The sequence below is a fragment of the Nonomuraea sp. NPDC049709 genome, from assembly GCF_040674815.1.
Lineage (GTDB): Bacteria > Actinomycetota > Actinomycetes > Streptosporangiales > Streptosporangiaceae > Nonomuraea.
In genome coordinates, this window is the sequence record NZ_JBFANM010000045.1 from 54,114 (window position 1) to 105,249 (window position 51,136).

The following is a 51,136-nucleotide window of genomic DNA, read 5'->3' on the forward strand; positions in this document are numbered from 1 at the left end:
ACCTTCGCGTAGTCGTAGACGACCTCCAGCGGATAGGCCAGCTCGGCGGTGCTGGTCTTGGGGCAGCCCCGCGTCAGCGGCGGGAACAGCGGGAACTCGGCCGAGGGGTCGCCCAGCGAGCGCTGGCGGAGGGCAAGCGAAGGTTGGTTCACGTGGATCGACCCTATCGAGCCTCGCAACCTAGAGTGAAAAGCTGCACACTCTAGTCATGTTGTGGGCAGGCAGGTCCGCCATCGAGATCGCGAGGGCCGTCCGGCACGGGGATGTCAAGGCCACCACCGTCGTCGAGGAGCACCTTCACGCCATCTCGGAGCGAGATTCCAGAGTAGGGGCGTTCCGGCTGGTCAGGGAGCAGGCCGTGGACGAGGCACGGCTGCTGCAGAAGCGGCGCGACCTGACCGACCTGCCGCTGGCCGGCGTGCCGGTGGCGGTCAAGGACAATCTCGAGGTGGCCGGCGAGGCCACACGCGGCGGGTCGGCCGCCACCTCCGACGCGCCGGCGCCCGAGGACCACGCGACCGTGGCCCGCCTGCGGGCAGCCGGCGCCGTGGTCGTCGGCCTGACGAACCTGCCGGAGCTGGGGCTCGTGGCGTTCGGCGACAGCGCGTACGGCATCGTGCGCAACCCCTGGAACCCCTCCCGTACGGCCGGCGGCTCGTCGGCGGGCAGCGCGGCGGCCGTGGCGGCGGGCATGGTGCCGCTCGCGCTCGGCAACGACGGCATGGGCTCGCTGCGCATCCCGGCGGCCTGCTGCGGCGTGCTGGCCATCAAGCCGGGCACCGGCCTGGTGCCGCCGCCGGCGAACGACTGGGAGCGGCTCACCGAGAACGGCCCGCTGGCCACGACCGTCTCGGACCTGTCGCTCGCGCTGTCCGTGCTGGCCGCGGACCCGTCGCTGGCGGAGGCGTGGCGCGGCGGCCGTCGGGTCGAGCCCCCGCCGCGCATGCTGCGCTCGGTCTGGGCGGACGACGACGAGGTGTGGGAGCCGCAACCGCCGCCGGCCAGCCCCGAGCCGTTCGACCTGCGGGTGGCCTACGCTCCCCAGCCGCTGCCGCCCGGCCTGCCGATGGACAAGGAGTTCCGGGCCGCGGTGCGCGGGGCGGCCGAGACGCTGCGGCTGGCCGGTCACACGGTGGTCGAGCACGAGCGCAGGCTGCCGGCCTGGCTCGGCCCGGCCACGATCGCGACGTGGCTGATCAGGGCCGCCGAGGCCGCCGAGGGCCTGGAGCGCGGGCGGCTGGAGCGCCGCACCCGGGGGCTGGCCCGCGCGGGCCGGGTGCTCGGCGCGCTCAAGCTGGACGGCGTACGCGGGCGCGAGCGCTGGAGCGGCTACGGCGCCGACCAGTGGTTCGGCGACGCCGACGCGCTGATCACGCCCGCCCTGGCCGCCATCCCGCCGAAGGCCGGGCGCTGGGGCGAGCGCGGCTTCCTGCGCAACGCGGGGAGCAACGTCCGGTACGCCCCCGCCACCGGCGCCTGGAACATGTGCGGCTGGCCCGCCATCACCGTCCCCCTCGCCACGCACTCCAGCGCGCTGCCCATCGGCGTGCAGCTCATCGCCCCGCCCGGCGGCGAGCCCCACCTGCTGGGCCTGGCCGCGCAGCTCCAGGCGGCCCACCCGCCGCTCCGGCCGCCCGGCTTCTCGTTCTGATCCATAACAATCGCTTCTGTCGATCAGAAGGTCTATCTCTTGGACTTATAGGTTTCGCCTCGGCACCCTGGAAAGGAGACGTAAAGAGGGATTAATCATGCGATTTGTGCTGCACCGGAACGACTCCGGATACGACGCCGAACGAACCGGCTTCCACCTCCTCTCCTCCCACCGGCCCGACCTGATCGTCCCCGCCGCCACCCCCGAAGAGGTTCGGCAGGCGGTGGCCCGCGCCGCGGCCGAGAGCCTGCCCGTCGCCGTCCAGGCCACCGGGCACGGCGTGCCCCTCCCCGCCTCCGGCGGCCTGCTCATCACCACCGGCCGGATGAACGCCGTCACCGTCGACCCCGCCACCGCCACCGCGCGGATCGAGGCCGGCGTGCGCTGGGACCAGGTCATCGCGGAGGCGGCCCGCCACGGCCTGGCCCCGCTGTCCGGCTCGTCCCCGGTCGTGGGCGCGGTCTCCTACACGCTGGGCGGCGGCCTCGGCCTGCTGGCCAGGCGCTACGGCTACGCCGCCGACCAGGTGCGGGCCGTGGACGTCGTCACGGCCGACGCCGAGCACCGCCACGTCACTCCCGGCAGCGACCCCGACCTGTTCTGGGCGCTGGTGGGCGGCCGGGGCAACTTCGGCGTGGCGACCGCGCTGGAGATCGGCCTGGTGCCGGTCGATCGGTTGTACGGGGGCGCGCTCTACTTCGGGACCGACCTGGTCGAGACCGCCCTGCACACCTGGCGGGGCTGGACCGGGTCGCTGCCGGACGAGATGACCTCCTCGATCGCCGTCATCCCCTTCCCCGATATCGAGCAGGTGCCGGCGCCCTTCCGCGGCCGGACCGTGGCCCACGTCCGCATCGCGTACACCGGGGACGTGGCGGAGGGCGAGGAGCTCGTCCGCCCCCTGCGGGCGATCGGCCCCCGGCTGGTGGACACGGTGGGCGAGCTGCCGTACACCGCGTCGGCCGCCATCCACAACGACCCCACCGAACCGGCCGGCTACTTCGCCACGCACTCCCTGCTGCGCGAGCTCCCGCCGGAGTCCCTGGACGCGCTGCTCGGCGTGCGCGGCGTGATCGAGGTGCGCCACCTCGGCGGCGCGCTGGCCAAGCCCCAGGGCGCGCCCAACTCGGTGGGCCACCGGGACGCGGCCTACTTCGCCGCCGTCCTGTCCCCCGGCCTCGCCCCCGGCACGGACCCGCGGGCGCTGCGCCCGGTCCACGAGGCCGTCAGGGAGGCGCTGTCACCGTGGGCGACGGGCGGCCGGGTGCTGAACTTCCTGTACGGCGAGAACGCCGGCCCCGACGAGGTGCGCAGGGCGTACGAGCCGGCCGACTACGAGCGCCTGACCGCGCTCAAGTCCCGCTGGGACCCGGCGAACCTGTTCCGCCTGAACCACAACATCCCCCCGGCCTGAGCCGGCCGGAGGGACGCTGTGCTCAGCTGCCGATCAGATGCCGACCGGGTGCCAGACGGTCTTCGTCTCCAGGAACCGCGTCATGCGGCCGATCCCCGGATCGGCCGCCCAGTCCTCCTGGACGGGCCGCAGGACCCGCTTGAGGTTCTCCGCCGCCGCCTGCTCGCAGCGCACCGCCAGGTCGGCGTCGCCGACCCCGGTCAGGTCGAGCCCGTTGACGTCCATGTGCGCCGCCAGCCACGGGGCCAGCTCGGCCTGCTGCCCGGTGAGGATGTTCACGACCCCGCCGGGGAGGTCGGAGGTGGCCAGGACCTCGGCCAGGGTGATCGAGGCGAGCGGCGAGGGCTCGGAGGCGACCACGACGCAGGTGTTGCCGGTCACGATCACCGGCGCGACCACCGAGACCAGCCCGAGCAGCGGGTCAGCGGGCGCCACGACGGCCACCACGCCGGTCGGCTCGGGCGAGGACAGGTTGAAGTAGGGCCCGGCCACCGGGTTCGCCGCCCCGTGCACCGAGGCGATCTTGTCGGACCACCCCGCGTACCAGACCAGCCGGTCCACGGCCGCGTCCACCTGCTCCAGCGAGGCCCGCTTGCCGCCGCCCACCTCCTCGGCGAGCTGCGCGCGCCGCCCCTCCAGCATCTCGGCGACGCGGTAGAGGATCTGCCCCCTGTTGTACGGGGTCGCGCCCGACCAGCCGGGGAACGCCTTGCGCGCGGCCACCACGGCGTCGCGGGCGTCCTTACGCGAGGCCCGCGAGGCGTTGGCGAGGAAGTCTCCCTTGGCCGAGGTCACGGGGTAGGACCTTCCACTCTCAGAGCGCGGGAACGCCCCTCCGATGTACAGCTTGTAGGTCTTTCTGACGGACAACCTACTCATCGCCCCGACCCCTCCACGTGGACTCATGCGACATCTGGACCGGCGCGAAGACCTGCCCGCACCGGCTCACGCCGCAGCGGTGGGCGTACCAGCCCGTGCGTACGGGCCGGCCGGCCCGGGCGAAAGCGTGCCCCCTCGTGGCCTGGGCCCGCCGTTTCCCGCGACCGGCGCGGCGGTGCTCACACATCAAGGTAGGCCTCCAGCCCGTGGCGCCCGCCCTCGCGGCCGAAGCCCGACTCCTTGTAGCCGCCGAAGGGCGAGGCCGGGTCGAACTTGTTGAACGTGTTGGCCCAGACCACGCCGGCCCGCAGCCGGTCGGCCATCCACAGGATGCGCGAGCCCTTCTCGGTCCACACCCCCGCCGACAGTCCGTACGGCGTGTTGTTGGCCTTCTCCACCGCCTCGGCAGGCGTGCGGAAGCTCAGCACCGACAGCACCGGCCCGAAGATCTCCTCGCGGGCGATGCTGTGCGACTGCGCCACCCCGGTGAACAGCGTCGGCGGGAACCAGAAGCCCTTGCCGGGCAGCTCGCACGCGGGCGACCAGCGCTCTGCCCCCTCCGACTCGCCGAGCTCGCTGAGCCGGCGGATCTTGGCCAGCTGCTCGGCCGAGTTGATCGCGCCGATGTCGGTGTTCTTGTCCAGCGGGTCTCCCAGCCGCATCGTGCCCAGCCGGCGCTTGAGCGCGGCCAGCAGCTCCTCCTGGACCGACTCCTGCACCAGCAGCCGCGACCCGGCGCAGCACACGTGGCCCTGGTTGAAGAAGATCCCGTTGACGATCCCCTCCACGGCCTGGTCGATGGCGGCGTCCTCGAACACGATGTTCGCGGCCTTGCCGCCCAGCTCCAGGGTGAGCTTCTTGCCGGTGCCCGCGACCGTCCTGGCGATGATCCGGCCGACCTCGGTGGAGCCGGTGAAGGCCACCTTGTTCACGTCGGGGTGCGCCACCACGGCCGCGCCGGTCTCGCCCGCGCCGGTGACGATGTTCACCACGCCGGGCGGAAGGTCTGCCTGGCGGCAGATGTCGGCGAACAGCAGCGCGGTCAGCGGCGTCGTCTCGGCCGGCTTGAGCACCACCGTGTTGCCGCAGGCCAGCGCCGGCGCGATCTTCCAGGCCAGCATCAGCAGCGGGAAGTTCCACGGGATCACCTGCCCGGCGACGCCGAGCGGCTTCGTGCCGAACCCGCCGTATTCCAGCTTGTCGGCCCAGCCCGCGTAGTAGAAGAAGTGGGCCGCCACGAGCGGCAGGTCCACGTCGCGGGACTCGCGGATCGGCTTGCCGTTGTCGAGTGTCTCCAGGACGGCCAGCTCCCTGGCCCGCTCCTGGATGATCCGCGCGATGCGGAACAGGTATTTCGCGCGCTCGGCGCCCGGCAGGGCGCTCCAGACGCCGAACGCCTTGCGCGCGGCCTGGACGGCGCGGTCCACGTCGTCGGAGGAGGCGGTGGCCACCTCGGCCAGCGTCTCCTCGGTGGCGGGATTGACGGTCTTGAAAGAGGTGCCGGAGCCGTCGACGAACTCACCGTTGATGAACAGCCCGTAGGAGGACTTCAGGTCAACGACGTCGCGCGACTCGGGGGCCGGTGCATATTCGAACATCGTCTAGTCCAGGGTGAAGTAGTCGGGACCCGCATAGCGGCCGGTGGCCAGCTTCTGGCGCTGCATCAGCAGGTCGTTCAGCAGCGAAGAGGCGCCCAGCCGGAACCAGTCGGGGGTGAGCCAGTCGTCGCCGACCGTCTCGTTGACCAGCACCAGGTTCTTGATGGCGTCTTTGGTGGTGCGGATGCCGCCCGCCGGCTTCACGCCGACCTGACGGCCGGTCGCGTCTCGGAAGTCGCGCACCGCCTCCAGCATGATCAGGGTAACCGGCGGCGTCGCGGCCGGGGACACCTTGCCGGTGGAGGTCTTGATGAAGTCGCCGCCGGCCAGCATCGCCAGCCAGGACGCCCGGCGCACGTTGTCGTAGGTGGCCAGCTCGCCGGTCTCCAGGATCACCTTCAGGTGGGCCGGCCCGCAGGCCGCCTTCACCGCGACGATCTGCTCGTAGACCTTCATGTAGTGCCCGGACAGGAACGCGCCACGGTCGATCACCATGTCGATCTCGTCGGCGCCCGCCGCCACCGCCAGCGCGGTGTCGCTCACCTTGACCTCCAGCGAGGTGCGCCCGCTGGGGAACGCGGTGGCCACCGAGGCCACCTTGACGCCCGTACCCTTCAGCGCCTCTACGGCCACCGCCACCAGGTCGGGATAGACGCAGACGGCCGCCACCGAGGGCGCGTCGCCGCCGGGCCGCACGGCCTTGGCGCACATCGCGCGCACCTTGCCGGCCGTGTCGGCCCCTTCCAGAGTCGTCAGGTCCACCATGGAGATCGCCAGGTCGATGGCCTGCGCCTTGGCCGTGGTCTTGATCGAACGGGTGCCGAGCATCGCCGCCCGCTGGTCCGCGCCGACCCGGTCAACCCCGGGCAGGCCGTGCAGGAATGCTCGCAGCGCCGCGTCGGACGAGGCGACGTCCGCGAGCGAGGTAGTCACAGTTGACACCTAGACAGCATCGCCGACCAGGGCCTCTACCTCCAAACCGGACCACCTTAGGGCGCTCCTAGGGCATTGGAGCCCAGGTCCTAGGTATGCCGTACGCGTTCGGGCCCGTGAAAGGCCCTGGAGATAAGGCATCCACCCGATGCGCCGGGCCGGGCCTTAGGCCGAGTCTTAAAGGTGTCAGGAAGAAGCACGAAATCGCAGGAGAAAAAGATGAACCCCGAGATCGAATACGAGCTCATGAAGAACCAGGCGAGCGAACTGCGCAAGGCCGCCGCCGAGCACCGGCGCGTACGGGAGGCCCAGAAGGGGAACAAGGCCGAGCGCCGCTCCTTCTTCGGCAAGCGCCGTTCCTCATGACCGCCCCAAGAGAGCCCGGCCACAATCTCCTTCGTGGCCGGGCCTCAATACCCCCATAAATCCGTCGTAAGCATCGGATGTGGCATGACATGCTGGATGACATGCGGGGACGATCTGTCAGTCCCGTCTTCGTCGGGCGGGAAGAGGAGCTGGCGGCTCTCTCTGAAAGTTTCGACGAGGCCCGAAAAGGCACGGTGACGGCCGTCCTGCTCGGAGGCGAGGCAGGAGTCGGCAAGACCCGGCTCGTCCAGCGCTTCGCCGAGCACTGTACGGCCGGCGGCGCCCACGTGCTGTTCGGGGGCTGCGTGGAGCTGTCGACCGAGGGACTGGCGTACGCGCCGTTCACCGCCGCGCTCCGGCAGCTCGTCAGGGAGCACGGCCCGGCCGCCATCGCCGGGCTGCTGCCCGACGGCGCCGAGCGCGACCTCGCGCGGCTGCTGCCCGAGTTCGGCGAGCCCAGCGGCGACGGCGAGACCGACACCGGCCGCGCCCGGCTCTTCGAGCAGTTCCTCACCCTGCTGGAACGCCTCGCGGACAGCCGCCCCACCATCCTCGTCATCGAGGACATCCACTGGGCCGACCGCTCCAGCCGCGACCTCATCGCCTTCCTCAGCCGCAACCTGCACACCCCGCAGGTGCTGATCGTCATGACCTACCGCTCCGACGACCTGCACCGCCAGCACCCGCTCAGGCCGGTGCTGGCCGAGCTGGGCCGGGTCCACGGCGTGCACCGGCTCGACCTGCCCCGCCTGTCGCGGGACGAGGTCGCCCAGCAGATGACCGCGATCCTCGGCAAGACCCCCGAATACGCCAAGGTCGAGAAGGTCTACGAGCGCAGCGAGGGCATCCCGCTCTTCGTCGAGGCCATGCTGGACAGCGGCGACGAGTGCACGTTCCCCGAGTCCATGCAGGACCTGATCCTCAGCTCCGTCGAGCGGCTGCCCGAGGAGACCCAGCGCGTGCTGCGCGTGGCCGCCGCCGGCGGCATCCGGGTCGGCCACGCGCTGCTGGCCGCCGTGAGCGGCCTGTCCGACGTCGAGCTGGAGACCGCGCTGCGCCCGGCCATCGCCGGCAACGTGCTGCAGATCGCCGACAACCGGGCCTACGTCTTCAGGCACTCCCTCATCCGCGAGGCCGTCCACGACGAGCTCCTGCCGGGCGAGCACCAGCGCCTGCACGCCAGGTTCGCGGAGGAGATCTCCAAGGACCGCGAGCTCGTCCCGCCCGGCCGCGCCGCCGTCGAGCTGGCACACCACTGGTACGGCGCCCGCGACGACCGCTGGGCCCTGATCTCCGCCTGGGAGGCGGCGCGCAAGTCGTACAAGGCGTTCGCGTACACCGAGGCCCTCCCGCTGCTCGAACGCGTGCTCATGCTCTGGGACCGGGTGCCCGACGCCGCCGAGCTCATCGGCACCGACCACACCGGCGTGCTGGAGCGGGCCTCCGAGGCCGCCAACGCCGGCGGTGACGTGGACAAGGGCGTCAAGTTCGTCAAGGCGGCGCTGTCCGAGCTGGACGAGGCGCAGGAGCCGGCGCGGGTGGCCCAGCTCATCGCGCGCCGGGCGGCGTTCAAGAACTCCAAGGGCCAGATCGGCGTCATCGACGACCTCAGGCACGCGCTGCGGCTCGTGCCCGACGACAGCCTCGACTGGGCCGAGGTCGTCATGCCGCTGAGCCGCCACCTGATGCTGAGGGGCGAGATCGACGAGGCCGGCGAGCTCATCGCCGAGGGTCTGCGCTGGGTCAGGGAGCACGGCGAGCGCTGCCTCGAAGGCGACCTGCTGCTGAACCTGGCGCTCGGCCACTCGCTCAACGGGCGGCTCGAGACCACGATCGCCATCAACGAGCAGGCGCTGGAGATCGGCCGGAGCGAGGGTTCCGGCCGCCTGACCACCCGGGCCATGGGCAACACCATCGACGTGCTCATCGACATGGGCCGCGCGGACGAGGCGCTGCGCATGGCGGAGGACGGCTGGCGGATCGCCAAGCAGTACGGCCGGTTGCGCGGCAGCGGCCTGTTCATCCTGAACAACTGGGCCGAGGTGCTCGACGCGCTGGGCCGCTGGGACGAGGCCATCGAGGTCGTCGACATGGCGCTCAGCCACGGCCCCGTCCTGCGCACCAGGTACTCCCTGCTGCGCGTCCGCGCCGACATCGCGCTGGCCAGGGGCGAGCTGCAGCTGGTCGAGGGCATCCTGGCCGAGATCGGGGTGTTCAAGGAGCGCCCCCAGGAGTTCGTCCAGGACATCATCAGCAACGCCCGCCTGCGCATCGGCTGGTACCTGACCAGGGGCGAGCCGGGAGCGGCGCTGGGCGAGGCCGAACGCGTGCTCTCCTACCCCAAGCAGTCGAGCAAGGCCATGCTCGGCTGGCGGCTGCTCTCCCTGCTCCGCACGGTCTGCGACGCCGCCGAGGACGTCGAGCCGGAGCGGACCGCGGCGGTGCGCGGGCACGCCGCGGAGGTGGCCGCCGAGCTGTCGGTCATCGGGCCGGTCGTGGAGGCGTACCGGCTGTCGTACTCCGGCGACTTCGACGCCGCGGCGGCGGCCTGGGAGCGGCTCAGGCGCCCGCACAACCAGGCCAAGGCCCTGCTGCGGGCGGCCACGGCCGCCGCGCGGTGCGGCGATCGGGAGGGCGCGGCAACCCGGCTGAAGGCGGCGCTCCCGCTGGCGCGGGCGCTGCGCGCGACCCCGCTGGTGGAGGAGATCGAGGTTCTGTCGCGCCGGGTGGGCGGCCTCCAGCCGGCGCAGGAGCCGTCGGAGCTGCTGACGCCGCGCGAGCTGGAGGTGCTGCGGCTGGTGACGCAGGGGCGTACCAACCGGGACATCGCGGCCGAGCTGTTCATCTCGGCGAAGACGGTGAGCGTCCACGTGTCCAACATCCTGGCCAAGCTGGGCGTCACCACGCGGGGCGAGGCGGCCGCGGCCGCCCACCGCCTGTCGCTGCTGTCCTAATCGCTGTTGTCCTAGAGGAGGGCCTCACCCAGCAGCACCACGCCGAAGACGGCGAATCCGGCCGCGGCACCGTACTTGATGATCCTCTCGGGGAGGTGCCGGCCCAGCAGCCTCCCGACCAGGATGGCCAGCGCGTCGGCCGCCACCATGCCGACCGTCGAGCCGATCCAGGTGCCCACCCAGCCGTGCTGGGTGGCCAGCGTGATGGTGGCCAGCATGGTCTTGTCGCCCAGCTCGCTCAGGAAGAACGCCACGGTCACCGCGATCAGGGCGTTCCTGGTGGTGCGCTGGGCCTTGCGCGACTCCTCCTCGGTCAGCTCGTCACCGCGGAGGGTCCACGCGGCGAAGCCGATGAAGGCGAGGCCGGCCACGACGGAGATCGCCGTCGTCGGGAGCGCGTCGCCGATCAGGCCGCCCACCGCGACGCTGAGCAGGTGCACGACCGTCGTCGCGATCGTGATGCCCAGAATCACGGTCCAGGTCTTGAAACGGGTGGCGAACGTCATCGCCATGAGCTGGCTCTTGTCGCCGAGCTCCGCCACGAAGATGGCGACGAGGCTGATCCAGAACGCTTCCAAAGGGGTCCTCTTCCGCGCGACCAGGCCGGAAGCAGGCACCCGGGGAGTTTTTCGGGCACGACTTCGGCCCGGCAGCGTCTTTGTCACATGACTGCCAGGCCGAAGGTCTCGTCCGCCCGTATGAGGCCCGCGCGACCGGGCGCCGAGGCGCCAGTGTGTCGATCACGCGATTGGGACTACTCCCCTTCGGTAATTCCAGATCACCATAACAGCCCCAGCAGGGTGCCTATTCCCCGAGGGTGCAGCCCACCAGCACCGGCTCGTTGACCAGCGTGACCCCGAACTTCTCGCGCACCCCGTCACGCACCTCCCTGGCCAGGGCCAGCAGGTCGCCGGTGGTGGCGCGCTCGGTCGGGTTGGTGAGCGCGAGGGTGTGCTTGGTCGAGATGCGTACGGGGCCGCGCTCGTAGCCCTTCGGGTAGCCCGCCTGCTCGATCAGCCACGCCGCGGGCACCTTGACCATCCCGCCGGGCAGCTCCCAGCGCGGATGCCCGGGAGCGCGGACGGCCAGCTCCTCGGCCTCCGCCGGCGTGAGGACCGGGTTGGTGAAGAACGAGCCCGCGCTGCGGGTGTCGGGATCGGCCGGGTCGAGCACCATGCCCTTGCCCCGCCGCAGCCCGAGGACGGCCTCCCGTGCCCGGTCGAGCGGCACCCGGCCGCCCGCCTCGGTGCCCAGCCGCCTGGCCAGCTCGTCGTAGACCACCGGGCCGGACAGCTCCGAGATGTCCAGCGCGTACGTCACCGCCAGCACCACATATCGCGCCAGATCGCGCTTGAAGACGCTGTCGCGGTAGGAGAACCCGCACTGCCGCGCCTCCAGGTCCACCACGTGCCTGGTGCGCCGGTCGTAGGCCCGCACGCACCTGATGGTCTGGGACACCTCCTGCCCGTAGGCGCCGACGTTCTGGATCGGCGTCGAGCCGACCAGCCCCGGCACGCCGGACATGCACTCGATGCCCGACCAGCCCTCGGCCACCGCGCGGACCACGAGCCGGTCCCAGTCCTCGCCCGCCTCGACCGTCACGACGGCCTGCTCGCCGTCGCGCGAGATAGCCAGGCCCTCGGTGGCGACCCTGATGACCAGCCCGTCGAACCCCTCGTCGGCCACGACCACGTTGCTGCCCCCGCCGAGCACCAGCGTGGGCACGGCCTTCCGGTCGGCCTCGGCGATCAGGGACACGAGCTGCTCCGCCGAGGTCGCCTCGGCGAAGTCGCGGGCGGGCCCGCCCAGGCGCAACGTGGTGTATGGCGCGAGCATCTCCATGAGCAACTAGCTTATGAGGCGCGCAGCATGCGCAGCACCCCGTCATAGTTGCGCCGGGACTCCCGGTCCGAGTAGGCGGAGGAGACGTCGTGCCGGCCCAGCAGCGCCACGGGCAGCGGCTCGTGGGGCACGACCAGGTCGCCGGGCAGGGCCAGCGAGAGCTCCAGATCGGCGTACCGGCCGTAGCAGGCGTCCTCGGGCAACGCGCTGATCGCCTGCGCCCTGCGTACGGCGATGAGCTCCCCGACCAGCGCCAGCACCTTCCCGGGGCCCGCCGTCCGCCACTCGGGTCCCGTGCCGCCGGGCCCTTCCCGCCACTCCGGCATCACGCCCACACTGGTCCGCGCCGTGCCGCCGTCGGCCGTCTCCACGCCCTTCCAGCCGGCCGCCATCGCGCCCTCCACCACCGCCGCGACCAGCGGGGTCAGGGCGTCGCCACGCAGGACCACGTTCGTCTCCATCAGCACGTGCACCTCGGCCTCGTCCAGCCGCAGCAGCTTGCCCCGGCTCTCGCCCCAGGTCGCCGTGCCGCCCCGCCAGTGCGGCGCCTCGGCCACGTGCCAGCCGGCGATCCGCTCGGGATGCCGCTCGCACAGCTCGTCCAGCACCTCGCCGGCCCCGTCCACGTTGCCCAGGTCGAGGGCGAGCACCCGCGCCCCGGTGTGGTCGATCACCGACTGCAGGCACGCCCTGACGTCCTCCGGCCAGCCGTCCACGAGCAGGCCCACGCTGACCGTGACGTCCTTGGTCTCCATGCGCTGCCGCTCGGTGTTGACGCCCAGGTCGTCGAGGCGGTTGGTGGCCAGCGTGCCGTCCCAGACGCGCTGGGCGTGCAGCATGCCGTACCCCGGGTCGCCGTGCTGCCCAGGGTCGCCGGAGAAGCCCAGCTCGGCGGCAGGGTTCAATCTGGCGTGCGCTCCGCCGGCGCGGGTGCCACGTGACCGGGCCCCGGCCGTGCCGACCCCGGTCGCCGGGCCACCCGCCGGGCCGCCCGTCCCGGCGACCGGCGGGCCGCCCGTCGTGTCGCGCCCGGTGCCCGAGCCGCCCGCCACCTGCTCGACCCGCGCGGGCCGCAGCCGCCCTGGAGGCTTGCCATCGGTCACGGCGGAGACGGGGATCGATCGGACCGTGGGCCAGACCCTGCGCGCAGCATCACTCATACGGACACGCGCTACCCGAGAGCCGCCCGCCATATCATCCGGCTCAGGAGAGCTGGACCACCGCCCTGGCCTTCGACAGCACGCGCGCGTCGCCCGACCTGGCGGTGAGCCCGATGACCACCCTCTTGTCCTCGAGCTTCTCCTCCACCACCCCGCTGACCGAGATCGTGGCGCCCTGATCGTCGTCGGGCACGACCACCATCGACGAGAACCGCACCCCGAAGTCCACCACGGCGCCGGGGTCGCCCGCCCAGTCGGTGACGAACCGCCCGGCCTGCGCCATCGTGTACATGCCGTGCGCGATCACGTCGGGCAGCCCGACCATCCTGGCGAAACGCTCGTTCCAGTGGATCTGGTTGAAGTCCCCCGAGGCTCCGGCGTACATCACCAGGTTGAGCCTGCGCACGTCGTAGTCCACGGCCGGGATCTCCTGCCCGACCTCGACCTGGTCGTACTTCACCGTGGCGGTCATCTCAGCCGGCCCCTCCACGCTCGACGATCGTGTTGTACGTGACGCACACCGGCTCGCCCTCGACCGTGGACACGTCGCTCCTGACGGTCAGCAGCTCGTTGCGGCCAGCGGTGCGGATGTCGGTGATCGTGGCGGTCGCGACCAGCTCGTCACCGGCGTGGATGGGGCGGGCGTACTCGAAGCGCTGCTCGCCGTGGACCACCATGGCGAGGTTCAGCCCCAGGTCGGGGTCGACCAGCGCCTCGCCTCCGGCCTGCAGGCTGAACACGATGGGGAACGTGGGCGGCGCGATGACGTCGGGGTAGCCGGCCGCCTGGGCGGCCTCCCTGTCGCGGTAGAGCGGGTTGTGGTCGCCGATCGCGGCGGCGAACTCCCTGATCTTCACCCGGCTCACCTCGTAAGGAGAACTCGGCGGGTAGGTTCTGCCCACGAAGTCACGGTTCAAGGCCATCAATGCTCCCTCGCGTCCGTCCCAGCGCTGCTGAGGCCGACGCTAACAGAACAAGGTTCGGCTGTCGCCGGTCATGGCGCGCTCTTTGCCAGGGCGCGGATCACGCTCCGTCTGCCGACTCCGGCAGGGGGACAGACACGACGAACCGGCGCCCTGCGTGGGGACGCCGGTTGTGCGATATGAGGATGTGGGGCAGAAGCCCTGCCCGGAGAACCTAGCGGGTCTCGCGGTGCGCGCGGTGGCAGCGGCAGTTGGGGCAGTACTTCTTCAGCTCAAGCCGATCCGGGTCGTTGCGCCGGTTCTTCCGCGTGATGTAGTTGCGGTGCTTGCACTCCTGGCAGGCCAGCGTGATCTTCGGCCTAACGTCTGTGGCAGCCACTTGGGAGTGCCTTTCTACGTTCGGGACATGGACACGCCCGTACCCAGGCCGGTGGACCTGGGATTGGGCAGTAGCGGAGGCCGGACTTGAACCGGCGACACAACGATTATGAGCCGTTTGCTCTGCCTGACTGAGCTACTCCGCCTTTGAGCCGGAACGACCCGGCCCGTAGAGGATACCCGACACCGTGAGCACATTCGTAACTCACCCGATCGGGTGGGGTGCTCCCAGTATGCCTCAGGAACCCCCGACAACCGAAATCAATAAGCGACAGCCCCGTCTGCCGCCTCCATGCGGGACATCAGCGTAGCAGCGGGCAACATCCACCGCGAACCCCCACACAGCCGCCCGCAACAGCGAACGCCCGGCTCCAAGACTCTTGGACCGGGCGTCTTCTCTGCAGGATGCGAGCCCCCAAACGGAATCGAACCGTTGACCTTCTCCTTACCATGGAGACGCTCTGCCGACTGAGCTATAGGGGCCTGTCCGGCGCTGCGGACAGGTGTAACCATACACGGCACTCAGCGATGATGCGAACTCGTTCTGGCCCCCGGCGGCACCTCCGCCGGCCGCCGCGCGGGAAGATCGATCACCTCGCACAGATCGGCCAGATCGACGTGCCTGGCCACCTCGGCCACAGAGGTGCAGTCGGCGACCAGCCACCCGTTCCTGCGCACCCGCAGCACCTGCCGCCCGGCCCGCACGGCGCCCACGACCTCGTAGCCGTCGAGACCGACCCATCGCCTGTCCATAGCGGCACAGATTAGCCGTGGGGTCTCTCAATTTCTGCCACGCCACACGCGTTACAGGCATACCGAATCGGTACGAGTCGGAACCTCAGTACCGGTAGAACCCCGCGAAACCCTTCTTCCCCGCGATGTCGTCGATGCGCACGACGGCCCCGGTCTCGGGCGCGTTCATCATCTTCCCCGCGCCCAGGTAGATGCCCACGTGGTGGGTCCTGACGGACCTCTTCGTGACCTTCCCGAAGAACACCAGGTCCCCGGGCCTGGCCGAGGAGACCCGGCGCATCTTCCGCACGTGGTCGTCGGTGTTCCCGGGCCCCAGCACGTCCTCGCCGTGCGCCAGCGCGTACACCCACCGCGCGAACCCCGAGCAGTCCAGCCCGCGCGTCCTGGCGGCCGGGCAGGGCCTGATCTTCCCCTTGTAGCCCCTGCACGTCCCCTTGGACGGGCCGGGGTCCGAGCTGTGGCCGCCGCCCCAGGAGTACACGATCCCGCGCTGCTCGATCTCGTACGCGAGCCGCACGATCAGGGGCGGCGCCGGCAGGCCCAGGGGCACGGATGCCGTGGCGGTCACCAGGAGCAGCGCCACTGCCGCGGTTAACCGCCGCTTCATCCCATACCCCCTCAAAGCTCGGGCCCCTGGGATTTATCCTGCCTTATCCCGCTTTGAGGGTGAGTTTCACCGAACCGACCGTCACATACATGCCCACGGTGCCCTTCGACTTCCTGGGCTTGGTGGTGAACGTGAACGTCACCTTCTCCCCGCGCGGCAGCTCCTCGATCCGGCACGACACCGCCGTACCGCTGTACTTGCACCCCGGCGCCCGCACCACGCGCTGCCCGCCGAACGCCCGTCCCGACACCTTGACGTCCTTGACCGGGTGCGGCCCGGTGTTGGAGATCGTGACGGTGTAGGTCTTCCTGCTCTTGGCCGCGCCGGACACCTTCACCTCGGCGGGCGGGTTGGCCAGCGACTTGAGCTGGGACTCCGAGCCGTTGAACGAGTTCCCGCCGCCGACTAGCGGGCCCTTCTCGGCCGACTGCCAGAACGTGTGCTTCTTCCAGCTCTTCGGCAGCTCGCCCGGCTCGGTGCCCCAGCGGGCCAGCCAGAGCGGGTTGGACCTGAACTTGGTGGAGTTGCCCGTGCAGGTCTGCCACCAGCTCGTCGTGGTGTAGATGATCGCGTGCCGGCCGGTCGCCGACCGGTACTTCTTGGTGAAGTCCTGGAGCCAGGTGACCATGTCATCGACGGACAGGCCGTAACAGTTGTTCTTGCCGTTCTTGTCCTTGTACGGGTTGTCCTCGATATCGAGCACACCCGGCAGCGTTTGGCCGTCGCTGACCCAGTTGCCGCCGTTCTGGAGGAAATAGTCGGCCTGAGTTGTCCCATCGGATTCGTGCGGTTGCGCAAAGTGATACGCGCCGCGGATCAGGCCGGCCGCGGCGGCACCGCCATATTGGGCTTCGAAACGGGGGTTGCGGTAGTTCGTCCCCTCGGTGGCGTGCACGAACGCGAACTTCCCGCCCCCGGAGGCCACGCCCTGCCAGTCGATGTCGCCGGTCCAGTTGCTGACGTCCACCCCGGGCACTCCATCGGCCGCCTCGGCGACCCCGGTCATACCGACCATAGCAATTACCGCAAATAACAACAGACGTTTCACGCCGGAGATCATTGCGGAGTTACGCACAATTCCGCAAGCCCAGAAATATCCACCGCTTTTGACGTATCAACCCAATAGACCGGTCCGAGCCCCAGCGGCCGCGCTCCCGCCACCCACTCCCGCCACCGCTCGTCCCCGACCTCGTCGTCGTGGTGTATGGCGTGCCGCCCGCGCTCCTCGTACCGGCGTCTGGCCAGCTCAGGCGACACGTCACACCAGACCTCGCGCACGTCGGGCCCCGCCGCGACCCCCGCCCGCCGGAGCCCGGCCACGACCACCGGGCGCAGCGGCGCGAGCCAGGGGCTTTCGAGCACCGCGCCCCGACCGGCGTGGGCCAGCAGCGTCCACATGCTCTCCCCCGCGGCCATCCCCAGCCGCCGGCTCCACTCGCGCCCGTCCACGCCGTCCGGCCTTTCGAGCACGTCGGCCAGCGTCTCCTTGATCGCGTCCTTGCTGAAGACGGGCCGGCCGAGCGCCTCCCCCAGCGCCCGCGCCAGCGTCGTCTTGCCGGACCCCGGCAGACCGTTCACGAGCACGACCAGTTGGCACATGCTGGGGATGCTGGCAGAGCCATGTGTGGAAGTCGTGCGGAAATCGTGCGGACGTGGGAAAGAAACCGCACTTCAGGGGGCGGAAATTCGCCACGTCAGAGGCGGCGTCTCCGACGGTGTTTCCGCAGGTGGGGGCGGTATATGAACGTAACATTCGCGTTTGCCAAACCGGGTTTGTCCTGCCCAAACTGGATTCGATCCTCGACTGCGGCCCCGACCAGGGGTTTCTTCGCCATGCCCGGAGGAGACCGACCATGATCCATGCCCGGGGACTGACCCGAGTGTTCAAAGTGAAGAAGAAGGAGACCGTAGAAGCCGTACGCGGGATAGACCTCGACGTGGAGGCCGGCCAGCTCGTGGCGTTCCTGGGGCCGAACGGCGCCGGCAAGTCCACCACGCTGCGCATGCTCACCACCCTCCTGCCGCCCACCTCCGGCACCGCCTCCGTGGCCGGCCACGACGTGGCCACGGACCCGGCGGGCGTGCGGTCCCGCATCGGGTACGTGGGACAGCGCAACAGCGCGGGAGAGGACTTCCTCGTCCGCGACGAGCTCGTCACCCAGGGCCGCTGCTACGGCCTGCGCCCCAAGGAGGCGGCCACCCGCGCCGACGAGCTGCTCGACCTGCTGGACCTGACGCCGCTGGCCAAGCGGGTGCCCGGCACGCTGTCAGGGGGCCAGCGCCGCCGCCTGGACATCGCCCTGGGCCTCATCCACCGCCCCGACCTGCTCTTCCTCGACGAGCCCTCGACCGGGCTCGACCCGAAGAGCCGCGCGGAGATCTGGGAGCACATCCTGCGCCTGCGCGAGACGTACGGGACGACGTTGTTCCTGACCACCCACTACCTGGAGGAGGCCGACAACATGGCCGAACGGGTGGTGATCATCGACGGCGGGCGGATCATCGCGGACGGCACCGCCGAGCAGCTCAAGAACGACCTGGCCGGCGACCACATCACCATCACCACCAGCACCCCGCAGGAGGCGGAGCAGGCCGCCCGGATCGGCGACGGGACCGCGGACGGCACCACCGTGCGCCTCAAGGTCGCCCAGGCCACCGCCGCGCTGCCCGACTACCTGCGCACCCTCGATGCCGCCGGCGTCAAGGTCACCACCGCCGAGACCACCCGCCCCACCCTCGACGACGTGTTCCTGCGCCTTACCGGGAGAAGCCTCACCGATGACGACATTCCTGCGTGACACCACCACCATCTTCTCCCGCGAGTTCAAGCCGAGCCTGCGCAACCCCGCCGCGCTGCTGTTCGAAATGGGGCAGCCGCTGCTGTTCCTGTTCCTGTTCGGGTCGCTGCTGGGCGGGGCGGTCGGCTCGTCCTGGCAGTGGTTCGTGCCCGGGATCCTCGTCATGATGTGCCTGACGGGGCCCATGAGCGCCGGCTACACGCTGCTGGTCGAGCTGATCGGGGGCGCGATGGAGCGGCTGATGGTCACGCCGCTCAACCGGACCGCGATGCTGGTCGGCAAGAGCATGAAGGCCATGCTCGTCCTCCTCGTCCAGGCGGTGCTGATCATCGTCCTGGCGCTCCCCCTGGGCTTCGAGCTGCACACGGCGGGCGTGCTTGCGGGGCTGGCCCAGCTCGTGGTGTTCGGGGTGGGCCTTGGGGCGCTCTCCTTCGTCCTGGCCATCAAGTCGGCGCCGGGCGGGACCCTGTTCTACATCGTCAGCCAGTCGATCCTCTTCCCGCTGCTGCTGCTCTCGGGCGTGCTGCTGCCGCTGGAGACCGCTCCCGGGTGGTTGCGGGTGATGGGGCAGGTCAATCCGGTCACGTACATCGTGGACGCCCAGCGGGCGCTCTTCGCCGGCAACCTGACCGACCCCTCGGTCCTGTACGGCACCGTCGCCGCCTGCGCCATCGCCGTGGTCGGCCTCTATCTGGGCAACCGCACCCTGCGCCGGGGAGTCTGAGCCTCGCTTTGACATCCGATTCGGGTGGCGATGACAGTGAGGAACTATGACTCACACGGTGAAGGCGACGACCACGGTGCCCTGGATCCCGGTGGCGCATCGCCTGGACCTGATCCTCACTGACACCCTCCCGCCCGCCGGCGCGACCACGTCGGCGTTCGCGTTCGTCTCGGACGAGGCCGGCCGGACCCTCATGACGTACGTGGACCGGGAGGGCCGCGGGTGGGACATCCCGGGCGGTCACCTCGATCCTGGCGAGGGCGCCACCGAGGCGGCGGCCCGGGAGCTCTACGAGGAGACGGGCCTTCACCTGCCGTCCTCCGCCCTGTCGATCTTCGCCTGGCAGCGCATCGAGCTCCTGGAGCCGCCTCCGGCGGGCTACCGCTACCCGGCGCTGGCGTACATGGCGATGTTCCGGGCCGCGCTGCCGGGGCCGGGCTCCCCGACCCGGCCGCCCGAGGGCTCGGAGAGCACCCGTGCCGACTGGCTCTCCCGGCCCGACATCGAGCGCCTCTGCGGCCGGCGCACGTGGCTGGTCCTGCTGGACGACCCGGCCCCGCTCTAGGCGGTGCGGGCGCGCTCCAGGTCGCCGTCGGGGCGGTAGAGCCGTTCGGGGATCCGGGCGAGCGTTGAGTGGTGCACCTGGGAGGTCAGCCCGTACAACTTCTGGAAGCTCATGATCAGCGGCCGCCACGCGTCCGGGTCGACGTGGTCGTCCGTGCCCGCCAGGCGGATCTCGTCGTGCACCCAGACGCGCTGCACCCGTACCTCGAACGCCACCACGCCTCCGTCGTCCCCCACGGGGTGGTGGCGCTCGACCACGGTCTCCATCGCGACCGGGCACTCGGCCACCCGCGGCGGGGCCACCGTCTCGGAGGGAACGGGCGTGAGCCCGGCCCGCCGGAACTTGTCCGGCACGAACCCGTACCCCCGCTGCTCCTTCCGCGCGGGGACGGGGTCGGAGCCGGTGGTGAGCGCCAGCCGGTCGACCGCGCCCGCGAGCGCGTCGGACGGCAGGTTCAGCACGCACTCACCGGTCCTGAGCAGGTTCTGGGCCGTCTTGGCCCGGACTCCCAGCCCCAGCACGGCCCGCCACCCCAGCCAGAACGCGGACGACATGGGGGCCAGGTTGGGCGTCCCGTCCTCGTTCGAGGACGAGATCAGGACCACGGGGGTGCCGAAGTAGAGGATGTTCGGCTCGATAGCGGTGTGCGTGGCGACGACAGTGCTCATGTCCTCCACTGTCGCGCCAGGCCCGCCCCGTATGCTGGCGACCTTCGGACATCTCGTTCGAGCCGGTGCATGATGGTCGAATGAGCTGGCGCGCGCCGCAAGTCACCCGGATGGGCCAACAGTTCTCCGTCATGGAGGCAGGCGAGCGCGCGGTCGCGGACGCCTGGCTCGACGCCCACCGCGAGACCCTGCTCTGGAAATGCGCGGGCCTGACCGCCGAGCAGCTCAGACGGCGCTGGGTCGAGCCGTCGAACCTGTCGCTGCTCGGCCTGGTCCGCCACATGGCCGAGGTGGAGCGCGACTGGTTCCGTACCAGGTTCGCCGGGGAGCAGGTCCCCTACCTCTACTGCACCGACGACAACCTGAACGCCGAGTTCGACGAGGTGGACACGGCCGACGCGGAGTCGGACCACGCGACCTACCTCGACGAGATCGCCCAGGTCCGCCGGATCCTCGCCGACCGCTCCCTGGACGAGACCTTCACCGACCCGAGACGCAAGATCACCATGTCGCTCCGCTGGGTCTACTCGGTCATGATCCAGGAGTACGCCCGCCACAACGGCCACGCCGACCTCCTCCGCGAGCGCATAGACGGCGCCACCGGCCACTGACCCGCCGGACCGGGGCGCCGGACCGGGCGCCGGAGCTGTGCGAGGGTCGCCGGTGGAGCACAATGGCGCGATGGCAGCACGATACGAGAACACCGACGCGTTCCGGGGCGCGAACTTCACCGACGCCGACCTCTCCGGCGCGAAGTTCCGCTCCTGCGACCTGCGCGGGATGAGAATCGTCGACTCCTGGCTCGTGGACGTCAACCTGTCCGGTGAGGTACGGAACCTCATCGTCAACGACGTGGACGTCACCCCCTACGTCGAGGCCGAGCTCGACCGGCGGCACCCCGAACGCGTGCGACTGCGCGCGATGCGGACGGCCGACGACTTCCGCGCGATGTGGCGCACGATCGAACAACTCTGGTCGGAGACGGTCGCCCGCGCCGAGAGGCTGCCGGAACCCGCCCGCCACGAACGGGTCGACGGCGAGTGGTCCCTCGCCGAGACGCTGCGCCACCTGGTCTTCGCCACCGACGCCTGGGCCGCCCGGACGATCCTCGACCGGCCGAGCCCCTTCCACCGCCTCGGCCTGACCCACACCAGCTACCCGCCCTCCGACGCGGCGGCCCTGGGCATGGACCTCGAGGCGCGCCCGTCGTACGCGGAGGTGCTGGAGGCGCGGGCCGGCCGGGTGGCGCTGGTGCGCGGGATCGTCGAGGACCTCACCGACGCCGAGCTCGAACGCCCCTGCACCCGCCCGCCCGCCCCCGGCTACCCCGAGGAGCCGCGCACCGTGGGCGCCTGCCTGCGGGTGGTCATGGGCGAGGAGTGCGAGCACCGCCGCTACGCGGTGCGCGACCTGGCGGTCCTGGAGTCCCGCTGACCCGGGATTTTTTCGCACCGCCGTACGCTGCGCGTTCTCCGCCCGACTGACGGCCCCGGCAAGAACAAGACTGTTTCTCCCGAAGTCTTCCCGGCATCCTGACGCGGCCGGACCGAACGACGGGAGAACCCTTCAGATGACGACCGCGCACAACCCCGGCCCGCCCCTCCACCTGGCGGGCAACAACGCACCGGTCACCGAGGAGGTGACGGTGGAGCCGTCCGAGGTGATCGGCTCCGTCCCCGAGGAACTGCACGGGACCTACCTCCGCAACGGCCCCAACCCGCGGACCGGCTGGTCGCCGCACTACTTCGCGGGCGACGGCATGGTCCACGCCGTGGTTCTGGACGGCGGGCGGGCCCGCTGGTACCGCAACCGGTACGTGCGGACCCCGCTGTACGAGCACCCCGGCGAATCCCGGCTGGCCCTGGCCTTCGACCCGGCCACCGGGCACGTGGACCACCGGGTCTCCACCGCCAACACCCACCTGGTCTGCCACGGGGGCCGGCTGCTCGCCCTGGAGGAGGGAGGCTTCCCGTACGAGATCACGCCCGAGCTGGACACGGTCGGGCCGTTCACCTTCGGCGGGGCGCTGCGCACCCCCATGACCGCGCATCCCAAGATCTGCCCGGAGACCGGCGAGCTGGTGTTCTTCGGCTCCCGCCTGCGCCCGCCGTACCTGACCTACTACCGCGCCGCCCCGACCGGCGAGCTGCTCCAGGCGCAGGTGGTCGAGGTCCCGCGGGCGACGATGATGCACGACTTCGCCATCACCCGCGATCACGCGATCTTCATGGACCTGCCCGTCGTCTTCGACCCGGCGATGGCCGCCGCCGGCGGGATGCCGTGGCGGTGGGACGACGCGCACGGCGCCCGGTTCGGCGTGATGCGCCGGGACGGCGGGCCGGTGCGCTGGTTCGAGGTCGAGCCGTGCTACGTGTGGCACACCATGAACGCCTATGAGGCGGACGGCGCGGTCACGGTCACCGGCTGCCGGGTGCCGACGCTGTGGCGCGACGGTCCCCAGGACGTCGGCGGCGGCCTGCCGAACCTGCACGAATGGCGGCTGAACCTGGCCACTGGCACGGTCGCCGAGCGCCGGCTGGACGACACGGCGATCGAGTATCCGCGGGTCGCCGACGCCGAGGTCGGGCGGCGCAACCGCTTCGGGTACGTCACCAGCTTCTCGCTGGAGGCAGAGCCGGAACGCTCGGAGATCCACAAGTACGACTTCGCCGCGGGCGCGGCCCGGCAGACGCACCGGCTGCCCGCCGGGCACACCTGCGGCGAGGCGGTCTTCGTCCCGCGGCGCGGGGGGTCAGGGGACGACGACGGGTACCTGATGACCTTCGCCCACGACCGCTCGCGCGGCACCGGCTACCTGGCGATCCTGGACGCGGCCGACCTGGCGGCCCGGCCGGTGGCGGAGATACGCCTGCCGGTCCGCGTCCCCACCGGCTTCCACGGGAACTGGCTCCCCTCAGGGGTCAACGCGGCACGAGCCTGAGCGCCGTGGCCCGCGCGACCCGACTTCGCGCTCCGTGGCCCGCGCTTGAGCGCCGTGGCGGCGATCACACTTGATGGCCGTGGCGGCGACCATGCCGTTCTCGGCGTTCACGTGGTCAGCCGTTCGGCTCCTCGGCGCGTCTGACGCGTCGGTTCCGCCAGGCGGACGCGGCGACCGTGACGGCCGCGCAGAGCGCGGACACCGCCACCGTCCAGGGTGGCGCGGCAAGCGGCACGGGCAGCACGTAGGTCGCCGCCGAGATGGCCAGCCAGCCCACCGCACCCCCGGCGACCGCGAGGGCGGCGTGGCCCGCGAGGGCCGGTCGGCCTCCGGCGGGTCCCGGCGAGTACCGGTACGCGACGGTGGGCAGGCACAGGGCCAGCGCGGCCAGCGTCGCGATCAGCGGCGGCTGGATCGGCCCGGGCAACGGGAGCTTGTACGTCAGGGCCTGGATCGCGGCCAGGCCCATCACCAGCGCGCCGAGGAAGGAGGTCTGCAGGAGGGTCAGCCACTCGTGCCGCCGCCGGGCCTCTTCCTCGCGCTCCTGGAGCCGCTGCTGGATGAGGAGCCCGATGACGCGGCCGATCTCGGCGGCGCGTTCCGTGGTGGCCTGGAGGTAGTGGCGGTCGTCGTCGAGCTCGGCCCGGAACCAGTCGATCACCCGGCCGTCGTCGAACAGCCCCCGGGGAGACCGGCCGTCCGGCGACAACCCGTCCAGCTCGGAGGCGAGCACCGCCGCCATGTTGGCCTCGGCGATCTCCACCGAACGGCTCATCTCGCCGATCGCGATCGCGGTGAGGTGCAGGCCCGAGGAGTCCGCCTGCACCTGGGTCAGCTCCCGCCGGGCGGCGATCAGCCGGTCGAGGGGAACCGGCTCGTCAGGTACGCCGAGCGCCGCCAGCCGCGCCGCGGCGTCGTCGACGCGGGCGCCCAGGTCGCGGAACGACAGCTCCGCGGCGTGCACGCGCAGCTGGTACCGCACCTTGGCCATGTGCATGAGGTAGCGGGGCAGCCAGGGGATCCCGGCGGGGTCACCCGACCACACCCAGCGGGCCAGCAGCGCCTGCCGATCGGCGGCGGCCGTGACGACCAGCCGCCTGAGCGACCGGGCGTCGTCGCCGTCCGGCAGCTCCCAGGCGTCGACCCCGGCGAGCAGGCGCCGCCCGTCCGATCCCACCGGGGCGCCGTCCTGGCGTACGGCGTCGCGCAGGGCGGCGGGCGGACGTCCCCGGCCACGGCCGGCGGTGTGGGTGGCGAGCAGCAGGCGTACCTCACCGAGCAGGGGCGCCTGGCCGCCCGAGACCTCCAGCCAGGCGCGTTCCAGCGCGCCCCAGCCCATGGCCTCGTCGCGGGCGGGCGCCAGCATGACGCCCAGGCAGAGGACGTCGTGCTCGGACCGCAGCACCAGCTCCCACACACCCTTCCCCGGGCGTTCCGCCGCGGCCAGCAACGGGGGAAGCGCGCCGGGCAGGTCGGCGGGAGAGCGGCCCGAAAGCCGTGGGGGACGCGCGACGGTCAGGTTGTCGGGAGGTGCCGCGGGGACGCCCAGCCGTGGAACGGCACGGGTCATGCCGAACGTGTCCGCGCACCGCCGCCAGATGTCGAGGAGGCGCCGCCGGCCCGCGTCCGCCGCCGGCCCGGTCAGCGGGGAGAACAGGTAGACGGCCAGCGCGTGATCCCGGAGCAGCGGTCGACGCCTCACTCCTCCCCACCCTCCGGCGGGCCGGACGGCCCCGGCTCGTCCCGCGAAAGGTACGGGGCCAGCGCGTGCACCAGCTTGTTGACCCGCAGGCGTACCCGCTTCGGCGCCTCGCCCTCGGCCCGTCCGCCACCCTCGCCGAGCTTCACCCACTCGCCCCGGGGTGTCAGCCAGTCGATCGCCGTGACGACCGCCAGGAGCGCCTGATCGTCGCCCAGCGCGACGGCCGCGTCGGCCTCGTCGAGCAGCCCGGCCAGCCGGTCCCATTCCGAGGCCGTACGGGGAACCGTGAGAAGCCCTTCGAGTACGTCGTGGGCCTCCCGGGCGGTGGCCGTCTCAATCATGCGCCCATCGTCCACAAAGGCTCCCAAATCCGCCGAAGGCCCCCGTCCTGCCCGCACCTTACGTTGTTCCGGCCCGGGTCGGCACGTCTTCCGACGCCCGCTCAGGTCGACTGTTCGCCGGCCTGGCCACGGTCGATGAGGTCCAGCACCGCGTCCCGGAGCTCGCGGAAGACGGCGACGACCTCCTCGGCGGCCGCGGCGACGGCCGCCTCGCCAGGCGGGACGGGCGGGTCGACCAGCAGGCCCACCGTGTCGGCGAGGAGCGCGTCCGGGTCGTCGGGTCAGTCGAGTTGTTCGCTCGTGCCCGGGAGCCCCGCGCCCGCCTGGGTAGGCGGACCCGCATGAGCAGAGAGCAACTTCCGGCCCCGCGCCCGGTGGTGTGGCCGCTGCGCCCGCCGTCATCGGCGACGGTGTCCCAGGCCGCCCATGACGGGCAGGTCGTGGTCACGATCGAGCACGCTCCGCTCAGCGGGGTGACCCCTGAGATGCTCGCGTGGTGGTTCGGCCATGTGCCCGGCACCATGCGCTACGCCGGTGACGTCTATCCGCGTTACCTGGTCTGGCACCCGCTGGACCACATCTCGTACGAGCTCGTCCAGCCGGCCTCCGGCGGCGGCATCGGTCCGGGCGCCCGGTTGCACATCCGCGAGGCGCTGGGGCGCGACCCCCGCCGGCTGATCGACATCCGGGTCCAGGTGGAGGAGCTCGGCGAGGGCGGGGCCGTCGTGGCCAAGCGCGTGGCGGGCACCGGCCTGGTACGCCTGGAGAACGAGTTCACCGCCGTACCGTCCGGGACCCGCAACGTGTCACGACTGCGCCTGGGCGACGAGAGCCTGCTGGGGCGCCTGCTGACGAACCACATCGCGACCACGCGCGCCTTCCCGCCCGACAAGCTCGACGCGTGGGCCCGGCACCACATCGAGGAGATCGGCAACCTGGAGCACTTCCTGCCCGAGCTGTTCGAGGAACGGGCCGGCCACGAGCCATGAGGCGAATCTCCCTCTGGCGCTCGCGGTGCGGAGGAGGTTGATTCAATGTCATGGAAACGAGTCACCCTCATTCGACCCGCCGTACGTTCCTGACCGCATCGGCCGCCGGCGCCCTGGCCGTACCTCTCGTCGCGGAGCCCGCGTCCGCGACCGCGCAGTCCACCACCGGCCAGGACGGCCCAGGCCGTCCGACCCGGCCCCAGCGTCCCGACCGGGAATTACGCGCCCTGTTACGCGAGGTCGACCCCGCCCGGATCAAGGCGGACGTGCTGAAGATGGTCGCCTTCGGCACCCGGCACACGCTGTCCACCCAGACCGACCCGGTCCGCGGCATCGGCGCCGCCGTCGAGTGGGTCCATGCCCGGTTCCAGGAGATCGCGGCCACCTCGGGCGGCCGGATGACCGTCGAGAAGCAGTCGTTCGTCCAGCCGGTCAGCCCGCGCATCCCCCAGCCGACGACCATCACCAACGTCATCGGCACGCTGCGCGGTGACGCCTCGCCCGCGCGGTTGTACGTCGTCACCGGCCATCTCGACTCCCGCGTCACCGACGTCATGAACGCCACCGCCGACGCCCCCGGTGCCGACGACGACGCGTCCGGCGTGGCCGTGGTGCTCGAACTGGCCCGGCTCTTCGCCACCCGCCGTACCGAGGGCACGCTGGTGTTCGCCGCCGTCAGCGCCGAGGAACAGGGTCTGTACGGCTCGGCGCACATGGCCGCGCGGCTGAAGGAGGCCGGCGCGGACGTACAGGCGATGTTCAGCAACGACATCGTGGGCGCCAGCTCCGGCTGGGACGGCACCCGCCCCGAACCGCACACGGTACGCCTCTTCGTGGAGGGCGTGCCGACCACCGAGACCCCCGCCGAGGCGTCCACCCGGCAGTCCGTCGGCGGCGAGAACGACGGCCCGTCGCGGCAGCTCGGCCGCTTCGTCAAGGACGTGGCCGAGAACGACGAGACCGGCATGAAGATCCGGGTGATCTGGCGGCGCGACCGCTACCTGCGCGGCAGCGACCACATCTCCTTCATCCGGCAGGGTTACCCGGCCGCCCGCTTCACCGAGCCGCGCGAGAACTACGACCACGAGCACCAGGACGTACGGGTGGAGAACGGCGTCCAGTTCGGCGACCTGCCGGAGTTCGTCGACTACGCCTACACCGCCCGGGTCGCCAAGGTGAACGCCGCGACGCTGTGGTCCCTGGCCCAGGCCCCGGGCACGCCGAAGAACGTCCGGATCAACGCGACGAGCCTGACCAACGACACCACGCTCACCTGGGACCGCGGCACCGATCCCGACCTGGCCGGCTACGAGATCGTGTGGCGGGAGACCACCTCGCCGGAGTGGACCCACGCCATCGACGTCGGCGACGTCACCACGGCCACCGTCGACCTGGCCAAGGACAACGTGCAGTTCGGGCTGCGCGCCGTGGACCGCGACGGCCACCGCAGCCCGGTCGCCTTCCCCCGGGTCTAGGCCCGGCGGGGCCGGTAGGAGCAGCGCGCGCCGATGCGGACGGTGGCGCGCAACTCCCCGGCGATCACCGGGTCGGCGATGCGGGTGAGGGTGCGCTGGATGGCCCGGCCGACCGCGATCCCGACCAGTTCCTGGTCCGCGGCCGGGCGGGTGTCGCCGCGGGCGGCGGCGGCGAATGTCGCGGCGAGCCGGTCGTGCTCGGCGCGGCAGGCCGCGGTACGCCAGGTGACGCCGGCCGATTCGAGGTCGTCGATCTCGGCCTGCAACCAGGACAGGTGCTCCCGGTAGAGGTGGGAGGCCCGGTCGTCCGGCGGCGGCAGGGAGGACGCCCCGCCGCCGCGAGCCGGCTCGTCCGGGAGCGGCGGGCGCGCGGCCAGGTCGACCGCGTCCATGGCGCGGCCGGGGTTGGCGATCAGCACCGCGAGCGAGCGCATGCCCAGGCCGTCGTCCACCAGCGCGGCACGGCCGCCGAACGAGATCCGCCACCGGCAGCCCATGACGGCCGGCTCGACCTGCACGGTCCCACCCGCCGGTGCCCGCTCCACGCCGCAACCGGCCTGGGCGGTCTCACCGGCCGGGCCATCCTCCACGGCCGGCCCGGTCGCGGGCAGCCGGCCGGCTTGCGCGGCGAGCCTGACGCCGATCGCCTCCATCGCGAGCCGGACCGCCAGATGGTCCCCGGCGGCGAGCGTGTCGGCGAGCGCTCTGAGGCAGCCTTCGGCTCGCGGGTCACCGGACCGCAGCAGATCGGCGGTGCGCCGTGCCAGCCCGGTCACGGGGTCGCCCTCCAGCGGGAAGGACCGTACGTCCGGGCTCTCCTCCAGGCGGTACGCGATGCTCACGACATCCTCCGGCCTGCGACGTGGGTGCGTCTCCGCCAAGAACGGTAGAGCCCGTGCCCTCTGCGGCGATTCGGGAGATCTCCCTAGTTTGCCGCCTCGCCGGCCGCGTTCATCCGATGCGCGAGCGCGGCGGCCTGACCTCGGCTGGCGACGCCGAGCTTGCTCAGCACCGCGGAGATGTGATGATCGACGGTCTTGGCCGACAGGGACAGGCGGGCGGCGATCTCGGCGTTGGACAGCCCCTCGGCGAGGAGGGCGAGCACGTCCGCCTGGCGTGGCGTCAGCCCCGCCGCGTGGGCGGCCGTCGCCCGCCGGGGGCCGCGCGGGATTCGCGTGAACCCGCGCCTGCGCATCTCGCCACGCAGCCACTGGGCCGCGCGCACGGCGCCGAGCCGGTCCAGGACCCGCAGCGCCTCCGTGGCCGCGCTCTGGTCACCGGTCGCCAGCGCCCAGACGCGGGTGTACAGGGCACCGCGCCGCGCCAGGTCCGCGGCGGCATCGGCCCATTCACCCTGGATCATCATCCGGTACGGGGCCGCCGTACCGGACGGGAGCCGCCGGTCGCCCCCGGCCAGCCACCACCGATAGGCCAGCTCCCCGGTGTAGACGGGATGCCGCACCGACAGCGCCAGGTCGAGGCCGCGACGGGCCTCCTCGCGGGCCCGGCCGGCATCGCCGCACCACAGGAAATGCTCGGAGCACGCGGCGGCTACGGGCCCCACCCGCTGCGGCTCGCCGGTACGTTCGGCCTGCCGGGCCACCTCCTCCAGCACGGCCGCCGCCCCGGGATCGCCGCGGGCCGCCAGGATCCTGCCCCGGGCCAGCAGCGCGGGGAACATGGCCACCCCGCCCCGCACCGCCCGCGCCAGCGACGCCTCGGCGTCGGCGAGCGCGCCGTCCCAGTCGCAGCTCTCCACCCGCACCACCGCTCGCACGCCCAGCAGGTACTGGACGTAGCCGTCGAGGTTCCGGTCCGTGGCGTAGGCCAGGGCCTCTTCGAGCGCGTGGGCCGCGACGCCGTACTCGGCGAGCTGGACCGGGCCCGTGGCCAGGACGACCAGGGCCCGGGCGGCGTGGTCCACCAGACCGGCGGCCGCGGCGCGCTCATGGGCCGCGCGCAGCGCCGCGGGCGCCCCCTCCTCGCCCCGTACCAGGCGTGCCGTGCTCACGTTGATCGCCGCGTGGACGGAGGCCGCCATCTCCCCGAGCCGATCGGCCAGTTCCTGGGCCCGCTCTCCCCATGCGACGGCCTCGTCGAGCTGGTGGGCCGCCATGTGGAGCTGCGACTGGTTGCTGTAGGCCATGGCGAGCTGCGGGTCCCCGTCCTCCAGCACGGTGACCAGCCGCGCCGCCGCCTCCCACGCCTGCTCGCGACGCCCCGCCCACCACGCCAGCCGGGAGATCCAGCGCAGGTTCTCGCCGACCCGCTCGGCCTGCCCCTCCTGCTCCCGCAGCTCCAGCGCGGCCTGCCGGGCCCGCAGCGCCTCCTCGGCCAGCCCGGCCAGGTAGGCCTGCTCCGCGTACGCCTCCAGCAGCGCGGCCGGCGGCCCGCCCGCGTGCTCCACCGCGGCGCGGTAGTGGGCCGCGGCCTCCCGGTGCGCTCCCTGCCGGGCCGCCCCCGCCCCGGCCAGCTGCCCGTACCGCAGGACGGCGGCCTCGTCGCGCGCGTTCAGCGCATGGTGGACCAGCCGGCCGGGGTCGATCCCGGGGGCCTCGGCCAGGATGCCGAGGACCCGGCGGTGCAACTCCTCGCGCCGGGCGGGTGACAGCGTCTCCTCCACCGCGCCGCGCAACAGCTCGTGCCGGAACGACACCCCGTCGCCGGCCGGCACCAGCACCCCGGCGTCGACGCACGTCTCGACCAGGTCCGGGGCGCCTGCCACCACGGCCGCGTCGGCCCGGGTGGGCACCACGGACACCAGCCTGGCCAGGTCCCTGGCAGGGCCGGGCAGCGACCGCAACCGGTCGAGGATGAGGTCCTGTACGGTGGCCGGCACCGTCGTGCCCTCGCTCCCGAGCAGCTCGGTCACCAGCAGCGGGTTCCCGCCGGTCAGCCTGTAGACCGTCGCCGCGTCGAGTCCTGCCCGGTCCGCCTGCTCGGCCACGCAGTCGTACGACAGCGGGCGCAGGCGTACGCGCCGCACCAGGGCGCTCGGCAGGGCGGCCAGGGCCCCCCGGATCGGATGCTCGGCCCCCACCTCGTCATCCCGGTACGTCACCACCAGCAGCGCGGGTAACCGGCCGATCCGCCGCCCCAGCCAGACCAGCCAGTCCAGGGTGGCCTCGTCGGCCCAGTGCGTGTCCTCCACCACGACCACGGGGTGGGCTCGCCCCCGCGTGCTGGACAGCTCTTCCAGGGAAGCCGCGAAGATCTCCTCCTGGGCCGCTCCGGCACCCAGCCGGTCGGCCAGCACGCCTCCGGTCTGGCGGCCGATGTCGTGCAGCGGCCCCAGCGCCCGCGGGGTGACCAGGCGGTCGCAGCCGCCCCACAACACCCGCGCCCGCGCCCCGCACTGCCGGACGAACTCCGTGACCAGCACGGACTTGCCCATGCCCGCCTCACCGGCCACCACCGCCACGCGCCCGCCCCGCCTGCTCTCGCCCAGCAGGTCGTCGAGGAGTGTCAGTGTCGCGGAACGCTCCCACAGCTCCACGACCCCGATCGTAGACCAGCCGGCACCGGCCGGCCCGCCTCTCGCCAGGGCGGCGGCGTCCTGCGGTGATCGTGCCTCAGGCCTCCGCGTGGCGCCGGTCGTAGAGCAGGCAGATGGCGCCCGACTCCGTCGTCGACAGGTCGGTGAGCGTCCACGACGTGGCGGGCAGGCCGTCCTCGAAGAGGCGGACGCCGCCGCCGACCAGCTCGGGGCAGAGGGTGATGCTGAGCCGGTCGAGCTCGCCCGCGTCGAGCAGGGCCTTGATGACGCTGCCGCTCGCGAGCACGATGATGTCGCCGCCGGTCGACCGTCGCAGCCGCCTGACCACCTCGGCGGGATCGGTGTCGGCGACGCGGGAGTTCTCCCACGTCGCCTCCGTCAGGGTGGTCGCGAAGACGATCTTCTCGACCGAGTCGAGCCACTGCGCGAACGTCCGGTCCCGGGGGTCGGCGTCCTCGGCCCTGGCGACCGTCGGCCAGAAGCCGCCGAAACCCTCATAGTTCTTCCGCCCGAGCAGGGCCGTGGTGGCGGTGGCCGTCACCCGGACCATGTGCTCGCGGGCCGCGTCCGTGAGGGCGTGGGGGACGATCCACCCCATGTCCACGTCGCCGCCAGCGCCGTTGGTGCGGCCGTCGAGCGAGAGCGAGATGTTGGCGACGACCCTGCGGCCACGGCCCTCGGTGTGCTGCGTCATGTTCGTTGCTCCTGCCGGTGGTGGTGCCCCTTGCGGCACCGTCTGCGACGATCCTGTCGCCGTCCCGGGCGGAGAACATCTGCCACCTGGCAGAGCTGGGGCCGGCCGAGGGGATGAAGTGGATCTGGCATCCTTCTCCCACGATGTATGCCGTTCACCACCTCCCTCCGGAATTGTCGTCGTTCGTCGGCCGGGCCGCGGAGCTCGCCGCGGTCCGCGATGCGGTGACGGCCGGGCGCGTACTCACCCTGGCCGGTCCCGGCGGGTGCGGGAAGACCAGGCTGGCCGTCCGCGCCTGCCGCGCGCTGGCGGACGACTGGCCGGACGGGGTGTTCTGGGTCGGCCTGGAGCAGGAGACCGACGAGCGCAACGTCGCCCACCGGGTGGCGCGGGCGCTGGACGTCCTCCTGCCCGCCGGGCCCGACCCGCTCCCAGCGCTCGCCGCCGCGCTGCGGGACCGCAGGCTGCTCATCGTGCTGGACAACTGCGAGCACGTGCTGGACGGCGCGGCCGGCGTCATCACGGCGGTGCTGTCGCGGTGTCCGGGCGTCGCCGTCCTGGCCACCAGCCGGTCCAGGCTGGGCGTCGCGGGCGAGCGGATGTGGCCCGTGCCGCCGATGGCGCTGTCCGACGCGCTGGAGCTGTTCCTGCGGCGGGTCGGCGCCGGAGCGCCGGACGTCGCCGCCGGGGACGGCGTGCGCGTCGAGGCGCGGCGGGTCTGCGACCGGCTCGACCGGCTGCCGCTCGCGCTGGAGCTGGCGGCGGGCTGGGCGGGCACGCTGTCCCTGGCGCAGATCGCCGACGCGCTGAGCACGCCGTTCGCCCTGCTCGACGGTGGGGTACGGACGGCGTCGTTCCGCCAGCAGACCCTCGAGGCGTCGATGCGGTGGAGCCACGACCTGCTCGACGACGACGAGCGGGCGCTGTTCCGGCGGCTGGGGGCGTTCGCGCCCGGCTTCGACGCGGACGCCGTGACCGGCCTGGGCGCGCTCGACGGGACCGGCCCGGGGCGCCTGCTCAAGGCGTTGCGGGGGTTGGTCGACAAGTCGCTGGTCGTGGCCGACGCCACGGGTCCGGTGGCGCGGTACCGGATGCTCGGCGTCGTACGGGCGTACGCGCTGGACCGCCTCGAAGCGGCGCGGGAGCCGGCGGCCGTCCGCGACCTGCACCTCGACCTCTACCTGGCCCTGGCCGGGCGGCTGGGGCAGCTGCTGGAGACCGACAGGGACGCCTGGCGGGCGCAGGTCGGGGCGGCCTACCCCAACGTCCGGGCCGCGATCGAGTGGGGCCTGTCGCGCGACGACGCGACGCGGGGACGGCGGCTGGCCGCGGCGTGCGCGTGGCTGTGGCACCTCGAAGGGCGGGGCGGCGAGGGCGTTCGGCTGCTCCGGCGGGCGGCCGAGCGCGGCGCGGGCGAGCGGACCCCGCTGCAGGCCGAGGTCCTGGCCGCGCTCGCGCTCGTGACCGACACGGCCGAACCGGGCATCGAGGCGTACGAGCTGGCGCGGGCGGCGCGGGAGCTGGCCGCGGAGGTCGGGGCGCCCGCGGCGGGCCGGCTGAGCCGGTCGCTCGTCGCCATCGGGCAGCTCGCCGTGGGCCTGGAGGCGGCGATGGCGGAGGCCCGGGGCTCCTGGGAGGACGCCATACGGGCCGGCGACGGCTTCGTCGCGGACGCGTCCGAGACGTTCGTCGGGCTGATCCACCTGCTCGCCGACGAGTACGGCGACGCGATCGACCACCTCGAACACGCCCTGGAGGGCCTGCGGCGGCGCGGCGACCACGGCATGGCGTCCATCGCCCTCTGCTGGCTGGCGCAGGCCGCCGCCCGGTCGGGCGCGGTGCGGCGGGCGGGCGACCTGGCCGAGCGGGCCGTGGCCACGGCGGAACCGCTGGGCAGCATCCACTGGGCCGGCACCGCCCGGGGCGTCCTGGCCGAGATCCGCTTTCTCCAGGGCCGTACGGACGAGGCCGCCGCCGCGCTGGAACCCGTCGACCGCGTGGTCGCCGCGTCCGGCGAGCTGCCGTTCATCACCGGATGGGAGCGGGCCCAGGCCGTGCTGGCGCTCCAGCGGGGGCACCCGCGGGAGGCGGCCGAGTGGTGCCGCCGGGAAGGCCGGTGGCAGGCCGAGCGGAGCGAGGAGTGGCTCGCGCCCGAGACCCGGCTGGTGCTGGCGACCGCGCTGCGGGAGGCGGGCGAGCGCGCGGACGCGGAGCGGGCGCTCCAGTCCCTCTCCGGCGCGCCGGTGACCCGGGAGATGCCGCGCATCCGGGCGGGCGTGCTGGACGAGCTGGCGCTGCTGGCCCACCCGACCGACGCCGACCGCGCGCTGCGCCTGCACCACGAGGCCCTGCGGATCCGGATCGACCACGACCTCGTCCTGGGCCTGGTCGACAGCCTGGAGTCGCTGGCGCTGCTGAGCCTGCGGCGCGGCGCGGACGAGCCGGCCGGCATCCTCGCGGGCGCCGCGCAACGCGCCCGCTCCGACCTCGGGACCGCGCCGCACCCGGCGCCGCACCTCACCGGCGAGGACCTGTGGGCGCGGCTGGACGAGGCCGCAGTCGAACGCGGGCGCACCATGGACCTGCGGGCGGCGGCCGCCTACGCCACCCGCGCCCGGGGGCCGCGCCGCCGCCCCGAGTCCGGCTGGGAGAGCCTGACCCCGACCGAACGGACGGTCGCCGAGTACGCCGTGCAGGGGCTGTCCAACCCGGAGATCGCCGCCCGCCTCTTCGTCAGCCGCGGCACCGTCAAGACGCACCTGGCGCACATCTACGCCAAGCTCCACGTCGCCAACCGCACCGAACTCGCCGGCCGGGCCGCCGACCGGCTCGACACCCTGGAGCGGCGGGAACTCCCCTGACCGACGGCTCCATTTCGGGGAGCCGCCGCCCGGTCAGGGCCTCAGTCCCAGCGCAGCCGGTGCTCCAGCAGCTCCTGCTGCGCCGGGTTGACGGTCAGCTCCAGGGCCCGCTCATCGGCCCGCCGCGCCTCGTCGCGACGGCCCAGATCCCGCAGCAACTCGGCTCGGGTGGCATGGAACAGCGCGTAGCGCTCCAGGGCCGGGCCGAGCTCCGTCAGCTCGGCCAGCGCCGCCCGCGGCCCCTGGCCGTAGCGCACCGCGATCGCCCGGTGCAACCGGGTCACCGGCGAGGGCGCCAGGTAGAGCAGCATGTCGTACAGCACCAGGATCTGTGCCCAGTCGGTGTCGGCGAAGGTCTCGGCCTCGGCGTGACAGGCCACGATCGCCGCCTGCAGCTGATACGGGCCCGGCCGGTGGTGGGCGCGGGCGGCCCGGACCAGCAGGGCGCTCGCCTCCTCGATCGCCTTCCGGTCCCACAGGCCGCGGTCCTGGTCGGCCAGCAGCACCAGGCGTCCCCCGGCGTCGAAGCGGGCCGCGCCGCGCGCCCGATGCAGCCGGATCAGCGCCAGCAGGCCGGCCGCCTCGGGCTCCTTCGGCATCAGGTTCGCCAGCAGCCCGGCCAGCCATTCGGCCTCCTCGACCAGGTCGCGGGCCTGGGCCCGCTCGGCCGTGCTGGACAGGTAACCCTCGTTGAACAGCAGGTAGATGACCGCCAGCACCTCGCCCAGCCGCTCCGGCAGTTCCTCCTGCGACGGGACGCGGTACGGGATCCCGGCCTCGCCGATCTTCCGCTTCGCGCGGGTGATCCGCTGCGCCACCGTGGCCTCCGGCACGACGAACGCCGCGGCGATCTGTGCCGTGCTGAGCCCGCACACCACCCGCAGGGTGAGCGCGATCTGCGCCGGACGCGACAGCGCCGGGTGGCAACAGGTGAAGATCAGCCGCAGCCGGTCGTCGCGCGCGGCGGGCTCCGGCCAGGTGAGCTGAGCGAGCTTGGCACGGTAGTTCGACTCGCGCCGCAGCACGTCCAGGCCGCGCCGCCGGGCCACGGTGAACAACCAGGCGTCCGGCCGGTCCGGCACGCCTTCCTCGGGCCAGCGGCGCAGCGCGGTCTCGACGGCGTCCTGGACCAGGTCCTCGGCGGCGGAGAAGTCGCCCAGCAGCGACACCAGGGAGGCGGCCAGCCGGCCCGCGTGCTCGCGTACCGTGCCGGCCAGCACCTCCTCGTGCACCGGCTCGCTCATGCGACGGGGCGGATCTCCACGACCGGGCAGGCCGGCCACGACCGGGCCAGCCGCAGCGCCTCGTCCAGGTCGGCCACCTCGACCTCGGCGAACCCGCTGACCACCTCCTTGCCCTCCACGAACGGCCCGTCGGTGACCACCGGCTCCTGCGCGTCCAGCCGCACCGTGGTCGCCGTGTGCACCGGCGACAGGTGCACGTGGTGGGTGATCTTGTCAGCGTGCTCGGCGAACCACCGGCCCACCGCCTCATAGGCGGCCTGCTGCTCCAGCTCGCCCATCGCCTCCAGCTGCTTGGCGAACTGTTCGGTCTCGACGAACATCAGCACGTACTTCACACTGGCCTCCTCGATCCTGCGGTGGTGTCAGCTTGCCGGGAGCGCGGCGTACAGATCCACGCCGTTGCCGTCCGGATCGGCCACCGTGGCGTACCGCATCCCCCAGAACGCGTCGAACGGCTCGGCGATCCCGCGGCTGCCCGCCTCGACGAGCTCGGCGTACTTGCCGTCCACGCCGGCCGGGCTGTCGAACTCGAAGCACAGCAGCGTGCGCGGCCCTCCGGTCGGCGCGGTCCAGCCGGGCAGGAACGGGGTGCGGAAGCCCTCGGTGTCCAGCATCACATGCAGGCCGGACGGCAGGTCGCAGCCGGCGTGCTCGGGTGAGTGCTCATCGATCTTGAACTCCAGGCCCAGCCGGGCGTAGAAGGCGATCGAGGCGTTCATGTCGGACACCACGATGTCGATGGTGTTCAGTGTCGGATTCATGTCCGTCTCCACGGTGCGATCGGCCGGAGCTCTGCTACCCGGCCTTTGTCCGGAAGACGATCGGCCAAGCCCCCGGCACGACATGGGCGCGGAAAATCTTGGACGCGTCCACCGTTCACGAGCGTCAGGCGAGCAGCACGTGGGTGCGGTGGTCGAACGCCTGTCCGTGCGGGCTGCAGGCGGTGCCGGGCCCGCGCGGGCACAGCGTCCAGCACCGGGTGACGCGGGCCCGGCACGCCGGACGCGGGCGCCCCTCCTCGGGACGCCCGCGCCACACGCCTTCCCGCGTCAGAAGTCGTCGGCGGTGCGGATCCGGTCACGGATCCAGACACCGGCCTCCTTGAGGTTGCCCGTCCCGGCGAACGGGCCGTTCGGGCAGGTTCCGGTGGTGAAGACGGCGCCCGTGCGGAAGTCGTCGGAGAAGTTCCAGTTCACCCAGCTGATCTTCTTCTGGGCCAGCAGGTCGAGGTACTGCTGCGACCTGGTGAAGTTGTTGGCTCCGTCGCCGGACGCGGTCTGAGTGCCGAACTCGGTCACGAAGATCGGCAGCCGGTCGGCGGCCCGGGACAGCGTGTTCAGGTATTCGGTGCCGTGCGAGGCGGCGTAGAAGTGGAACGTGTACATGATGTTGGCCGCGTTGACCGGGTTGTTGACGATCTCGGTCTCGTTGCCGCCGCCGGAGACGCCGAGCGACGACCAGGCGCGGGTGCCGACCAGCACCGGGGCGTCGGGGTCGTACTGCCGGATCACCGGGATGAGCTGGTGCGCGTAGTCGCGGATGACGGACCAGGTGACGGCGTCGCCGTTCGGCTCGTTGGCGATCTCGTACAGGACGTTCTTCTTGCCGTTGTGCCGCTGGGCGATCTCGGTGAAGAACGTCCTGGCCCGGCTGAGGTTGTACATCGGGTCACCGGGGGTGAGCATGTGCCAGTCCACGATCGCGTACATCCCGCGGGCGGTGGCCATCTCGATCAGGGAGTGCACGCGGTCGGTGAACAGCCGGGGGTTGGTCTCGTAGCCGCCCTCCTGGATGTACATCGAGATGCGCAGGACGTCGGCCTTCCAGTCGTTCGCCAGCGCGTCGAGCGAAGCGTTGTTGAGGCACTGGTTGTACCACTGGATGCCGTGGCTGCTCATGCCGCGCAACTGGATCTGCTTGCCGTTCTCGTTGCAGAGCTTGATACCGCAGACCCGCAGCTGCCCGTTGGCCTGAACCGGAGTGCCGCCCCCGCCGCCCGTGGGAGCGCCGTAGACCTCCATCTCCCACAGGGAGTAGCCGTAGGCGGTGCCGCGTTGCGTGCCGTAGACCCGCACGTACCGGCCGCTGCCGCTGATCGTGAGGTCGTCGGTCGCTCCGTCGCCGGCGGTGGTGGAGTAGACGTCGCTCCAGGTGGACCCGTCGGGCGAGGTCTGCACCCGGTACGCCCTGGCGTAGGCGACCTCCCAGGTCAACCGCACCCGGGAGACGGTGTGCGTGGAGCCGAGGTCCACCCGGATCCACTGCGGATCCACCCCCTCGGCGCTGGCCCACCGCGTGGTCGCGCTGCCGTCCACCGCCTTGCCCGGCTCCAGACCGGCCGCCTCGACCGAGGAGGCCGTCGCGGTCTTACCCTGTGACACCAGTGGGTCGGCCGCCGCCGCCCGCGCTCCGGCCGCGCTCGCGCCGGACGGCACTACCAGCGGCACCACCAGCGCGGCTACGACCGCGAAGATCCTCGCACCTGCACTTCGCCTCACGAACGGCTCCGATCTTTCGGGGGTCGCTCAACACCGGGCAGGCCGTCTCGGCCGACTCGGTTAGGAAAGTTTCTTAACTTGCCGCGCAGCTTAAATTGACACCGGGCCTTACACAAGGCCCAAAATTCCCGGAAGGTTCGTCGATTTCGATGAGTTTGCGGCCGCACCCAGGTCCAAGTTCGTACCGGCGCACGAGCCGGGACACGAAGGAGAAGGACACCATGGGCACGATCCACATCGACCTGTTCGCGACGCTCGACCTGGTCGGCCAGGCGCCGGGCGATCCCGAGGAGGACCCCGACGGCTTCCCGTTCGGGGGATGGCAGGCTCCCCTGTTCGACGAGACGGTCGGCCGGCACGTCGGTGCCGGGATGGAGGGCATGGACGCCCTGCTGCTGGGCCGCAGGACGTACGACATCTTCGCCGCGTACTGGCCGGACCAGGTCGACGGTGTCGACGGCGGGATCGCCACGCTGTTCAACAGCATCCCGAAGTACGTGGCCTCGCGGGGCAACCCCGATCTGGGCTGGGCAGGCTCGACGCAGCTGGGGCCCGACCTGGTGAGCGCCGTGCGCGAGCTACGTGACAGGCACGAGCACGTCCACGTGATCGGAAGCCTGAACCTGGTGCAGACCCTCCTGCACGAGCGCCTCTTCGACCGGCTCAACCTGTGGATCTTCCCTGTCGTGCTGGGCGTCGGCAAGAAGGTGTTCGACGGCGGTGAGGTGCCTGCCAACCTGGTGCTCCTCGAACCGCCCGTCACCTCGTCCACGGGCGCCGTACTCCTGCGGTACGGCCAGGGCGCGGGGATCCCCGGCAGCGGTGACATGCGGCGCGAAGACCGCGGCGTCGCTTCGGGCTGACGCGTGTCACCGTCTTCGCGTTGGAGGCGGTCGCGGCGGGCTCCTCGAGACGGGCGTGGGTGAGCGCGGCCAGGACCATCGCCACGGCCGGGCCGGTGGCGGCGCTCGTGCAGATCCCGGTACACGGGGGCGATCTGCGTGCTGGGCGGGACCCTGATCCAGGTCCCCGCTGTGTGGGTGCCGACCGGCGTCGGCATCGACTACCGGATCGCCAAGTACGTCGTCCCCTTCCCCAACCTGCCGATGGTGCTGTCCGGCGAGCCCTTCGCCGCAGCCCCCATCCTGGTCATGACCGCCGTCACCGCCGCACTCACCGCCACCGGCCTAGCCGCCCTGAAGCGCAGGCCACTCACCTGAGCCCGCACCCATCATCCTGTGGGCTCGCGATCGAAAGCCGACGTGCGGAACGGTCAGCCGGGGCGGCCCGGTGCCGGCCGCCGCCGGCCCCGACATGAGAGGCCCGTCACCGCGTTTCCGCTGGTGACGGGCCTCTTCCCGCTGGTGTGGCAGGTGCAGGGTTCGACCTTGCGCGGGCCGAGCCAGCGTCGGGGTGTCCCGCCGTCACACGCCGGATCCCTGTTCTGTCGTCTCCCATGGAGTCGGCGGCATGCGGGCCAGAGCACGACGGGCAAGGACTCTCAGGCGCTGCCACGTAGAATGGGTCCGCAATCCCTCGGCGCTCCAGGGGTTCGCGCCTTCGTCCGTCAATTCAGCGATGAGCCGGTCGACCTCTTCGAGGAGTCCTGGCAGTTCACCGCTGATCCAGCCGGCTTCCCGGGGCCGCCACGACACTCCGTACGCGTGATCGTAATCGAGCCCCAGCTCGTCAGGGTGCATGTCCGATCCGAGCCAGGCGATCTGATCGGTGGCGGACCAGGCCAGGTGCCCCAGAGCGGCACGCAGGAGTCTCCAGGCGCCCCTGAGCATCGCCTCGTCCTCACTGAGCCGCAGCATGGGTTCATTCTCACGCGCCACGCGCGGTTCCGCAGGGTAGATCGCCCGGAGGCCGTGTGATGCCGAGCCTTCGGGCGCTGAGGGGAGAGAGCGTCATGGGCCTCGGTTCCTGGCGGGGATGCCGAGCCGGGCGCGTACCTCCTCGTAGCTCCCCTCCATGTCCATGTGACGCAGATGCTCCGTCTCGCCGAGATCGGCTGGAGGCATGGGGCCGGTCTGCACCTGCCGGTGGACAGGGGCCCAGGTGTTGTTCGCCCGCCTCCGCACAGGGTGGTGGCCGGCATGGTGCGGGCTGGTCGGCCAGGGGATCAGGAGCCGCGTGCGTCGGGGAAACCTATCCAGCGCAGCAGGATCATCCGGGCGTCAGCGGGCGCGTTGTCCCGGTCAGTGCCGAAGCGGTGTACCAGTTTGAGGTACTCCTCGTGGAATTCCTTGAGCTGTGCCTTGGTCATGAAGGTGCTGGAGCGGGAGCCCTGCTGCCAGTCGCCGTCCTCGTCCCGGTTGTGGGCGAAGGCTGACAGCAGCCGTAGGTCCTCGGCGAGTTTCGAGTCGCCCAGTCGCTCGGCGAGGTCTTGTTCCGCGTCGCTCAGTTCTTCTCGGGCGGGCATCCGCCGGTCGGCCTTGACGACGTCCCACCAGCGTTCCCGCCCTTTGGCGCGGTCGCGCTGCCGTCTCCGGCGGGATCGTCACCTGCCGGTCCAGCTGCGGGTCCATGGACAGGTGGACCGGAGCGGGTCCGGCGGCGGAGAACCGTTCGGCCGCCTCACGGATGCCGCTGAGGCCACCGGTGGAGGTGAGGGGCCGGTCGTGGTGGAGCATGTCCAGGGTACGGTCCAGCATCGACATGGCACGCTGCCCCGCCACCTCGACGCGTTCGAGCGCCTGCCGCGGATCACCCGCGATCCTGCCCGCCTGGGCGTGCGCCACCATTTCGCTGATGTCGTGAGCAACGAAGTCGTGCAGGTCTCTGGCGAGCTGGAGTCGCAACGCGGTGCGAGTGTCGGCCACGGCGCGGACCTGCCGTACATCGAGAAAGCGCAGGTAACCTCCCACCGCGGCGGCAAGGACCGCACCCGCCCCCCAGAACGCGCACGCGCCCAGCCCTTCCAGCGGTGAGACCGGCGTGAAGAAGCGCAGCAGCCAGGTGGCCGCGGCCACGCCCGCCGCGGGCACGGCCAGCGCCGCCCGCCGAGCCGGCGCGTACCGGGCGATCAGGCCGGCCAGCGTCATGAGCGCCAGGCTCTCGATCATGCCCAGCGCCGCGGCACCCGGCTCGGGCCGCACGGCGCCGATGACGTGAGCCAGCGTGACGGCCAGCGAGCCCATCGCGCCCACGCACGTCAGCTCGGGCAAACGCGACCGCAGCGCCGAGCGCGACAGCCCCACCACCGCCACCGTCACGCACACCAGCAGCGACAGCGACACGGCGATCCACATCAAGCCCACCGGATCGACGATACGTGCCCCCTCCCAACCCGGCCACAGGTGAACGTCGTGGCGGCCCTGTCCGGTAACGTGCGCCTTTCGGGCGCTCAGCCGACCAGGCGCAACACCGCCCAGAAACCTCCATCCTCCAGAAACGTTGCGGCACAGCGCGCTCCCACGCCAGGCGGCGGCCCGGGCCCGGTCAGCAGCACCCCGGGGGCGGCGACACGCGTGGGCACGCCGGACAAGCGAGGTCTGTTAATCACGACATATCATGATCTAATGGACATTTCGCGGCTTCCCGCAGATGCACGGCAGCGGCGCAGTTCCGAGATGCGCGCGTTCCTCCGGTCGCGCCGAGCCCGGGTGACACCCGCTGACGTGGGCATGCCGGCAGGCGAGGGCCGCCGTACGCCCGGGCTGCGGCGGGAGGAGGTGGCGGTGCTCGCCGGCCTGGGAGTGTCCTGGTACACCTGGCTCGAGCAGGGACGCGACATCAACGTCTCCGCCGACGTCCTGGACGCGATCGCCAGGGTGCTGCGCCTGGAGCCGGCCGAGCGCGAGCACCTGTACCTCCTCGCCGGCCTCAATCCGCCGCAGGCGGCGCCGTCCGAAGACCGGGTCCCCGATGCCGTGCGGCGGCTGCTGGAGGGCTGGCTGCCGCGGCCCGCGTACGTCATCGACCGGCACTGGAACGTCCTCGCCGCCAACCGCGCGGCGGAGATCGTGTTCCAGTGCAACGAGTACGACCGCAACTGCCTGGTCAGCTTCTTCACCAACGCCCGCTACCGCGCGGCGGTCGTGGACTGGCACGACGCGGCGCGAGCGATGATCGGCCTGTTCCGGGCAGACGCCGCCCGCTACCCGGACGATCCCGAGTTCGGCCGCCTGGCCGCCGACATGTGCGCCGCGAGCTCCGCCTTCGCCGAGATCTGGGCCGAACTGCCCGTGGGCGGCCCCACCCACGGCACCAAGGCCCTGGAGATTCCCGGCCTGGGAACGCTGACCTTCGAGGCCACCACCCTGCCGCTGCCCGAACTGCCCGGCCACCGCCTGTCGCTGCACACCCCCGCACCCGGCACGGGAACGGAGGCCCTGCTGCGGCGCTTGGTGGTGGTGTCAGACCCAGGTTCAGCCAACACTGCCGCGTAGGCTCGCGCCCCTCGACGATTGTCGGCATGAAGCGATTCACGAACAGAACCGTCCTGATCACCGGCGGCACCAGCGGCATCGGCTTCGCGACCGCGCGCAGGTTCCTCGACGAGGGCGCGTACGTCGTCATCACCGGCCGCGACCAGGCCCGCCTCGACACCGCGGCAGAACGCCTGGGCTCCAAGGGCACCGAGGGCTCCCCGGACTCCCAGGGCTCCCAGGACTCCGAGCGGGTCCTGCCCGTCCGCGCGGACGTCAGCGTTGACGCCGACCTCGATCTCCTCGTGCGACGCATCGAGACCTGGCGCGGCGCCCTCGACGCGGTCTTCGCCAATGCCGGAATCGCGGACTTCAGGCCGGAGTTCACCCCGAAGGACTTCGACCACACCGTCGGGATCAACTTCAAGGGAGTGTTCTTCACGATCCAGAAGGCGCTGCCGCTGATGGGAGAAGGGGGCGCCGTCGTCATCAACGCCTCCTGGACCCTGCACCGCGGCCTCCCGGTGGCCTCGATCTACGCCGCGAGCAAGGCGGCCGTGCACAATCTCGCCCGCACGCTCGGCACCGACCTCGCGCCGCGTGGCATCCGCGTCAACTCCGTCAGCCCCGGCTACATCGAGACCGAGATGTACCGGTCCGCCATCGACCCCGACGCGGAGACCCGCATCACGGCGGAGGTGCCGCTCGGCTCGCTCGGCCACCCGGACGATGTCGCCGCCGCCGTCGCCTTCCTGGCCTCGGACGACGCCTCGTACATCACCGGTCAGGACCTCGTCATCGACGGCGGCCTCGTGGGAGCGGCCCCCCTCGGGCTGCGCCTTTGACAGCCGTGGGAGCCGGGTACGGTGCCGGCCGTAGGCAGCCGGACACAACACCAACGGCCCCTGGCAGCGTCTTCGCCGCCACGTGGCCGTAGATGATCACCCTCTTGCCGGACACCCCCTCGGGGCCTCACCTGCTCCGGTCCGCTGATCCCCATCATCGTCGCGGAGCTTCGACTCCGATGCGTCACCAAGGGAGATCCGGTGTCCAACCGCAACGTCGCCCGGGGACGACATCACAAACGGCACGGTCTCAAGCATCGAGGCGAGGATGAGTCCCCCGGATCCCGATCCCGCCGGAACTGGTCAAGATCCTTCGGCAACACATCGAAGAGTTCGGCGTCGCCCCCGATGGGCGGCTGTTCCGCAGCGAACGCGGCGGTGTCGTCGCCTCGACGGCTTACACCGAGGTCTGGCAGTAAGCCCTCGCTCTCACGCCCGCCCAGGTCGCCGCACCGCTCGCCCGGCGACCGTACGATCTCCGGCACGCGGCCGTCTCGCTCTGTCTCAACGACGGCGTACCAGGCCCAGAGGTAGCGGCCCCGTGCCGGTATCGATGGTCAAGAGGAGATCGTCAACCAGCGGATAGCGAACGTACTGACCGCATGAGATCACAAGCAGCACTCCTCGAATGGCTCCGGCTTCCCCGGGGCCCTTCGGCGTTGTGGCGGCGCACCATCCGGCGCATGCTCCGGATCATGGGCGTCCACCTGGGGAAACGGCCCTTGGTCCATCCCACGTACATCCGGCGAGGCAGAGGCAGAGGCAGGCACGATCATCCCGTCACGCCGCCAGCCTCAATGCCACCCACGCGTGATTTCAAGATCCAGTAGACACCTTGAGCATCTTCACCTGCTGGTCTTACCGTCGTGGCCATGCGACAGATCGACGACCCGGACGTGCTCAAGGTCTTGACCAGCCGGTTTCGCATGAAGCTCTTCAGCCTCCTCTTCCGGATCGGCCCGGTCACGGTAAGCGAGCTCGCCAGACGGATGGATGCCGACCCCGGCCAAGTGAGCTATCACCTACGGCAGCTGCAGAAACATGACTTGATCGAGGACGTGCCGGAGCTCGCCCGGGACACCCGGGAACGCTGGGTGCGGCCAGCCATGGGCGGGTTGGCAGTGGTGGACCTTCAAACCCCGGAAGCCAGAGCCGTGGTGCGGGCATGGAACTCACAGTGGGTGATCGACCAGTTCGAGCGGCTGCGCGACTTCGAACGTACTCACATGACGCTTCCCGAGCGCTGGCAGAACGCGGCCTTCGGAGGCAGCCACCACCTACGGCTCACCAAGGATGAGCTCGCGCAGCTCGCCGACCAGCTCAATGCCGTGTTGGAGCCGTGGCGCGAGCTGACCAAGTCGCGTGTCGAATCGAGCGAGGCTCCGCCGGATACCCGCCCGATCTTCATCTTCTACCACGCATTCCCCGAAGAACCCTGAGGAGCCTTCCATGCATCACATGTATGAAGAGCTCGTCCGCGCGGACCTGGCTGAGCGGCGAGCCGAGGCCGCACGGTCCCGCATCATCCCGCCGCGCTCGCGCCGGCCTGTTCTTCCGCGCCTCCGCGGCCGGTTCGCGATCACCCTCCGCCGCCTCGCCGACCACCTCGAACCTGCCTGATAATCCGTACGCGTATCTGTCGACGTTGGGTCTCCAGAGCACGTCCCGCACGACCCACACGGTACGGACCTGCATGTCGCTGAGCAGGGAGCCCGGTACCGCCTCTCAAGGTCGTTGTGCCGACTTTTCGCCGGACTCGCATGCCATCATCTCCATGATCTGTCCCGAGAGAACAGGATCCCCACCCATGAGCGGCTACGACTGGCTCGAAGACGACGCGTTCTGTGCGACCTTCGTCCGCGGTCTCGCCCCGCGCGAGGCACTGGCCCGCCTTGGCATTGACGTGTTCGACGGGGATGACGAGGAAGGCGATTTCGAGGAAGGGCTCATCTGCGCCCGGCCGGCCGAGGGCGGGACCATTCTGAGCGAGTCGAACGGCTTCGCCGGCACGCTGCCCGAGGTGCTGCGGCCCTTGTCGGCTGGGACGGTCACGGCGAGTGTCTTCGTCAACGTGAACAGGGTCGCGTCGTTCGACCATTACGCCGACGGTCGCAATGTCCTGACCTTCGATCCGCTGTTCGGCGGCGACGAGGACGGCATCCCGGAGGACTACCTGGCCGACCGGATCGAGCTCGGGCTGGCCGGCGACAAATCGGAGGCCGGGCTCGCCGCTGCGCTGCTGCTGGCCGAGCGCATCACCGAGGTGCGGCCGAACGCGTCCAGTGACGTGGTGGCCGCCCATGGCGTTCTCGAGTACTGAGGCACCTTGCTGTCGGCCCATCGCAAACGCAGCAGGCCGACGACGCAACCCAAACCGCATCAGCAGCTCGGATCTCGCCCGTCCCGATCAGTTCAACCTGGACGAGTGTGGCCGGTCCGTCTGGAGCGGAATGGGACGACGCTGGATTGCAACTAGAGGGCGTGTATCGAAAGCGCCGGTCACAGCTACCCGTTGCTCTGAGGCAGGGGTAAACCGCTACTTCAGCGGTGGATGTGGCGAGTACGGTGTGGCTGTGGCCGGTAATCGCGTGCAGCGGCGGCTCACGGAGACAGACGCGCGGACGCGAGGGAGCGAATGGTGCCAGGCGCTGTACTGCGAGGGGTGACTCTGGACTGTGCCGACCCGCAGACGCTGGCGGGCTTCTACGGTGCACTGACCGGGATGCGCGAACTATTCAGTACGGACGAGTTCGTCGCTCTGACGGACGACTCCGGCTGTGATCTGGGGTTCCAGAGGGTTGACGGATACCGGGCTCCGCAGTGGCCGGGTCAGGACGTGCCACAACAGTTCCACCTGGATTTCCGCGCTGACGACCTCGATGCGATGGAAGAGCTGGCCCTGGAACTCGGCGCGGCCAAACCGGACCATCAGCCCGGCGACGGACGCTGGCGGGTACTCCTGGATCCGGCTGGCCATCCCTTCTGCCTGACGTCTTCCTGACATCACCGGCGTTGACGGGTATCCCCCGTCAGACGCTCCGGAGTCCGGGCCGGGTGATACATCGCGTGGCTGGATGAGCTAGTCAGGTGTCCGCCCTCAGCGCGGCACCTCACTGGGGATGCCCCCGCCCCGCATGCATCCCACCGGCCCGCCAGCCAGCCCGGCTGGCGGGCCTCCGCCTAAGGGTGTTGCCCGGGTTCGTCCACCACGGCGATGGCGGTCCGGGTGGATTGGCGGTAGACGGCGCCCGCCTCGATCACCCAGCCGCCGGTCGGGCTGGGGCTGGGGGCCGATTCGCCGCCGCGCCACACGAAGAACCCGTTGTGGAGCGTGTGGTCGCGGACGGCGGTCTCCCTGGCGCCGCGGTAGGCGAAGGTCTCCGAATCCAGGAACAGCTCCGACCGCAGCCATTCGCGCGCCTCCAGGCTGACCGCCAGCGCCGGACGCCCCTCGGGGTCCGTCGCCGCCTCGTTCACCGTGACCCCCGGCAGGAGCGCCATGGCGCGGAAGACCGTGGCCTCGACCTCGGGCGGCACCAGGTTGTCGGAGAGCAGGGTACTGAGCAGCCCGAACGTGAACACATCACCACTGACCGGATCCGGGGCCGCCTCGTTACCGGCGAACCTCTCGCGGATCCGCGCCACCACCGCCTCGCGACGGGCCGTGCTCTCCCGGAACAACGCCAGCAGCGCCTCCGGATCGGTGGGCAGGGCGGCGATCGTGGCGTAGTCCTTGGGAGTGTTCCCGCCCAAGTTGTGGATCTCCAGCTTGCCGTCGCGGTCTCGGGCTACCAGCTCGCCGTCGGCGCGTCGCCAGGCGGCCTCCGCCTCACTCTCCAGCGGCGTCCGTGCGGTCACTGTGTCGCCGTCGCGGGCCTTGTGGAACCAGGTGCGGGTCTCGGTGTAGATCCACTGATCCGGGCGCGGCTCCCCGAAGGACCTCGCCTGTGCCGCATCGGCCGCCCTGGCCAGGACCACCTGCGCGTGTGCCGCCGGGGTCGGTCCGTCGTGGAGCTGGACCGCCGTCAGGCCCGCCGTCGCGACCACGGCTACCGCGGCCACGGCGAGCGCCCGTACGGCCCACCTGCGCCGTGCGACACGCGCCGGAATCAGGCGCCGGTCGACGGCCGCCCGGCTCAACAAGCCCGCGTGACCCCGGACATCCCCCGGCGAAGCCGGAGCCAAAGCCGAAGTCGAGCCCAAAGCTGCAGCCGAAGCCGCAGGGCCCCCGCTCGCGCGCTCCAGCAAGGCCATCCGTGCCGCGTGCCGTACCTCGGCCGCCGGTGGTTCCGGCTGCCCCCACGCCTCACGCAGCGTCTCAAGATCGTTCATCATCGATCCTCCCCAGGGCCGCCTGGATCCTCTTGCGGGCACGATGCAGCCGCGAGCGGGCCGTACCGGCCGGAATGCCGAGCGCCCGGCCGGCCTCCTCCGATGTGAGCTCGGCCCAAGCGACGAGCAGGAGCACGTCACGGTCGGCACCGGAAAGCCCGGCCAGCCCTGCCGCCAGCCGGTTGCGGTGCGCGACGGCGTCCAGCGAGGACGCCACACGGTCCGCGTGATCCTCGCCCGGCTCCTCGGCGCCGGTCCTGGCCAGCGCCCGGTACTGGCGCACCTCGGCCCGATGATGGCGGGCGATGAGGTTGGAAGCGATCCCGAACAACCACGGCCGCGCGTCGGCCCGGCTCACGTCGTACTGCTCGCGCTTGTCGAAAGCGATCAGGAAGGTCTCCGCCGCGACGTCGTCGGCCAGGCTCCGGCCCAGCCGCCGGTCGGCGTAGGCGTGGATGCCGTCGTAGTGGCGGTCGAACACGGCGGCGAACTGCTCCGGCTCCCGCCACGAACGCCGGATGAGCGCGGCGTCCTCGACGGCCTGAACCGGCATCGTCACGCTCACCTCTCGGTCCTTGGTTCCATTCGATCCTGCCCTTCTGTCACACCTCCTTCGCCGACCGCCCGAAAAGTGTTCGCGGGCGAGGCGACCACCACGGTCGTGCGGCACTCGCAGCCGCCAAAGCGCCAGGCCGTGCCCGCGACGGCCCGGCGACGTGGGTCAGCCCAGTCATGACGCCTTAAGGGTTCATCCCGAAGGCTGCGGCGACGAGTATGGGATCCATGGTGTTGACCAGGTCGATCAGGCGGGTGGAGCGCAGCATCCGCGGTGAGATGCCGGCCGGGTCCAGTACGTGGCTGACAAAGGCGACGGAGGCCGGGTTCCGGCCCGCTTTGGTGCCTTTTGGTGACCAGATAGGAGTTGCTGGTGCGTTGGGTCTCGCGGTGAGCCATGCGCCGCTGCACGGGTGGGGACGTTGCCCGAGGCGGATGGTGCGGCCGGCCGGATCGTTGTCATCTAGCCGCAGGTGGCCGACCTCGCTGCTGGAAGCGCCGTACAGCAGGGCGGGGATGCCGAGCAGAGCCCCCTACGCGTGCCTACGCGACAGGACACGAGGGGACGCGAGGGGAGTGATGGACGGTAACGACAAATGGCCCCCGACCGCGTCCTAGCTGGTCAGAGGCCATTCCTCCTGGCGTGGCAGGTGCAAAGGTTCGAACTTGCGTAGGCTGAGCCGACGGTTTTACAGAGCACTGTCGACCGGGCCATCTAGTAGGGCTTGACCTGCGGAGATTCCTCTTGCACGGCTTGCCGACCTGTCATGCGACGCGCATACGACGCACGAGACGTCTCGGCTCTCCTTTTGAGCAGTGCGCTCGCACTGGAGGTGCCGCACCCGTTGACGCATTCTGACGATCAGCTGGGTTGCCGGCGCATCCGGCCGCTGATCGTCGCCCCCTCAACTCCTTCAGCATCACTGCGAAGACAGGTGCCCCCGGCACAGGGGTTCCGCCCGAAGTCATCACTCGGTGCCGGGTGACCAGGCGTATTCCCGACGTATTCCACGCTGCTGCCGGCGCGTGCGACGATCACTCCGGTGCACCTCGGGCCGCCGGGATCGCTCATGTCACAAGCCTCGTCGGAGGCCGTATTCCACCCCCTGGCACCAGGCGCTCCGGCGGGCTGATCTTCGTCCGAGAGAAGGAAGAACGATGAACCCGCTCAAAACGGTCACCGTCGGCGTCGCTGTCGCGGTGGCGAGCGTCATTCTCGCGCAACCGGCCTTGGCGGCGAGTTTCCAACGGGATGTCGGCGACGGGATCGTCCGCTACGCCGACCCCACGAACGAGCTGTGCGTCCGGGCCGATGACACCACAGGGACAGCCTGGGTGGAGGTGACCCTGACCCGCCCGGGTGTGATCGGAAAGCCCATCGTCATCAGAGACGACAACATCCGCCACCCCGGCGCCACCTGCGCGGTGCTCCCCGCCTTCGAAGACGTCACCTACCGGGCCGTCCACGAGAGCTACTGGAGCGGGCGAGACACCGTCCTGCGCGGGACGTTCACCTTCCAGACCTGACGCCCAGACAGGGCCCCCGCACCATCGATCGCCGCTCTTCGTCGCGATCCGCCACGAGGCGATACCTCGCACATCCCCCCGCCGGCCACGCGGAAGCGCTGAAGTGCACGCTCCACGGCCAACCGAACCAACCGAAACATCTCTTGCTGGAGGACTGTTGAAGACACGCATTCTGGGCGCCGCGCTGGGCATCGCAGTATTGAGCGGGCTGCTGGTGGCAAGCCCGGCGCAGGCGAGAGACGGAGTGGCCTCCGCCAGCGTGCCCCCCTACCGCGACCTCGGTGGCGGGTCCGTCCGGGCGACCGTCGACTTCGTCAGCCGGAAGAAGGTCGTCGTTCGGAACTTCACGGTGCGCGACATCTGCCCCGGCGACAACGCTCCGGTGAAGGCCCGGTTTGTCTGGGTGCACACCGACTCAACCACCGGGTCCAGCGCCTGGAGGAAGGACACCAACGGCTGCGGCTCCCACGGCACCAACTTCGGAAACATCACCCGCACCGGCACCAAGCCCATAAGGAAGGTCTACCTGCATTTGGAGGTCGGGACGCGGGCTTTCGCCCTCAGCGCGGTCCAAGACAACCAGTACACCTGAGCCGATGGGGCCCGCGGCATGCTCAAGGGCGCCGCCGACCTGGACGCGTACCTCTGCGCCCGCGAACCCTGAGGCCGAGCCACGTCCACCACGGGAACCGGCGTGGCCACGGAAGGAAGCCAGGCCCGAGTGCCGGGGCATTTCGGCCAGATCTATAGCGCTTCGTCCGCCGCACACTGCGAGAAACCCACGCAAACGCTTCACCATTTTTCCGAACCACCCTGCGCATATGGAAGACAAGGCTAGAGCGGCCGAGTTCTCCAGGAAAGGATCATCATGCTCAGCATTGTCCGGCGTTCTGCCCTTGCAGGCGCGCTCGCGATGACCCTCGCCGTGGCCACCGTCGGCTTCGCACCACCCTCGGCCGCGGCGACACCGCCGTACGGACTCCTCAAGCTGGTCTTCAGGTGTGCCCACGTGGGGGGCGTGTCGGTCACGGTCGTGGGTCCGGGCGTCGC

The 51,136-nt window shown here is 71.4% G+C and carries 56 protein-coding genes and 2 tRNA genes (1 of these 58 running past the window's edge); 26 read left to right on the forward strand and 32 right to left on the reverse strand.

The window, feature by feature from the left end; all coding sequences use genetic code 11:
- On the reverse strand, positions 1-152 hold the beginning of the coding sequence (locus tag AB0J69_RS37410) for a pyridoxal-phosphate dependent enzyme (RefSeq protein ID WP_364127542.1). It extends 1,027 nt beyond the left edge of the window; 152 of the gene's 1,179 nt are visible here — the first part of the coding sequence; its start codon is at positions 150-152; its stop codon lies off the left edge, out of view.
- A gap of 56 nt (positions 153-208) precedes the next feature.
- Here AB0J69_RS37410 and AB0J69_RS37415 point away from each other — a divergent pair, with 56 nt between their 5' ends.
- Together AB0J69_RS37415 and AB0J69_RS37420 are read left to right on the forward strand one after the other, a co-directional pair.
- Complete coding sequence (locus AB0J69_RS37415) at positions 209-1,651, forward strand: amidase family protein (protein WP_364127545.1); 1,443 nt, start codon at positions 209-211, stop codon at positions 1,649-1,651.
- 97 nt (positions 1,652-1,748) lie between these two features.
- Complete coding sequence (locus AB0J69_RS37420; protein WP_364127548.1) at positions 1,749-3,065, forward strand: FAD-binding oxidoreductase; 1,317 nt, start codon at positions 1,749-1,751, stop codon at positions 3,063-3,065.
- 33 nt (positions 3,066-3,098) lie between these two features.
- Here the strand turns inward: AB0J69_RS37420 and AB0J69_RS37425 are convergent, their stop codons facing one another.
- From AB0J69_RS37425 to deoC, 3 genes are all read right to left on the reverse strand, one after another.
- On the reverse strand, positions 3,099-3,971 hold the full coding sequence (locus AB0J69_RS37425; RefSeq protein WP_364127550.1) for an aldehyde dehydrogenase family protein: 873 nt from the start codon (positions 3,969-3,971) through the stop codon (positions 3,099-3,101).
- Between the two features lie 152 nt (positions 3,972-4,123).
- Positions 4,124-5,542: an aldehyde dehydrogenase family protein gene (locus AB0J69_RS37430; RefSeq protein WP_364127553.1), complete on the reverse strand. Its 1,419-nt coding sequence runs from the start codon at positions 5,540-5,542 to the stop codon at positions 4,124-4,126.
- 3 nt (positions 5,543-5,545) lie between these two features.
- Positions 5,546-6,475, reverse strand: coding sequence for a deoxyribose-phosphate aldolase (deoC, locus tag AB0J69_RS37435; RefSeq protein WP_364127673.1), 930 nt, complete (start codon positions 6,473-6,475; stop codon positions 5,546-5,548).
- Between the two features lie 219 nt (positions 6,476-6,694).
- On the opposite strand from deoC, the gene AB0J69_RS37440 reads away from it, so the two are divergent.
- Both AB0J69_RS37440 and AB0J69_RS37445 read left to right on the forward strand, forming a co-directional pair.
- On the forward strand, positions 6,695-6,841 hold the full coding sequence (locus AB0J69_RS37440) for a hypothetical protein (protein ID WP_364127556.1): 147 nt from the start codon (positions 6,695-6,697) through the stop codon (positions 6,839-6,841).
- 101 nt (positions 6,842-6,942) lie between these two features.
- On the forward strand, positions 6,943-9,795 hold the full coding sequence (locus AB0J69_RS37445) for an AAA family ATPase (RefSeq protein ID WP_364127559.1): 2,853 nt from the start codon (positions 6,943-6,945) through the stop codon (positions 9,793-9,795).
- Between the two features lie 11 nt (positions 9,796-9,806).
- Here AB0J69_RS37445 and AB0J69_RS37450 read toward each other — a convergent pair whose 3' ends face one another.
- The 12 genes from AB0J69_RS37450 to AB0J69_RS37505 form a co-directional block, all read right to left on the reverse strand.
- On the reverse strand, positions 9,807-10,373 hold the full coding sequence (locus AB0J69_RS37450; protein WP_364127561.1) for a TMEM165/GDT1 family protein: 567 nt from the start codon (positions 10,371-10,373) through the stop codon (positions 9,807-9,809).
- A 226-nt stretch (positions 10,374-10,599) separates the two neighbouring features.
- Positions 10,600-11,637, reverse strand: a complete 1,038-nt coding sequence (locus AB0J69_RS37455; protein ID WP_364127564.1) for a UDP-N-acetylmuramate dehydrogenase — start codon at positions 11,635-11,637, stop codon at positions 10,600-10,602.
- A gap of 11 nt (positions 11,638-11,648) precedes the next feature.
- Positions 11,649-12,740, reverse strand: a complete 1,092-nt coding sequence (locus AB0J69_RS37460; protein ID WP_364127567.1) for a hypothetical protein — start codon at positions 12,738-12,740, stop codon at positions 11,649-11,651.
- A gap of 100 nt (positions 12,741-12,840) precedes the next feature.
- Positions 12,841-13,269 carry a MaoC family dehydratase gene (locus AB0J69_RS37465; RefSeq protein ID WP_364127570.1) on the reverse strand — a complete coding sequence of 143 codons (429 nt, stop codon included), beginning with the start codon at positions 13,267-13,269 and terminating at the stop codon, positions 12,841-12,843.
- 1 nt (position 13,270) lies between these two features.
- Positions 13,271-13,720 carry a MaoC family dehydratase N-terminal domain-containing protein gene (locus tag AB0J69_RS37470; RefSeq protein ID WP_364127572.1) on the reverse strand — a complete coding sequence of 150 codons (450 nt, stop codon included), beginning with the start codon at positions 13,718-13,720 and terminating at the stop codon, positions 13,271-13,273.
- Positions 13,721-13,934: 214 nt separating this feature from the next.
- Entirely contained in the window at positions 13,935-14,099 is a 165-nt protein-coding gene (gene rpmG / locus AB0J69_RS37475; protein ID WP_019632658.1) for a 50S ribosomal protein L33, read from the reverse strand.
- Positions 14,100-14,170: 71 nt separating this feature from the next.
- A tRNA-Met gene (locus tag AB0J69_RS37480) sits at positions 14,171-14,244 on the reverse strand.
- Between the two features lie 264 nt (positions 14,245-14,508).
- Positions 14,509-14,581, reverse strand: a tRNA-Thr gene (locus AB0J69_RS37485).
- Positions 14,582-14,620: 39 nt separating this feature from the next.
- A complete protein-coding gene (locus AB0J69_RS37490) occupies positions 14,621-14,851 on the reverse strand; it encodes a transposase (RefSeq protein WP_364127574.1) in 231 nt (76 codons plus the stop codon).
- An 85-nt stretch (positions 14,852-14,936) separates the two neighbouring features.
- Complete coding sequence (locus tag AB0J69_RS37495; RefSeq protein ID WP_364127576.1) at positions 14,937-15,458, reverse strand: NlpC/P60 family protein; 522 nt, start codon at positions 15,456-15,458, stop codon at positions 14,937-14,939.
- A gap of 43 nt (positions 15,459-15,501) precedes the next feature.
- Positions 15,502-16,464, reverse strand: coding sequence for a GH25 family lysozyme (locus tag AB0J69_RS37500; protein ID WP_364127579.1), 963 nt, complete (start codon positions 16,462-16,464; stop codon positions 15,502-15,504).
- A gap of 50 nt (positions 16,465-16,514) precedes the next feature.
- A complete protein-coding gene (locus tag AB0J69_RS37505; protein WP_364127582.1) occupies positions 16,515-17,057 on the reverse strand; it encodes an ATP-binding protein in 543 nt (180 codons plus the stop codon).
- Between the two features lie 254 nt (positions 17,058-17,311).
- On the opposite strand from AB0J69_RS37505, the gene AB0J69_RS37510 reads away from it, so the two are divergent.
- The 3 genes from AB0J69_RS37510 to AB0J69_RS37520 are packed head-to-tail and all read left to right on the forward strand — an operon-like array spanning position 17,312 to position 19,545.
- Positions 17,312-18,256, forward strand: a complete 945-nt coding sequence (locus AB0J69_RS37510) for an ATP-binding cassette domain-containing protein (RefSeq protein ID WP_364127585.1) — start codon at positions 17,312-17,314, stop codon at positions 18,254-18,256.
- Entirely contained in the window at positions 18,237-18,980 is a 744-nt protein-coding gene (locus AB0J69_RS37515; RefSeq protein ID WP_364127588.1) for an ABC transporter permease, read from the forward strand. The genes AB0J69_RS37510 and AB0J69_RS37515 overlap by 20 nt, the downstream gene beginning before the upstream one ends.
- Before the next feature lie 46 nt (positions 18,981-19,026).
- Positions 19,027-19,545, forward strand: coding sequence for an NUDIX hydrolase (locus tag AB0J69_RS37520; RefSeq protein WP_364127590.1), 519 nt, complete (start codon positions 19,027-19,029; stop codon positions 19,543-19,545).
- Here AB0J69_RS37520 and AB0J69_RS37525 read toward each other — a convergent pair.
- Entirely contained in the window at positions 19,542-20,213 is a 672-nt protein-coding gene (locus AB0J69_RS37525) for a flavin reductase family protein (protein ID WP_364127593.1), read from the reverse strand. The genes AB0J69_RS37520 and AB0J69_RS37525 overlap by 4 nt on opposite strands.
- An 80-nt stretch (positions 20,214-20,293) precedes the next feature.
- Between AB0J69_RS37525 and AB0J69_RS37530 the strand changes: the two genes are divergently transcribed.
- The 3 genes from AB0J69_RS37530 (at position 20,294) to AB0J69_RS37540 (ending at position 23,154) form a co-directional block, all read left to right on the forward strand.
- Positions 20,294-20,824 carry a DinB family protein gene (locus tag AB0J69_RS37530; protein WP_364127596.1) on the forward strand — a complete coding sequence of 177 codons (531 nt, stop codon included), beginning with the start codon at positions 20,294-20,296 and terminating at the stop codon, positions 20,822-20,824.
- A 70-nt stretch (positions 20,825-20,894) separates the two neighbouring features.
- Entirely contained in the window at positions 20,895-21,647 is a 753-nt protein-coding gene (locus tag AB0J69_RS37535) for a DinB family protein (RefSeq protein WP_364127599.1), read from the forward strand.
- A 136-nt stretch (positions 21,648-21,783) separates the two neighbouring features.
- On the forward strand, positions 21,784-23,154 hold the full coding sequence (locus AB0J69_RS37540) for a carotenoid oxygenase family protein (protein WP_364127601.1): 1,371 nt from the start codon (positions 21,784-21,786) through the stop codon (positions 23,152-23,154).
- A 115-nt stretch (positions 23,155-23,269) separates the two neighbouring features.
- On the opposite strand, the gene AB0J69_RS37545 is transcribed toward AB0J69_RS37540, so the two are convergent.
- The 3 genes from AB0J69_RS37545 to AB0J69_RS37555 form a co-directional block, all read right to left on the reverse strand.
- The gene (locus AB0J69_RS37545; RefSeq protein WP_364127604.1) at positions 23,270-24,856 is read right to left on the reverse strand and encodes a CATRA conflict system CASPASE/TPR repeat-associated protein; all 1,587 of its coding nucleotides are present in this window, start codon (positions 24,854-24,856) and stop codon (positions 23,270-23,272) included.
- Entirely contained in the window at positions 24,853-25,197 is a 345-nt protein-coding gene (locus tag AB0J69_RS37550; protein ID WP_364127607.1) for a CATRA system-associated protein, read from the reverse strand. The genes AB0J69_RS37545 and AB0J69_RS37550 overlap by 4 nt, the downstream gene beginning before the upstream one ends.
- Before the next feature lie 101 nt (positions 25,198-25,298).
- Positions 25,299-25,445, reverse strand: a complete 147-nt coding sequence (locus AB0J69_RS37555) for a hypothetical protein (RefSeq protein ID WP_364127610.1) — start codon at positions 25,443-25,445, stop codon at positions 25,299-25,301.
- Positions 25,446-25,538: 93 nt separating this feature from the next.
- On the opposite strand from AB0J69_RS37555, the gene AB0J69_RS37560 reads away from it, so the two are divergent.
- Both AB0J69_RS37560 and AB0J69_RS37565 read left to right on the forward strand, forming a co-directional pair.
- A complete protein-coding gene (locus tag AB0J69_RS37560; RefSeq protein WP_364127613.1) occupies positions 25,539-26,186 on the forward strand; it encodes a hypothetical protein in 648 nt (215 codons plus the stop codon).
- A 50-nt stretch (positions 26,187-26,236) separates the two neighbouring features.
- On the forward strand, positions 26,237-27,661 hold the full coding sequence (locus AB0J69_RS37565) for a M20/M25/M40 family metallo-hydrolase (protein WP_364127614.1): 1,425 nt from the start codon (positions 26,237-26,239) through the stop codon (positions 27,659-27,661).
- Here the strand turns inward: AB0J69_RS37565 and AB0J69_RS37570 are convergent.
- The 3 genes from AB0J69_RS37570 to AB0J69_RS37580 form a co-directional block, all read right to left on the reverse strand.
- A complete protein-coding gene (locus tag AB0J69_RS37570; protein ID WP_364127616.1) occupies positions 27,658-28,503 on the reverse strand; it encodes a hypothetical protein in 846 nt (281 codons plus the stop codon). The two genes, AB0J69_RS37565 and AB0J69_RS37570, sit on opposite strands and share 4 nt — an antisense overlap.
- Before the next feature lie 83 nt (positions 28,504-28,586).
- Complete coding sequence (locus AB0J69_RS37575; RefSeq protein WP_364127618.1) at positions 28,587-31,157, reverse strand: AAA family ATPase; 2,571 nt, start codon at positions 31,155-31,157, stop codon at positions 28,587-28,589.
- A 76-nt stretch (positions 31,158-31,233) separates the two neighbouring features.
- Positions 31,234-31,851, reverse strand: coding sequence for a dihydrofolate reductase family protein (locus tag AB0J69_RS37580; RefSeq protein WP_364127620.1), 618 nt, complete (start codon positions 31,849-31,851; stop codon positions 31,234-31,236).
- Positions 31,852-31,868: 17 nt separating this feature from the next.
- Here AB0J69_RS37580 and AB0J69_RS37585 point away from each other — a divergent pair, with 17 nt between their 5' ends.
- Positions 31,869-34,712 (forward strand): LuxR C-terminal-related transcriptional regulator, encoded by a 2,844-nt coding sequence (locus AB0J69_RS37585; RefSeq protein ID WP_364127623.1) that lies wholly within the window; start codon positions 31,869-31,871, stop codon positions 34,710-34,712.
- A gap of 41 nt (positions 34,713-34,753) precedes the next feature.
- On the opposite strand, the gene AB0J69_RS37590 is transcribed toward AB0J69_RS37585, so the two are convergent.
- The 5 genes from AB0J69_RS37590 to AB0J69_RS37610 form a co-directional block, all read right to left on the reverse strand.
- Positions 34,754-35,956 (reverse strand): sigma-70 family RNA polymerase sigma factor, encoded by a 1,203-nt coding sequence (locus tag AB0J69_RS37590; RefSeq protein WP_364127626.1) that lies wholly within the window; start codon positions 35,954-35,956, stop codon positions 34,754-34,756.
- Positions 35,953-36,291, reverse strand: coding sequence for a YciI family protein (locus AB0J69_RS37595; protein ID WP_364127629.1), 339 nt, complete (start codon positions 36,289-36,291; stop codon positions 35,953-35,955). Before AB0J69_RS37595 ends, AB0J69_RS37590 begins: the two co-directional genes overlap by 4 nt.
- A 27-nt stretch (positions 36,292-36,318) precedes the next feature.
- Positions 36,319-36,717 (reverse strand): VOC family protein, encoded by a 399-nt coding sequence (locus AB0J69_RS37600; protein ID WP_364127632.1) that lies wholly within the window; start codon positions 36,715-36,717, stop codon positions 36,319-36,321.
- A 124-nt stretch (positions 36,718-36,841) separates the two neighbouring features.
- Complete coding sequence (locus tag AB0J69_RS37605; RefSeq protein ID WP_364127635.1) at positions 36,842-36,994, reverse strand: hypothetical protein; 153 nt, start codon at positions 36,992-36,994, stop codon at positions 36,842-36,844.
- Between the two features lie 11 nt (positions 36,995-37,005).
- Positions 37,006-38,454: a cellulase family glycosylhydrolase gene (locus AB0J69_RS37610; RefSeq protein WP_364127637.1), complete on the reverse strand. Its 1,449-nt coding sequence runs from the start codon at positions 38,452-38,454 to the stop codon at positions 37,006-37,008.
- A 221-nt stretch (positions 38,455-38,675) separates the two neighbouring features.
- On the opposite strand from AB0J69_RS37610, the gene AB0J69_RS37615 reads away from it, so the two are divergent.
- Positions 38,676-39,317: a dihydrofolate reductase family protein gene (locus AB0J69_RS37615; RefSeq protein ID WP_364127640.1), complete on the forward strand. Its 642-nt coding sequence runs from the start codon at positions 38,676-38,678 to the stop codon at positions 39,315-39,317.
- A gap of 138 nt (positions 39,318-39,455) precedes the next feature.
- Positions 39,456-39,674, forward strand: coding sequence for a hypothetical protein (locus AB0J69_RS37620; RefSeq protein ID WP_364127642.1), 219 nt, complete (start codon positions 39,456-39,458; stop codon positions 39,672-39,674).
- Between the two features lie 204 nt (positions 39,675-39,878).
- Here the strand turns inward: AB0J69_RS37620 and AB0J69_RS37625 are convergent, their stop codons facing one another.
- Positions 39,879-40,292, reverse strand: coding sequence for a hypothetical protein (locus AB0J69_RS37625; RefSeq protein ID WP_364127644.1), 414 nt, complete (start codon positions 40,290-40,292; stop codon positions 39,879-39,881).
- Between the two features lie 363 nt (positions 40,293-40,655).
- Complete coding sequence (locus AB0J69_RS37630; protein ID WP_364127675.1) at positions 40,656-41,201, reverse strand: hypothetical protein; 546 nt, start codon at positions 41,199-41,201, stop codon at positions 40,656-40,658.
- Between the two features lie 193 nt (positions 41,202-41,394).
- Between AB0J69_RS37630 and AB0J69_RS37635 the strand changes: the two genes are divergently transcribed.
- The 8 genes from AB0J69_RS37635 (at position 41,395) to AB0J69_RS37670 (ending at position 46,673) form a co-directional block, all read left to right on the forward strand.
- Complete coding sequence (locus AB0J69_RS37635) at positions 41,395-41,571, forward strand: hypothetical protein (RefSeq protein WP_364127678.1); 177 nt, start codon at positions 41,395-41,397, stop codon at positions 41,569-41,571.
- A gap of 6 nt (positions 41,572-41,577) precedes the next feature.
- The gene (locus tag AB0J69_RS37640; RefSeq protein WP_364127681.1) at positions 41,578-41,760 is read left to right on the forward strand and encodes a hypothetical protein; all 183 of its coding nucleotides are present in this window, start codon (positions 41,578-41,580) and stop codon (positions 41,758-41,760) included.
- Between the two features lie 269 nt (positions 41,761-42,029).
- Positions 42,030-42,848: a helix-turn-helix transcriptional regulator gene (locus AB0J69_RS37645; RefSeq protein WP_364127647.1), complete on the forward strand. Its 819-nt coding sequence runs from the start codon at positions 42,030-42,032 to the stop codon at positions 42,846-42,848.
- Positions 42,849-42,874: 26 nt separating this feature from the next.
- The gene (locus AB0J69_RS37650) at positions 42,875-43,672 is read left to right on the forward strand and encodes an SDR family oxidoreductase (protein ID WP_364127650.1); all 798 of its coding nucleotides are present in this window, start codon (positions 42,875-42,877) and stop codon (positions 43,670-43,672) included.
- Between the two features lie 872 nt (positions 43,673-44,544).
- Positions 44,545-45,111, forward strand: coding sequence for a helix-turn-helix domain-containing protein (locus AB0J69_RS37655; RefSeq protein WP_364127653.1), 567 nt, complete (start codon positions 44,545-44,547; stop codon positions 45,109-45,111).
- A 10-nt stretch (positions 45,112-45,121) separates the two neighbouring features.
- The gene (locus AB0J69_RS37660; protein WP_364127656.1) at positions 45,122-45,292 is read left to right on the forward strand and encodes a hypothetical protein; all 171 of its coding nucleotides are present in this window, start codon (positions 45,122-45,124) and stop codon (positions 45,290-45,292) included.
- Positions 45,293-45,479: 187 nt separating this feature from the next.
- A complete protein-coding gene (locus AB0J69_RS37665) occupies positions 45,480-45,992 on the forward strand; it encodes a DUF6461 domain-containing protein (protein ID WP_364127659.1) in 513 nt (170 codons plus the stop codon).
- A gap of 342 nt (positions 45,993-46,334) precedes the next feature.
- Complete coding sequence (locus tag AB0J69_RS37670) at positions 46,335-46,673, forward strand: VOC family protein (RefSeq protein ID WP_307874801.1); 339 nt, start codon at positions 46,335-46,337, stop codon at positions 46,671-46,673.
- 179 nt (positions 46,674-46,852) lie between these two features.
- On the opposite strand, the gene AB0J69_RS37675 is transcribed toward AB0J69_RS37670, so the two are convergent.
- Both AB0J69_RS37675 and AB0J69_RS37680 read right to left on the reverse strand, forming a co-directional pair.
- A complete protein-coding gene (locus AB0J69_RS37675; protein WP_364127662.1) occupies positions 46,853-48,007 on the reverse strand; it encodes a CU044_5270 family protein in 1,155 nt (384 codons plus the stop codon).
- Positions 47,991-48,569: an RNA polymerase sigma factor gene (locus AB0J69_RS37680; protein ID WP_364127664.1), complete on the reverse strand. Its 579-nt coding sequence runs from the start codon at positions 48,567-48,569 to the stop codon at positions 47,991-47,993. The genes AB0J69_RS37675 and AB0J69_RS37680 overlap by 17 nt, the downstream gene beginning before the upstream one ends.
- A gap of 1,148 nt (positions 48,570-49,717) precedes the next feature.
- Between AB0J69_RS37680 and AB0J69_RS37685 the strand changes: the two genes are divergently transcribed.
- The 3 genes from AB0J69_RS37685 to AB0J69_RS37695 all read left to right on the forward strand — a co-directional run.
- Complete coding sequence (locus AB0J69_RS37685) at positions 49,718-50,086, forward strand: hypothetical protein (RefSeq protein WP_364127666.1); 369 nt, start codon at positions 49,718-49,720, stop codon at positions 50,084-50,086.
- Between the two features lie 157 nt (positions 50,087-50,243).
- On the forward strand, positions 50,244-50,678 hold the full coding sequence (locus tag AB0J69_RS37690; RefSeq protein ID WP_364127668.1) for a hypothetical protein: 435 nt from the start codon (positions 50,244-50,246) through the stop codon (positions 50,676-50,678).
- A 276-nt stretch (positions 50,679-50,954) separates the two neighbouring features.
- A partial coding sequence (locus AB0J69_RS37695) for a hypothetical protein (RefSeq protein ID WP_364127670.1) occupies positions 50,955-51,136 on the forward strand: 182 nt, incomplete at its 3' end.

Excerpts from the sequence above, each read along its gene's own strand:
- AB0J69_RS37650 (WP_364127650.1), top strand. The coding sequence starts at position 42,875 with ATGAAGCGATTCACGAACAGAACCGTCCTGATCACCGGCGGCACCAGC.
- AB0J69_RS37565 (WP_364127614.1), top strand. The coding sequence starts at position 26,237 with ATGGAAACGAGTCACCCTCATTCGACCCGCCGTACGTTCCTGACCGCA.
- AB0J69_RS37540 (WP_364127601.1), top strand. The coding sequence starts at position 21,784 with ATGACGACCGCGCACAACCCCGGCCCGCCCCTCCACCTGGCGGGCAAC.
- AB0J69_RS37510 (WP_364127585.1), top strand. The coding sequence starts at position 17,312 with ATGATCCATGCCCGGGGACTGACCCGAGTGTTCAAAGTGAAGAAGAAG.
- AB0J69_RS37665 (WP_364127659.1), top strand. The coding sequence starts at position 45,480 with ATGAGCGGCTACGACTGGCTCGAAGACGACGCGTTCTGTGCGACCTTC.
- AB0J69_RS37520 (WP_364127590.1), top strand. The coding sequence starts at position 19,027 with ATGACTCACACGGTGAAGGCGACGACCACGGTGCCCTGGATCCCGGTG.
- AB0J69_RS37535 (WP_364127599.1), top strand. The coding sequence starts at position 20,895 with ATGGCAGCACGATACGAGAACACCGACGCGTTCCGGGGCGCGAACTTC.
- AB0J69_RS37630 (WP_364127675.1), bottom strand. The coding sequence starts at position 41,201 with ATGGTGGCGCACGCCCAGGCGGGCAGGATCGCGGGTGATCCGCGGCAG.
- AB0J69_RS37440 (WP_364127556.1), top strand. The coding sequence starts at position 6,695 with ATGAACCCCGAGATCGAATACGAGCTCATGAAGAACCAGGCGAGCGAA.
- AB0J69_RS37470 (WP_364127572.1), bottom strand. The coding sequence starts at position 13,720 with ATGGCCTTGAACCGTGACTTCGTGGGCAGAACCTACCCGCCGAGTTCT.
- AB0J69_RS37660 (WP_364127656.1), top strand. The coding sequence starts at position 45,122 with ATGCATCACATGTATGAAGAGCTCGTCCGCGCGGACCTGGCTGAGCGG.
- AB0J69_RS37600 (WP_364127632.1), bottom strand. The coding sequence starts at position 36,717 with ATGAATCCGACACTGAACACCATCGACATCGTGGTGTCCGACATGAAC.
- AB0J69_RS37560 (WP_364127613.1), top strand. The coding sequence starts at position 25,539 with ATGAGCAGAGAGCAACTTCCGGCCCCGCGCCCGGTGGTGTGGCCGCTG.
- AB0J69_RS37430 (WP_364127553.1), bottom strand. The coding sequence starts at position 5,542 with ATGTTCGAATATGCACCGGCCCCCGAGTCGCGCGACGTCGTTGACCTG.
- AB0J69_RS37655 (WP_364127653.1), top strand. The coding sequence starts at position 44,545 with ATGCGACAGATCGACGACCCGGACGTGCTCAAGGTCTTGACCAGCCGG.
- AB0J69_RS37425 (WP_364127550.1), bottom strand. The coding sequence starts at position 3,971 with ATGAGTCCACGTGGAGGGGTCGGGGCGATGAGTAGGTTGTCCGTCAGA.
- AB0J69_RS37615 (WP_364127640.1), top strand. The coding sequence starts at position 38,676 with ATGGGCACGATCCACATCGACCTGTTCGCGACGCTCGACCTGGTCGGC.
- AB0J69_RS37505 (WP_364127582.1), bottom strand. The coding sequence starts at position 17,057 with ATGTGCCAACTGGTCGTGCTCGTGAACGGTCTGCCGGGGTCCGGCAAG.
- AB0J69_RS37645 (WP_364127647.1), top strand. The coding sequence starts at position 42,030 with ATGCGCGCGTTCCTCCGGTCGCGCCGAGCCCGGGTGACACCCGCTGAC.
- AB0J69_RS37550 (WP_364127607.1), bottom strand. The coding sequence starts at position 25,197 with ATGATTGAGACGGCCACCGCCCGGGAGGCCCACGACGTACTCGAAGGG.
- AB0J69_RS37465 (WP_364127570.1), bottom strand. The coding sequence starts at position 13,269 with ATGACCGCCACGGTGAAGTACGACCAGGTCGAGGTCGGGCAGGAGATC.
- AB0J69_RS37455 (WP_364127564.1), bottom strand. The coding sequence starts at position 11,637 with ATGGAGATGCTCGCGCCATACACCACGTTGCGCCTGGGCGGGCCCGCC.
- AB0J69_RS37525 (WP_364127593.1), bottom strand. The coding sequence starts at position 20,213 with ATGAGCACTGTCGTCGCCACGCACACCGCTATCGAGCCGAACATCCTC.
- AB0J69_RS37580 (WP_364127620.1), bottom strand. The coding sequence starts at position 31,851 with ATGACGCAGCACACCGAGGGCCGTGGCCGCAGGGTCGTCGCCAACATC.
- AB0J69_RS37530 (WP_364127596.1), top strand. The coding sequence starts at position 20,294 with ATGAGCTGGCGCGCGCCGCAAGTCACCCGGATGGGCCAACAGTTCTCC.
- AB0J69_RS37515 (WP_364127588.1), top strand. The coding sequence starts at position 18,237 with ATGACGACATTCCTGCGTGACACCACCACCATCTTCTCCCGCGAGTTC.
- AB0J69_RS37590 (WP_364127626.1), bottom strand. The coding sequence starts at position 35,956 with ATGAGCGAGCCGGTGCACGAGGAGGTGCTGGCCGGCACGGTACGCGAG.
- AB0J69_RS37490 (WP_364127574.1), bottom strand. The coding sequence starts at position 14,851 with ATGGACAGGCGATGGGTCGGTCTCGACGGCTACGAGGTCGTGGGCGCC.
- AB0J69_RS37495 (WP_364127576.1), bottom strand. The coding sequence starts at position 15,458 with ATGAAGCGGCGGTTAACCGCGGCAGTGGCGCTGCTCCTGGTGACCGCC.
- AB0J69_RS37415 (WP_364127545.1), top strand. The coding sequence starts at position 209 with ATGTTGTGGGCAGGCAGGTCCGCCATCGAGATCGCGAGGGCCGTCCGG.
- AB0J69_RS37445 (WP_364127559.1), top strand. The coding sequence starts at position 6,943 with ATGCGGGGACGATCTGTCAGTCCCGTCTTCGTCGGGCGGGAAGAGGAG.
- AB0J69_RS37420 (WP_364127548.1), top strand. The coding sequence starts at position 1,749 with ATGCGATTTGTGCTGCACCGGAACGACTCCGGATACGACGCCGAACGA.
- AB0J69_RS37685 (WP_364127666.1), top strand. The coding sequence starts at position 49,718 with ATGAACCCGCTCAAAACGGTCACCGTCGGCGTCGCTGTCGCGGTGGCG.
- AB0J69_RS37500 (WP_364127579.1), bottom strand. The coding sequence starts at position 16,464 with ATGACCGGGGTCGCCGAGGCGGCCGATGGAGTGCCCGGGGTGGACGTC.
- AB0J69_RS37675 (WP_364127662.1), bottom strand. The coding sequence starts at position 48,007 with ATGATGAACGATCTTGAGACGCTGCGTGAGGCGTGGGGGCAGCCGGAA.